At 66.8% G+C, this 55,109-nt stretch carries 56 protein-coding genes; 17 read left to right on the top strand and 39 right to left on the bottom strand.

What is annotated here, in order from left to right:
* Positions 1-56: 56 nt before the first annotated feature.
* Positions 57-596 carry a hypothetical protein gene (locus AB4Y79_RS01875; RefSeq protein WP_441858238.1) on the bottom strand — a complete coding sequence of 180 codons (540 nt, stop codon included), beginning with the start codon at positions 594-596 and terminating at the stop codon, positions 57-59.
* 159 nt (positions 597-755) lie between these two features.
* On the opposite strand from AB4Y79_RS01875, the gene AB4Y79_RS01870 reads away from it, so the two are divergent.
* Genes AB4Y79_RS01870 through AB4Y79_RS01860 form a run of 3 tightly spaced genes read left to right on the top strand, consistent with a single transcriptional unit; the run spans position 756 to position 2,353 of the window.
* Positions 756-1,046 (top strand): hypothetical protein, encoded by a 291-nt coding sequence (locus AB4Y79_RS01870; protein ID WP_441858237.1) that lies wholly within the window; start codon positions 756-758, stop codon positions 1,044-1,046.
* Positions 1,047-1,049: 3 nt separating this feature from the next.
* On the top strand, positions 1,050-1,877 hold the full coding sequence (locus tag AB4Y79_RS01865; RefSeq protein ID WP_441858235.1) for a DUF1206 domain-containing protein: 828 nt from the start codon (positions 1,050-1,052) through the stop codon (positions 1,875-1,877).
* Between the two features lie 35 nt (positions 1,878-1,912).
* A complete protein-coding gene (locus AB4Y79_RS01860) occupies positions 1,913-2,353 on the top strand; it encodes an SRPBCC family protein (protein WP_441858233.1) in 441 nt (146 codons plus the stop codon).
* A gap of 65 nt (positions 2,354-2,418) precedes the next feature.
* On the opposite strand, the gene AB4Y79_RS01855 is transcribed toward AB4Y79_RS01860, so the two are convergent.
* The 3 genes from AB4Y79_RS01855 to AB4Y79_RS01845 form a co-directional block, all read right to left on the bottom strand.
* Positions 2,419-3,885, bottom strand: coding sequence for an FAD-dependent oxidoreductase (locus tag AB4Y79_RS01855; RefSeq protein ID WP_441858231.1), 1,467 nt, complete (start codon positions 3,883-3,885; stop codon positions 2,419-2,421).
* Between the two features lie 87 nt (positions 3,886-3,972).
* Entirely contained in the window at positions 3,973-5,235 is a 1,263-nt protein-coding gene (cobA, locus tag AB4Y79_RS01850) for a uroporphyrinogen-III C-methyltransferase (RefSeq protein ID WP_441858229.1), read from the bottom strand.
* 94 nt (positions 5,236-5,329) lie between these two features.
* Positions 5,330-5,938 carry a TetR/AcrR family transcriptional regulator gene (locus AB4Y79_RS01845; RefSeq protein WP_441858227.1) on the bottom strand — a complete coding sequence of 203 codons (609 nt, stop codon included), beginning with the start codon at positions 5,936-5,938 and terminating at the stop codon, positions 5,330-5,332.
* A 74-nt stretch (positions 5,939-6,012) separates the two neighbouring features.
* Here AB4Y79_RS01845 and AB4Y79_RS01840 point away from each other — a divergent pair, with 74 nt between their 5' ends.
* Positions 6,013-6,510 carry a cupin domain-containing protein gene (locus AB4Y79_RS01840; RefSeq protein ID WP_441858225.1) on the top strand — a complete coding sequence of 166 codons (498 nt, stop codon included), beginning with the start codon at positions 6,013-6,015 and terminating at the stop codon, positions 6,508-6,510.
* Positions 6,511-6,512: 2 nt separating this feature from the next.
* Here AB4Y79_RS01840 and AB4Y79_RS01835 read toward each other — a convergent pair whose 3' ends face one another.
* From AB4Y79_RS01835 to AB4Y79_RS01820, 4 genes are all read right to left on the bottom strand, one after another.
* Positions 6,513-6,980 (bottom strand): SRPBCC family protein, encoded by a 468-nt coding sequence (locus AB4Y79_RS01835; RefSeq protein WP_441858223.1) that lies wholly within the window; start codon positions 6,978-6,980, stop codon positions 6,513-6,515.
* A 204-nt stretch (positions 6,981-7,184) separates the two neighbouring features.
* Positions 7,185-8,150, bottom strand: a complete 966-nt coding sequence (locus AB4Y79_RS01830; protein WP_441858221.1) for an ABC transporter permease — start codon at positions 8,148-8,150, stop codon at positions 7,185-7,187.
* Complete coding sequence (locus AB4Y79_RS01825) at positions 8,140-8,865, bottom strand: ABC transporter ATP-binding protein (protein ID WP_441858219.1); 726 nt, start codon at positions 8,863-8,865, stop codon at positions 8,140-8,142. The genes AB4Y79_RS01830 and AB4Y79_RS01825 overlap by 11 nt, the downstream gene beginning before the upstream one ends.
* 26 nt (positions 8,866-8,891) lie before the next feature.
* Entirely contained in the window at positions 8,892-10,019 is a 1,128-nt protein-coding gene (locus AB4Y79_RS01820; protein WP_441858314.1) for an ABC transporter substrate-binding protein, read from the bottom strand.
* Positions 10,020-10,282: 263 nt separating this feature from the next.
* Between AB4Y79_RS01820 and AB4Y79_RS01815 the strand changes: the two genes are divergently transcribed.
* Positions 10,283-10,717 carry an SRPBCC family protein gene (locus AB4Y79_RS01815; protein WP_441858217.1) on the top strand — a complete coding sequence of 145 codons (435 nt, stop codon included), beginning with the start codon at positions 10,283-10,285 and terminating at the stop codon, positions 10,715-10,717.
* A 26-nt stretch (positions 10,718-10,743) separates the two neighbouring features.
* On the opposite strand, the gene AB4Y79_RS01810 is transcribed toward AB4Y79_RS01815, so the two are convergent.
* The 6 genes from AB4Y79_RS01810 to AB4Y79_RS01785 form a co-directional block, all read right to left on the bottom strand.
* Positions 10,744-11,517, bottom strand: coding sequence for a hypothetical protein (locus AB4Y79_RS01810; RefSeq protein WP_441858215.1), 774 nt, complete (start codon positions 11,515-11,517; stop codon positions 10,744-10,746).
* 212 nt (positions 11,518-11,729) lie between these two features.
* A complete protein-coding gene (locus AB4Y79_RS01805) occupies positions 11,730-13,139 on the bottom strand; it encodes a sulfate adenylyltransferase subunit 1 (RefSeq protein WP_441858214.1) in 1,410 nt (469 codons plus the stop codon).
* Entirely contained in the window at positions 13,139-14,083 is a 945-nt protein-coding gene (gene cysD / locus AB4Y79_RS01800) for a sulfate adenylyltransferase subunit CysD (RefSeq protein WP_018769004.1), read from the bottom strand. The genes AB4Y79_RS01805 and cysD overlap by 1 nt, the downstream gene beginning before the upstream one ends.
* On the bottom strand, positions 14,080-14,823 hold the full coding sequence (locus tag AB4Y79_RS01795; RefSeq protein WP_441858213.1) for a phosphoadenylyl-sulfate reductase: 744 nt from the start codon (positions 14,821-14,823) through the stop codon (positions 14,080-14,082). The genes cysD and AB4Y79_RS01795 overlap by 4 nt, the downstream gene beginning before the upstream one ends.
* Complete coding sequence (locus AB4Y79_RS01790; protein ID WP_441858211.1) at positions 14,787-16,532, bottom strand: nitrite/sulfite reductase; 1,746 nt, start codon at positions 16,530-16,532, stop codon at positions 14,787-14,789. The genes AB4Y79_RS01795 and AB4Y79_RS01790 overlap by 37 nt, the downstream gene beginning before the upstream one ends.
* Positions 16,533-16,586: 54 nt before the next feature.
* A complete protein-coding gene (locus tag AB4Y79_RS01785; RefSeq protein ID WP_441858209.1) occupies positions 16,587-17,456 on the bottom strand; it encodes a sirohydrochlorin chelatase in 870 nt (289 codons plus the stop codon).
* A 60-nt stretch (positions 17,457-17,516) separates the two neighbouring features.
* On the opposite strand from AB4Y79_RS01785, the gene AB4Y79_RS01780 reads away from it, so the two are divergent.
* Positions 17,517-18,170, top strand: a complete 654-nt coding sequence (locus AB4Y79_RS01780) for a trimeric intracellular cation channel family protein (protein WP_441858207.1) — start codon at positions 17,517-17,519, stop codon at positions 18,168-18,170.
* A 50-nt stretch (positions 18,171-18,220) separates the two neighbouring features.
* A complete protein-coding gene (locus AB4Y79_RS01775) occupies positions 18,221-18,652 on the top strand; it encodes a hypothetical protein (protein ID WP_441858205.1) in 432 nt (143 codons plus the stop codon).
* 129 nt (positions 18,653-18,781) lie between these two features.
* Here the strand turns inward: AB4Y79_RS01775 and AB4Y79_RS01770 are convergent, their stop codons facing one another.
* From AB4Y79_RS01770 to AB4Y79_RS01755, 4 genes are all read right to left on the bottom strand, one after another.
* Positions 18,782-19,471: an endonuclease domain-containing protein gene (locus tag AB4Y79_RS01770; protein WP_441858203.1), complete on the bottom strand. Its 690-nt coding sequence runs from the start codon at positions 19,469-19,471 to the stop codon at positions 18,782-18,784.
* A gap of 532 nt (positions 19,472-20,003) precedes the next feature.
* On the bottom strand, positions 20,004-21,104 hold the full coding sequence (locus AB4Y79_RS01765) for a polyprenyl synthetase family protein (protein ID WP_441858201.1): 1,101 nt from the start codon (positions 21,102-21,104) through the stop codon (positions 20,004-20,006).
* On the bottom strand, positions 21,101-22,432 hold the full coding sequence (locus AB4Y79_RS01760) for a geranylgeranyl reductase family protein (RefSeq protein ID WP_441858199.1): 1,332 nt from the start codon (positions 22,430-22,432) through the stop codon (positions 21,101-21,103). The genes AB4Y79_RS01765 and AB4Y79_RS01760 overlap by 4 nt, the downstream gene beginning before the upstream one ends.
* A gap of 3 nt (positions 22,433-22,435) precedes the next feature.
* Positions 22,436-23,203: a demethylmenaquinone methyltransferase gene (locus AB4Y79_RS01755; protein WP_441858197.1), complete on the bottom strand. Its 768-nt coding sequence runs from the start codon at positions 23,201-23,203 to the stop codon at positions 22,436-22,438.
* Between the two features lie 115 nt (positions 23,204-23,318).
* Here AB4Y79_RS01755 and AB4Y79_RS01750 point away from each other — a divergent pair, with 115 nt between their 5' ends.
* The 4 genes from AB4Y79_RS01750 (at position 23,319) to AB4Y79_RS01735 (ending at position 27,617) form a co-directional block, all read left to right on the top strand.
* A complete protein-coding gene (locus AB4Y79_RS01750; RefSeq protein WP_441858195.1) occupies positions 23,319-24,719 on the top strand; it encodes an isochorismate synthase in 1,401 nt (466 codons plus the stop codon).
* A 176-nt stretch (positions 24,720-24,895) separates the two neighbouring features.
* Positions 24,896-25,849 (top strand): ABC transporter substrate-binding protein, encoded by a 954-nt coding sequence (locus tag AB4Y79_RS01745; RefSeq protein WP_441858193.1) that lies wholly within the window; start codon positions 24,896-24,898, stop codon positions 25,847-25,849.
* Positions 25,850-25,884: 35 nt separating this feature from the next.
* Entirely contained in the window at positions 25,885-26,844 is a 960-nt protein-coding gene (locus tag AB4Y79_RS01740; protein WP_387451069.1) for an amino acid ABC transporter permease, read from the top strand.
* On the top strand, positions 26,841-27,617 hold the full coding sequence (locus AB4Y79_RS01735) for an amino acid ABC transporter ATP-binding protein (protein WP_308930159.1): 777 nt from the start codon (positions 26,841-26,843) through the stop codon (positions 27,615-27,617). The genes AB4Y79_RS01740 and AB4Y79_RS01735 overlap by 4 nt, the downstream gene beginning before the upstream one ends.
* 128 nt (positions 27,618-27,745) lie before the next feature.
* Here the strand turns inward: AB4Y79_RS01735 and menD are convergent, their stop codons facing one another.
* The 8 genes from menD to AB4Y79_RS01695 form a co-directional block, all read right to left on the bottom strand.
* Complete coding sequence (menD, locus tag AB4Y79_RS01730; RefSeq protein ID WP_441858312.1) at positions 27,746-29,485, bottom strand: 2-succinyl-5-enolpyruvyl-6-hydroxy-3-cyclohexene-1-carboxylic-acid synthase; 1,740 nt, start codon at positions 29,483-29,485, stop codon at positions 27,746-27,748.
* Positions 29,486-29,600: 115 nt separating this feature from the next.
* Positions 29,601-31,667, bottom strand: coding sequence for a PhoX family protein (locus AB4Y79_RS01725; RefSeq protein ID WP_441858190.1), 2,067 nt, complete (start codon positions 31,665-31,667; stop codon positions 29,601-29,603).
* A gap of 233 nt (positions 31,668-31,900) precedes the next feature.
* Positions 31,901-32,902, bottom strand: a complete 1,002-nt coding sequence (locus tag AB4Y79_RS01720) for an o-succinylbenzoate synthase (protein WP_441858188.1) — start codon at positions 32,900-32,902, stop codon at positions 31,901-31,903.
* A gap of 24 nt (positions 32,903-32,926) precedes the next feature.
* Positions 32,927-34,390, bottom strand: a complete 1,464-nt coding sequence (locus AB4Y79_RS01715) for an aminotransferase class I/II-fold pyridoxal phosphate-dependent enzyme (protein WP_441858186.1) — start codon at positions 34,388-34,390, stop codon at positions 32,927-32,929.
* Between the two features lie 124 nt (positions 34,391-34,514).
* A complete protein-coding gene (gene corA, locus AB4Y79_RS01710; protein WP_441858184.1) occupies positions 34,515-35,531 on the bottom strand; it encodes a magnesium/cobalt transporter CorA in 1,017 nt (338 codons plus the stop codon).
* Positions 35,528-36,028 (bottom strand): GbsR/MarR family transcriptional regulator, encoded by a 501-nt coding sequence (locus AB4Y79_RS01705; RefSeq protein WP_441858182.1) that lies wholly within the window; start codon positions 36,026-36,028, stop codon positions 35,528-35,530. Before AB4Y79_RS01705 ends, corA begins: the two co-directional genes overlap by 4 nt.
* Positions 36,025-37,647 carry an ABC transporter permease gene (locus tag AB4Y79_RS01700; protein ID WP_441858310.1) on the bottom strand — a complete coding sequence of 541 codons (1,623 nt, stop codon included), beginning with the start codon at positions 37,645-37,647 and terminating at the stop codon, positions 36,025-36,027. The genes AB4Y79_RS01705 and AB4Y79_RS01700 overlap by 4 nt, the downstream gene beginning before the upstream one ends.
* A gap of 1 nt (position 37,648) precedes the next feature.
* The gene (locus tag AB4Y79_RS01695; protein ID WP_441858180.1) at positions 37,649-38,641 is read right to left on the bottom strand and encodes an ATP-binding cassette domain-containing protein; all 993 of its coding nucleotides are present in this window, start codon (positions 38,639-38,641) and stop codon (positions 37,649-37,651) included.
* A 52-nt stretch (positions 38,642-38,693) separates the two neighbouring features.
* Between AB4Y79_RS01695 and AB4Y79_RS01690 the strand changes: the two genes are divergently transcribed.
* Positions 38,694-39,872 (top strand): MFS transporter, encoded by a 1,179-nt coding sequence (locus AB4Y79_RS01690; RefSeq protein ID WP_441858178.1) that lies wholly within the window; start codon positions 38,694-38,696, stop codon positions 39,870-39,872.
* Between the two features lie 36 nt (positions 39,873-39,908).
* Positions 39,909-40,814 (top strand): phosphatase PAP2 family protein, encoded by a 906-nt coding sequence (locus tag AB4Y79_RS01685; RefSeq protein ID WP_441858176.1) that lies wholly within the window; start codon positions 39,909-39,911, stop codon positions 40,812-40,814.
* 18 nt (positions 40,815-40,832) lie between these two features.
* On the opposite strand, the gene AB4Y79_RS01680 is transcribed toward AB4Y79_RS01685, so the two are convergent.
* The 8 genes from AB4Y79_RS01680 to AB4Y79_RS01645 all read right to left on the bottom strand — a co-directional run bounded on the left by AB4Y79_RS01680 (position 40,833) and on the right by AB4Y79_RS01645 (position 46,859).
* Positions 40,833-41,144, bottom strand: a complete 312-nt coding sequence (locus tag AB4Y79_RS01680) for a hypothetical protein (protein ID WP_441858174.1) — start codon at positions 41,142-41,144, stop codon at positions 40,833-40,835.
* 307 nt (positions 41,145-41,451) lie between these two features.
* Entirely contained in the window at positions 41,452-41,835 is a 384-nt protein-coding gene (locus AB4Y79_RS01675; RefSeq protein ID WP_441858172.1) for a VOC family protein, read from the bottom strand.
* A 197-nt stretch (positions 41,836-42,032) separates the two neighbouring features.
* Complete coding sequence (locus tag AB4Y79_RS01670) at positions 42,033-42,530, bottom strand: hypothetical protein (protein WP_441858170.1); 498 nt, start codon at positions 42,528-42,530, stop codon at positions 42,033-42,035.
* On the bottom strand, positions 42,531-43,160 hold the full coding sequence (locus AB4Y79_RS01665; protein ID WP_441858168.1) for a signal peptidase I: 630 nt from the start codon (positions 43,158-43,160) through the stop codon (positions 42,531-42,533). It abuts the gene before it with no gap.
* Positions 43,150-43,758, bottom strand: a complete 609-nt coding sequence (locus AB4Y79_RS01660) for a hypothetical protein (protein WP_441858166.1) — start codon at positions 43,756-43,758, stop codon at positions 43,150-43,152. The genes AB4Y79_RS01665 and AB4Y79_RS01660 overlap by 11 nt, the downstream gene beginning before the upstream one ends.
* A 71-nt stretch (positions 43,759-43,829) precedes the next feature.
* Positions 43,830-44,375 (bottom strand): alternate-type signal peptide domain-containing protein, encoded by a 546-nt coding sequence (locus AB4Y79_RS01655; protein ID WP_441858164.1) that lies wholly within the window; start codon positions 44,373-44,375, stop codon positions 43,830-43,832.
* A gap of 188 nt (positions 44,376-44,563) precedes the next feature.
* Positions 44,564-45,241: a response regulator gene (locus AB4Y79_RS01650; protein WP_441858162.1), complete on the bottom strand. Its 678-nt coding sequence runs from the start codon at positions 45,239-45,241 to the stop codon at positions 44,564-44,566.
* Complete coding sequence (locus tag AB4Y79_RS01645) at positions 45,225-46,859, bottom strand: ATP-binding protein (RefSeq protein WP_441858160.1); 1,635 nt, start codon at positions 46,857-46,859, stop codon at positions 45,225-45,227. Before AB4Y79_RS01645 ends, AB4Y79_RS01650 begins: the two co-directional genes overlap by 17 nt.
* 256 nt (positions 46,860-47,115) lie before the next feature.
* Here AB4Y79_RS01645 and AB4Y79_RS01640 point away from each other — a divergent pair, with 256 nt between their 5' ends.
* From AB4Y79_RS01640 to AB4Y79_RS01630, 3 genes are all read left to right on the top strand, one after another.
* Positions 47,116-47,901, top strand: a complete 786-nt coding sequence (locus AB4Y79_RS01640) for an ABC transporter ATP-binding protein (RefSeq protein ID WP_441858158.1) — start codon at positions 47,116-47,118, stop codon at positions 47,899-47,901.
* Positions 47,898-48,782 (top strand): ABC transporter permease, encoded by an 885-nt coding sequence (locus AB4Y79_RS01635; RefSeq protein WP_441858156.1) that lies wholly within the window; start codon positions 47,898-47,900, stop codon positions 48,780-48,782. The genes AB4Y79_RS01640 and AB4Y79_RS01635 overlap by 4 nt, the downstream gene beginning before the upstream one ends.
* A gap of 93 nt (positions 48,783-48,875) precedes the next feature.
* On the top strand, positions 48,876-49,985 hold the full coding sequence (locus AB4Y79_RS01630) for an ABC transporter substrate-binding protein (protein ID WP_441858154.1): 1,110 nt from the start codon (positions 48,876-48,878) through the stop codon (positions 49,983-49,985).
* A 90-nt stretch (positions 49,986-50,075) separates the two neighbouring features.
* On the opposite strand, the gene AB4Y79_RS01625 is transcribed toward AB4Y79_RS01630, so the two are convergent.
* Complete coding sequence (locus AB4Y79_RS01625; protein WP_441858153.1) at positions 50,076-50,732, bottom strand: TetR/AcrR family transcriptional regulator; 657 nt, start codon at positions 50,730-50,732, stop codon at positions 50,076-50,078.
* Positions 50,733-50,832: 100 nt separating this feature from the next.
* Here AB4Y79_RS01625 and AB4Y79_RS01620 point away from each other — a divergent pair, with 100 nt between their 5' ends.
* Positions 50,833-51,939: a flavin-containing monooxygenase gene (locus AB4Y79_RS01620; protein ID WP_441858151.1), complete on the top strand. Its 1,107-nt coding sequence runs from the start codon at positions 50,833-50,835 to the stop codon at positions 51,937-51,939.
* Here the strand turns inward: AB4Y79_RS01620 and AB4Y79_RS01615 are convergent.
* From AB4Y79_RS01615 to AB4Y79_RS01600, 4 genes are all read right to left on the bottom strand, one after another.
* Positions 51,908-52,609 (bottom strand): esterase/lipase family protein, encoded by a 702-nt coding sequence (locus AB4Y79_RS01615; RefSeq protein ID WP_441858149.1) that lies wholly within the window; start codon positions 52,607-52,609, stop codon positions 51,908-51,910. The two genes, AB4Y79_RS01620 and AB4Y79_RS01615, sit on opposite strands and share 32 nt — an antisense overlap.
* 89 nt (positions 52,610-52,698) lie before the next feature.
* On the bottom strand, positions 52,699-53,916 hold the full coding sequence (locus AB4Y79_RS01610; protein ID WP_441858147.1) for an MFS transporter: 1,218 nt from the start codon (positions 53,914-53,916) through the stop codon (positions 52,699-52,701).
* 10 nt (positions 53,917-53,926) lie between these two features.
* Complete coding sequence (locus AB4Y79_RS01605) at positions 53,927-54,436, bottom strand: hypothetical protein (protein WP_441858145.1); 510 nt, start codon at positions 54,434-54,436, stop codon at positions 53,927-53,929.
* 143 nt (positions 54,437-54,579) lie between these two features.
* Positions 54,580-55,101 (bottom strand): PAS and ANTAR domain-containing protein, encoded by a 522-nt coding sequence (locus AB4Y79_RS01600; RefSeq protein WP_441858308.1) that lies wholly within the window; start codon positions 55,099-55,101, stop codon positions 54,580-54,582.
* Between the last annotated feature and the right edge of the window lie 8 nt (positions 55,102-55,109).

The following is a 55,109-nucleotide window of genomic DNA, read 5'->3' as shown; positions in this document are numbered from 1 at the left end:
TGGCGGCGGCCCGGCACTGTGGCGCCGGGCCGCCGTCGTCCGTCCTGCGTGTGCCGTTAGTCGCGGCGCAGGCCGGCAAAGACGTTGGTGGGGCGCTGCATCTCGCCGTGCTTGGCGCCCAGGATGATCACCAGCGCGGCGAAGCCGGGGATGGCCCACTGCAGGAGCTTCAGCTGCTGCTGGGCGGACTTCAGCTCGTCCGACGCGGCCGGATGCGGCTCCGTCGCGCCCTTGGCTCCCTCATCGGCAAGCTTCTCCACTTTCTTGCCCAGGATGCCGGAGTACAGGGTCACCCCGGCGCCCGCGAGCGTTACGGCGGTCTTGATGGCGGTATCCCGCGCTACGCCGTCCTGCTTGGCGATCCGGCCCTTGTTGTCCCAGGCGATCGCGAGGTCCGCCGCCAGGTGGGCAGCGAACGCCGCAGTCTGGACCGGCGCCCACCGCATCCAGCCGGCAGTCGATAGCCGGGTGCGTTCCGCGGGGTCCTTGGCCTGCGCCGTTGCACCGTTCAATCCGATGGCACCCATCAGGGATCCACCGAACCATGCTGCCGCCGTCAGGTCGTGAACTGAACGCGCAATGAGATTTCCTGCCATGATGTGCATTCCTAACGTTGTGAACTGGTACCGGATTGCCGCCCTGCGCGGGCTTCGCGTGCCGTGTCCCATCAAGGTATGGTGCGCCCATACTAAGCACACTTACTAATATTACGAAAGCCCGGCCCCGACCCCGGCCAACCGCGTAATATCAACGCCATGGGAAACACAGGGACATTGTTCGGCTGGGCCTTCGGGAACCCCGCCCGGGAAAGTGACAGCGGCTACGTGGACGCTCTGGAGCGCGAGGCCCTCGGGAACGCCCGGGAAACCGCCAAGGCCAAGGGCGTCAGCGTCCTGGCCGGCTCCGAAGTGTTCACCATCCTCAGCGGCCACGATTCACTGGTGGAACTGGACAACGCCCCCGGTCAGCTCGTGGTCCGCTGCACCGTCCACGTGGAAGGCCCCGGAGCCGAAAAAATGCGGGCCGAAGGGCCCATGAACGGCTGAGGCATGTCCGACGGCGATTCCACCCTCAGCCAGGCAGCCGACGCTGTCGAAGACGCGTCCAACCACAAGGTCATCGACGTCCTGGCCCGTGCAGGATTCGCCGTCATGGCCCTGCTCCATGTGATTGTTGGGGCCATCGCGATCGCCATCGCCTTCGGCCACCAGGGGGACGCTGAACCGACCGGCGCCATCGCCCGGCTGGCTGACAACCCTTTCGGAACAATCGTCATGTGGGCGTGCGTGGTGGCATGCCTTGCCTTGGCTCTGTGGCAGGCCAGCGAAGCGACCCTCCGCGCCCGGAGCCTGCCCCGCAAAGAACGGCTGGCCAAACTGGTTTCGTCGGGTTTCCTTGCCATCGCCTACGGCAGCGTGGGGCTTAGTTTTGCGGGTTTCGCCGTGGGGCAGCCCAGCGACTCGGGCGACAACACCCGGGATTTCAGTGCGGGCATGATGGCGCACCCGGCGGGGCCCTGGATCCTGGTGGCCCTGGGCCTGACCATCCTTGGCATTGGCATCTATTTCATCGTCAAAGGCCTCCGGCGCGGATTCAAGGAGGAGCTGTTCCATTTCATCGGCACCCGGCGGGGCAGGCTGATCGACAGCCTGGGCGTTACCGGCCACGTGGCCAAAGGGATTGCATTGGTCCTCACCGGGCTGCTGTTCGTGATCGCCGCCGCCAGGCACCGGCCCGACGAATCCACAGGTCTGGACGGCAGCCTCAAAGCCCTCCAGGACCATCCGTTCGGGCCTACCCTGCTGGTGGCGATTGGCGCAGGCTTCATCGCCTATGGGATTTTCGCATTGATCCGGGCCCGGTTCGGCCGCATGTAACATCCGTTTTTTGCCCAAGAAGAGAGAAGGAACCCATGTCCACCGTCTCGCTGCTGTTCAAGTGCCCCCCGGCCGACGTCTGGCGGGTCATCGCCGACGGCTGGCTGTACTCCGGCTGGGTGGTGGGGGCGTCCCGGATCAGGGATGTGGACGCCGAATGGCCCGGGCGCGGCTCCCGGCTCCACCACTCCGTGGGCGCCTGGCCGCTGGTGATCAATGACAGCAGCCGCGTCACAGCAGTGGAGCCGGGACGCTCACTGGAACTCGTGGCGCGCGGCTGGCCGGTGGGCGAGGCGAAGGTGGAGATCACGCTGGAGGACCGCGACGGCCAGTGCCTGGTCACCATTGCAGAGGACGCCATCCGCGGGCCGGGCACGCTGATGCCAAAATTCCTCCGGGATCCCGTCATCTCCGCCCGGAACCGGGAGACGCTCCGGCGGCTGGAACTGATGGCTATCGGGGGCGCCGGAAAATAGCGCACCAGGGTTAAATGGCAGGAGCCGCGGAACGGTGGTTCCGCGGCTCCTGCTGTTTCAATGGCCTAGACCTGGGCGGTCACGCCGTCACGGGAGATGGACACCATGTCCTCGCGCGGCACCACCTTGATGCGTTCACGCTTGACCTCGACGCCGTGCGAGCCGCCGGCCTCGGTGGCCGCCGCGCCAAGCGCCAGTTCGTGGGCGTCCAGGGCCAGCCAGCCTTCCCAGGACGTGAACTTCACGCCGCGGGCATCGAAGAGCTCGACGACGGCGTCTTCGGCAGGTGCCTCGGCAACGGGGAGGTTTTCGCGGTCTTCCAGCAGGTAGGTCACGGTCTCCAGGGCATCGCCCTTGGTGTGCCCGATCAGGCCGATGGGGCCGCGCTTGATCCAGCCCGTGGCGTAGATGCCCGGCACGTGGGCGCCCGAGGCATCCAGGACGCGGCCGCCGGCGTTCGGGATGACGCCCTTCTTGTGGTCGAACTCGATCTCCGGCAGGGCGGAGCCGAAGTAGCCGATGGCGCGGTAGACGGCCTGGACCGGGTAGTCCACGTATTCGCCGGTGCCGCGGGCGTTGCCGGTGCCGTCCAGCTCGGTGCGCTCGAACTTGATGCCGGCCACCTTGCCCGGCGCCTCGGCGTCGTCATAGATCTCCACCGGGCTGTGCAGGAAGTGCAGGTGCAGGCGGCGGGAAGCCTTCAGCTCGGAGACGTCCTCGGGCTGTTCGGCGATCCAGTTGGTGAGCGTGCCCACCATGGTCTTGGTCTGGTTGTTCGTCTGGATCTGGCGGTCCGACTCCTCGTCGAACTCGAAGTCCTCCGGGTACAGGATGATGTCCACGTCCTTGGAGTGGGACAGTTCGCGCAGCTCCAGCGGGGTGAACTTGACCTGGGCCGGGCCGCGGCGGCCGAAGACGTGCACGTCGGTGACCGGCGATGCCTTCAGGCCGGCGTAGACGTTGTCCGGGATTTCGGAAACCAGGAGGTCATCGGCGTGCTTAGACAGGACTCGGGCCACGTCCAGGGCCACGTTGCCGTTGCCGATCACGGCGATTTCCTTGGCTTCCAGGGGCCATTCGCGGGGCACGTCAGGGTGGCCGTCGTACCAGGAGACGAAGTCGGCGCCGCCGTAGGAGCCGTCCAGTTCGACGCCGGGGATGTTCAGGTCCGCGTCCTTGATGGCACCGGTGGCGAAGATGACGGCGTCGTAGTGGGTGCGCAGGTCCTCGATGGTGAGGTCCGTGCCGTAGTCCACGTTGCCGAAGAAGCGGATGTCGCCGCGGTCCAGGACCTTGTGCAGGGCATTGACGATGCCCTTGATGCGGGGGTGGTCCGGGGCCACGCCGTAGCGGATCAGGCCGTAGGGTGCCGGGTAGCGGTCGAAGAGGTCAATGCTGACGGTCAGCTCGCCGCTCTTGACGGCCTCGCTCTTGGTGAGGATGTCGGCTGCGTAGACGCCGGCAGGGCCGGAGCCAACGACGGCGACGCGGAGCGGACGCGCAGCAGATCCTACGGTGGTGCTGGATGACACGGCTGTGTTCCTTTTCTTCTGCATCGATTGCTGAGTTATCGCCGTTTTGAAGGCTCATAACGACTAGTACGGAGCAATCGATGGGTTTCAGGTGGTGAGGGCGGTCTTGCGGGGGCTGTTCGGGGTGGTGGTGCCGTAGTCAGCGGTTTTGAAGTGCGACGGCGCGAACGGGCTCACGCGCACCACGTCACCGATGACGATCACGGCCGGGTTGGCAACACCGGCGGCTTCGGCCTGGTCCGCGATGGAGCCAAGCGTGCCGATGGTGACGCGCTGGTCCGGCAGATATCCGTTTTCCACGATACCAACAGGGGTGTCCTCCGGCAGGCCGGCTTCGCCCAGCGCGGACGCAGATTCCCGGAGTAGGCCGACGCCCATGAGCAGGACAATGGTGTGGTCCGGGCGGGCAGGAACTTCGGAGAGTTCCTCGTGGCCGGTAACCACGCTGAACCCCTTCGCCAGTCCACGGTGCGTGACGGGAATGCCCGCTGCGGCGGGGACGGAGATGGCTGATGTAACGCCGGAGACCACCTCAACTTCCACACCGTGCTGCCGGCAATACTCGGCTTCTTCACCGCCACGGCCCAGGACGTAGGGGTCCCCGCCCTTGAGCCGGACCACGCGGTGGCCGTTTTGTGCCTCCGCCACCAGGATGCGGTTGATCTCCGCCTGCGGCACTGGGTGGTGGCCGGGAGTCTTGCCGACTTCGATGACCCGGACGTCCGGGGCGAGTTCGTCCAGGAGGCCGCGCGGGCCCAGGCGGTCAGCAACGACGACGTCGGCCTGGCCCAGGAGCCGGCGGCCGCGGACGGTAATGAGGCCGGTATCGCCGGGACCGCCACCCACCAGGGCAACGGTTCCCTGGTGCGCACGGCGGCGGCGCAGCGGAAGGTCGCCGGTTTCGAGGGCGGTGGCGACGGCGTCCCGGACTGCCATGGCGCGGCGCGGGTCTCCCCCGGCGTTGACGGCGATCTTCACGTCATCCACCTCTGCCACGGCGGGTGTCCAGGCGGCAGACGCTTCATGGTTGGAGGCGTTGACGCACCACACCCGCTGGGCCTCGGCGTCGGCCGATACCTGGGCATCCACCTCCGGATCGCCGGTGGCGGTCTGTACGAACCACACGCCGTCGACGTCGCTGGAGAGGTAGGGCCGCGCTTCCCAGGTGAGCAGGCCGGCGTCGGCCATGTCCTTCAGCGCGGGCGAGGCAACCGGGGCCACGACGGTGACCACTGCCCCGGCGTCGAGCAGGCCCTTGGCGCGGCGGGCGGCAACGGGGCCGCCGCCCACCACCAGCACGGGGCGGCCGAGCAGCCGGAGTGCCGTGGGGTATATGTCCTGAATTGCCATGAATCAACGGTAGGGCCGCGTCACATTCGCCAACAAAGGCCGAGCAACACCAGTTCACGTAAGGTAATGCTGCGTCACAAAGGGTCCAGTGCTGTCAGCGCCACAGGCCATCGGCCTGCGCCTTGGCCAGCAATGCGTTGGCAGTCCACCGCATTGACTCGATGGCTTCCTCCCGGCCCAGCCCGCCCACATCCGTCAGCCAGACCAGGGCTTCAATGCCAATGCAGCTGCGGATGGACAGCACCAGCTTGTGGACCTGGTCATCAGTCAACTCCCCCCGCAGCGGCGCCAGCGCTTCGGCGAGCCAGCCGATGGCACGCCCCTGGCGCAGCGGCAGGCTCCGGTCGGGACCGTCGACGGACTCAAGCGACAAGCGCAGCATGGTCCGCTGCTGCGCCTCGGTCTCCAGGATCATCCGGGTGAACTCCACCACCACGGCGTCGAGCCGCCCGGCCGCGTCCTGGGGCGGAGTGTCCGGCAGCATCGAGGTCCGTGCGGTCTCAGGGTGCGCTGCGGCGAGCAGGTCCCGTTGGCCCGGGAAATAGCGGTAGGCAGTACTCCGCGCGACCCCGGCCGCCTGTGCGGCCTCGTCCACGGTAGGCGTCCTGCCGGCGGCAACCAGAGTCCTGGCCGCGGCCACAAGCGCATCCATGGTCCGGCGCTTCTGGCTGGTCCGTCCGCTGTCCGCATAGGGTCTTGACATGTCCTTCATGGTACCCCAGTCTTGTTATGGGACGTCCGTCCCATAAAGTTTCCCGACGCATCGAGGCGAACAGCATGGAAACGAAGAACGGCTCATCATCCCTGGTCCGCCAGCCCGGCGAAGGACCCAGACGCTGGTTCTACGGCGGCGGAGTGCACACCTGGAAGGCCAGGCAGGAGGAGACGGCCGGGGCGTTCCTGCTGTTCGAGGACGAGATGGCCCTTAACAAGGTCACCCCGCTCCACACCCACCCCGACTCGGACGAAACCCTCTACGTTTTGGCGGGCGAGATCCTGGTGAACCTGGACGGAACTGAGCACCGGATCCCCGCCGGCGGTCTCGCCATGGCACCACGCGGCCTTCCCCACGCCTTCAAAGTGCTGCAGGAGGGCACCCGGATACTGTGCCTGCAGACGCCGGGCAGCGCCCAGTCCTTCTACGACGGCGCCAGCGAGCCACTGTCCGGGGCCGATGCTCCGAACGGTTCAGGAGTGGTGGACTTCAGCCGGATTCGCGCATCCGGCCAGGCCCACGGCGGAATCGAGATCATTGGCCCGCCGCCCTTCGCGTAGCTCTAGAGGTTAGCTGACCCGGCAATCCGGTCGGTCGCGAGGAATCGCCCCCGCTGCCTGATGAGGCGCTCCAGGTACCGGGCCAGGAACAGGCGTTCGACGCCGCGGCCCAGCACACCCAGCGGCGCGGTGAACTCTACCCGGTCCGTCATGACGCTGCCCGTGGGTGTCGCCGCGAAGTCATGGACATGCCGGAAGGCCTTGAAGGGGCCCTTGGCCTGTTCGTCGGTGAAGCTGCGGGGATAATCCAAATGGGTGATCCGGCTGGTCATGGTGAGCGGGATGCAGAAATGCCAGGCCCGCCACGTCACCTCTTGGCCTTCCCCGATAAGGCCGCTGGTGACGCCGGCCACCGCGCGCTCCCCCGACGCCCGCTGCGAGTCCACATGCGCATCGATGCTGCGGGCCAGGTCGAAAAGCTGGTCCACGGGCAGAGGAGACTCGGTGCGGCACACGAAGCTGGCTGTCATGGCGCCAGTCTGCCACGGCTCGCCCTGGCGGGAGCCGCGGTCGCGGGGCACTTTGCCGCATCCCGGCGTCGAACCGGCCCCAAAATCCGGCGTGTCCGTGTCAAAGTGCCCCGGCACCGGCCGCGGCAGGCCGCCAGGGGATGCAGGGAGCCCGACGGCGGGAGGTCGCCGTCGGGCTCTGCAGTGGTTGGGCGCCGGGTTGGGCTAGCGGGTGCTGCCTGTCAGGAGGCCCCGGCTGCGGAGGAGCCGCTTCTCGATGGGCCCGAAGACCAGCAGCTCAATCAGGATGCCCACCGCGAGGATCAGGAGGATGGCAGCCATGACCACGGCCATGTCGGAGAGGGTCCGCCCCTGGTCCAGCAGCGAACCAAGGCCGAAGCCGATGGTGCCGCCCACCGCAATGATTTCGGCGGCCATGAGGGAACGCCAGGAGAAGGCCCAGCCCTGTTTCAGGCCGCCCAGGTAACCCGGCAGCGCAGCCGGCAGGACAATCTGCAGGGCCATCTGTAGCCTTGACGCGCCCAGGACGGTGCCCACCCTGCGGTATTGCGGCGGGATCTGGTCCACGCCGGAGATGAGCCCGTTGATGATGGAGGGGATGGCGCCCATGAACACCACGAAATAGACGGTGGCGTCTGTGAGGCCGAACCAGATGATGGCCGCGGGGACCCACGCCACCGAGGGCAGGACCTGCAGGCCTGAGATGAGCGGGCCAAAGGCGCGCCGCAGCGGTGCCACCTGGGCCAGGAGCAGACCTACCGGGGTCGCAATGGCCACCGAGATGACGAAACCCACTACGCCGCGCTGCAATGAAGTCCATACGGATTCCTGCAGGTTGCCGTCGCCCCAGAGAACGCCCAGCTGGCCGAGGACGTCCAGCGGTCCGGGAACCAGGTCGCGGCGCTTGACGCCGAGCGAGACATAGAACTGCCAGACCAGTACCAAAACCACCAGGGCGGCCACGGGCAGGAGGATCCGGCTCCAGTCGATCCGGTGCTTCCGGTCGGCGTCGGACTGCAGGGAGTCCAAACCGGATTCGAGTTCGCGGAGGTCCTCGTGCCCGCTGGAAGTCCGGGTCAAAGCGGCATGGACGTGCCGGGTTTCAGCAGTTGTGGTTTCGACAGGCTCAACCACCGGCTCCTCCTCAACCAGGGGTGGGTTACTTGGCATGGCGGCGAATCTCCTCCCGCAGCCGGGCGGTGATGACCCCGGTCAGCTGGCCGGCGAGCCCGGCGTCGGTTCGGTGTTCCTCGGTGACGGCCCATTCCTGGACTACGCGTCCGGGGCGGGAGGACAGCAGCAGGACGCGCTGTCCCAGCCGGACGGCCTCGCGGACGTTGTGGGTGACGAACACGATGGTGCGTCCGGTTTCCTTCCAGATCCGTTCCAGCTCGTCGTGCAGCAGGTCACGGGTGATCGCGTCCAGCGCGGCAAACGGTTCATCCATGAGGAGCAGCTGCCGGTCCTGCGCCAGCGAGCGGGCCAGTGAGACGCGCTGCCGCATGCCGCCGGAAAGCTCGTGCGGCCGCTTGTCCCCGGCCGAGCCAAGGTGTACCAGTTCCAGGAGTTCCTGGGCCTTGATGCGGCGCTCAGCCTTGCCCACGCCCCGGAGCTTCAGGGCCAATTCGATGTTTTCCCGGGCCGTGAGCCACGGGAAGAGCGCGGCGTCCTGGAACATGAAGGCGGCGCCGTCGCTGGGCACTTCCAGGGCGCCCGACGTCGGCGCTTCCAGTCCCGCGATGATGTTCAGGAGGGTGGATTTGCCGCAGCCGGAGGCACCGAGGAGGGCAACGAACTCGCCCTGCATGATGTTGGCGTTGACGTCGTCCAGTACCGGGGCGCCGTCGCCGAAGCGCTTGCCCAGGTGTTCCAGTACGACTGGCATGGTGCCGTCCTTAGGTAGTGGGTGGGTCAGTCCTGGCCGAGGCCGGCCGCGGAGATCTTGCTGGTGCCGGTGACCTGGTTGAGCGCACGGAGGTCGAAGAGGCCGCTGATGTCGGCCTTCTTGGTGGTTCCCGCGTCCACGCCATCCTGCAGCAGCTTGGAGTAGCTGCCGGCCAGCGGGTCGAGGGTGAAAGTAATGTTGGCCAGCGACCTGGTAAGGACGTCGTTTGGCAGTGCTGCCCCGGCGGATTCCTGCAGGGCGGCGTTGATGAGGTTCGCTTTCTCATCGGCCGGCGCGGAGTTGAGCCACGCCACGGAATTGGCATTGCCCTTGAGCAGCGCCCTGACGGTATCCGGGTGGTCAGCCGCGTATTTCTGGTTCACGATCAGGACGGTGGTGGGGAACTCGCCCGGCTTGCCGGTTCCGGTTCCATCCCACAGGTCCTTTTCGTCCACCAGCACCTTGGCTCCGGCCTGGAGCACCAGGCGGGAGGCCCACGGCTCAGGCAACCACGCGCCGTCGAGCTTTCCGTCCTGGAACAGCTTCAGGGTCTGGGCGTTGTCCGTGGGGTTGATGGCGACGTCGCCGCTGCCGTCCACGTTGGTCTTGTAGCCCTGTTTGGTCAGCCAGGCCCGGAGCGCGACGTCCTGGGTCCCTCCCAGCTGCGGTGAGGCAAGGGTCTTGCCCCTGAGGTCCGCCGCGGAGTTGATCCCGGGCTTGACCACGAGCTGCGCGCCGCCCGCCGCTGCTCCGGCGATCACGCGGACGGACTGGCCCTGGCTCTTGGCGAAAGAATTGATGGCGGGGTTGGGGCCGATGTATGCGGCGTCGATGGCTCCGGCGTTCAGGGCTTCGATGGCGGCCGGCCCGGCGTTGAAGGTTTCGGTGCTGAGCTTGGTGCCGCCAAGTGCATGTTGCAGGAAGCCTTTTTTGAGACCCACGAGGGCCGGCGCGTGCGTGACGTTGCCGAAGTAGCCGAGTTTCAGCTCGGCCGCAGGGCTGGGCTCTGCCGCCTGGGCCTCGGTGTTGCGGGAGACGTTCGAGGCAACAATGGCCCCGACGGCAATCAGGAGGACCAGCCCGATTGCCAGGGCGGCCTCGACGGCACGCTTGCGCTTGGGAACCGCGCTTTCGCCTGCCACGATGCGGGTCATCCCGGGCTTGGAACTAGTCATTGTTTCACCATAGGGAGTGGCCCAAACCCGTTCAACGACGCGGAAACGGGGGGTCACGCACGTTCATGTAGCGTCACATTCGGCCGCCCGGATGCCCGGTTTTGCAGATTCAGGCGCCGCAACGTTGACCAATTGCCGCAGCATGTGCCGCACCCGCCCGCAGATGCGGCTTCTCCGCGTCCGGGCTAACGTGGCTTCGAGGCTTACCGCAACCGCACGCCGCAGCTGCAAGGAGACCATGCATGGTGAACGTCCAGACCGAGATCCACATCGATAAGCCCCGAAGTGAAGTGGCGGAGTACGCGGCGGACCCTGAGAATGCGCCCAAGTGGTACCGGAACATCCACAGCTCGCAGCGGCTCGGCGAGGGCCCTGCCGGGGTGGGCTCCAAGGTGGCGTTCACCGCAAAATTCCTGGGCCGGGAGCTGAAATATACCTACGAGTTCGTGGAGTTCGTCACCGGCGAGAGGCTGGTGATGCGGACGGCCCAGGGCCCCTTCCCCATGCAGACCACCTACACCTGGACGGACGACGACGGCGGGACGCGCATGACGCTCGGCAACAGCGGGAGCCCCTCGGGTTTCTCCAAGCTGGCAGGGTTGTTCATGGAGCCAATGATCCGGCGTGAAACGCGCCGGGACCTGCAGAAACTGAAGTCCATCCTCGAGGGCCGATAGCGGAGGTCCACTGACGGGCCGGGAACTCAGGCGGTGCTTGCCAGGCGGTGGCGGGGCCCTGCCACGCTCGCCCGGTGCTGGAACAGACGGCGCACGTTGAGCCAGCAGAACAATGCCAATCCCAGGTACAGGCAGAGCTCCATCACTTCGGAATACTCAGAAATTCCGTAATCGGCCGCCGGCCAAACCAACAGGCGGAAGAGCCGGTACGCCGCGGCCAGCCCGAAAGCCGGCACCAGGCCCAAGGGCGGGATGAGCAGTTGCAGGGACGCAGCCTTCTTCCAGCGTGCCCGGACCGCCGCCCAAACGAGGGGGGCGCGTGCACCGTACAGGCTGGCCAGGAGCATGGCGGCCGGGACCAGTTCCTGCACGCCCCGGATGTTGTGCAGGGTGGTTTCGCCCTGCCCGTTGATTTGCTCCATGGATTCGGGAGTCTGCCAGCCAAAAATCCGCTGGCCCCAGGAGATTTCCTCGCCGGCGAGGAACCAGGCCCCGGCGCCAACCAGCCCGTAAACAAGAGCCATGCCCTTCTGTCCGGACGCCGGGAGCCGGACAGCGAGGAAGGTCAGGAAGATGGCCGCGCCCAGGAGGCTGAGGAACTGCAGCCATTCCACCAGCGAGTCTTCGGCGAGGAGCCAGATGTACAGCGGCGGATAAAGGACCGTGGCCGCAGCTGCCATCGCAATGCCGACGGGGAGCAGGGCGAGCATCAGTGCCTGCCGCCGGGTGATCCGCCAGTCCCGGGCATCGCGCGCGAATACCAGTACCGCTTTGGTGCGCCACCGGTGGATGGCTGGCATCGCGCCTCCTGAACCAATGGCCCGGGCCTGGAACCCCGGGCATCGAGTAAACAATGCCTGAGCTTCCCATGCCGCCATTCGCCGGGAAAGATCCGGCGGGCACCAGTGCGGTTAACGTGCGGGTTGCCGCAGGAACGCGAAATCGCCGGAACGCTGCGGGGGAGCCGTAGCGTTCCGGCGACCTTGCAGCGTTCCGGCGATCCGGACAGGAACTAGATGCTGTAGCGCTCGTCCTCGTGGTCCCCCGGGTGGTCCTTGACCAGGCCGGCGGCCAGGGTGTTGCCGTCCAGCGGATCGATCACCAGGAACGCGCCGGTGCGGCGGTGGTGCAGGTAGTTCTCCAGCGGCAGCGGGGCGGCGAGCCGGAGCTGCGCGTTGCCGATGTCGTTGAGCTCCAGGCTTGACGCCGCCTCCAGCTTGAAGGTGGCCAGGTCCAGCTTGCCGGAGACGTTGCGGACCATCCCCTGCACCGTCCGGGTACCGTGCTTGACCAGCACCTTCTGGCCTTCGCGCAGCGGCTTGGGCGAGAGCCAGCAAAGGGCGGCGTACAGGTCGGCGGAGGCTTCCCGGACGGTCCCGGCAGCGGCGATGGTGTCACCCCTGGCGACGTCGAACTCGTCCGCCAGCCGGAGGGCCACCGACTGCGGGGCGGCGGCTTCCGCCAGCGAATCACCGGCGAAGTCGATGCCCACCACGGTGGTGGTCCGCGGGGACTGGCCCGGCGTCAGGACGGAGACCTGGTCCCCCACCTTCACTGAACCTTCGGTGATCTGCCCGGCGTAGGCACGGTAGTCACGGTACGCCTCCACGTCCAGGCCGGCGGCGACGGCGTCAGGAGCCAAGGCGCCCTGCGGCCGGACCACCAGCTGGACCGGGAAGCGGAAGCTTTCCAGGTGGCTCTCGAGCTCATCAGCGGCGGGGAGGGTCTCGAGGACCTCCAGCAGCGCGGGGCCGGTGTACCAGGGGGTCCGCTCCGAGCGGTCCACCACGTTGTCGCCGTCGAGCGCCGAGACCGGGATGACCAGGAGGTCGGAGATGCCGTCCGAACCGAGGCCCAGTTCACGGCCCACCTGCTGCACGTCGGCTTCGATCCCGCGGAACACGGATTCGCTGAAGTCCACCAGGTCAATCTTGTTCACTGCCACGATCACGTGCGCCACGCGCAGCAGCTGCAGCACGGACAGGTGCCGGCGGGTCTGCTCCAGCACGCCCTTCCGGGCGTCAATGAGGACGACGACGGCATCCGCGGTGGATGCGCCGGTCACCGTGTTCTTTGTGTACTGCACGTGCCCGGGGCAGTCTGCCAGGATGAAGCTGCGGCGGTCGGTGGCGAAGTAGCGGTAGGCCACGTCGATGGTGATGCCCTGTTCGCGTTCGGCGCGCAGGCCGTCGGTCAGCAGGGCCAGGTCGATGCCGCCCTTGTCGCCGCCGAAGCCGCGGTCCGCGGAGGTGCGGGCAACGGCGTCGAGCTGGTCGGCCAGGATCGCCTTGGAATCGTGCAGGAGGCGGCCCACCAAAGTGGACTTGCCGTCGTCGACCGATCCCGCGGTGGCGAAGCGGAAGAGCGTAGTGGGCAGGCTTTCGTTGATTGAGCCTGTCGAAATCTCGGAAATCGTGCTCATTAGAAGTACCCGTCCTTCTTGCGGTCTTCCATGGCGGCCTCGGAGATGCGGTCATCTGCGCGGGTGGCGCCACGTTCGGTGAGGGTTGAGGCGGCGACTTCCACCACGACGTCGGACACCGTGTAGGCGTTGGACTCCACGGCGCCGGTGCAGGACATGTCGCCCACGGTGCGGTAGCGGACGGTCTTGGTGATGACCTCTTCGCCGTCGCGGGGCTGGGACACTTCGCCCACTGCGCGCCACATGCCGTCGCGGGCGAAGACCTCACGCTCGTGGGCGTAGTACAGGCCCGGCAGTTCGATGTTCTCGCGCTCGATGTAGCGCCAGATGTCCAGCTCGGTCCAGTTGCTGATGGGGAACGCGCGGACGTGCTGGCCCACCGTGTGGCGGCCGTTGTACAGGTTCCACAGTTCGGGGCGCTGGTTGCGCGGGTCCCACTGGCCGAACTCGTCGCGCAGGCTCAGGATGCGCTCCTTGGCGCGGGCCTTGTCCTCGTCGCGGCGGCCGCCGCCGAAGACGGCGTCGAACTTGTTCTGCTGGATGGCGTCCAGCAGCGGGACGGTCTGCAGCGGGTTGCGGGTACCGTCGGCACGTTCTGCAAGCTCGCCGCGGTCGATGAACTCCTGCACGGAGCCGACCACGAGCTTGAGGCCCAGCCGCTCAACGGTGCGGTCGCGGAAGTCGATGACCTCGGGGAAGTTGTGCCCGGTGTCCACGTGCAGCACGGGGAACGGCACCTTGCCCGGCCAGAACGCCTTGGTGGCCAGGTGCAGCATCACCACGGAGTCCTTGCCGCCGGAGAACAGCAGCGCAGGCTTCTCGAACTCGGCAACAACCTCGCGGATGATGTGGATGGCCTCGGACTCCAGGGTGTCCAGGCTGGACAGGCGCGTGGATACGGCGGCGTCAGTCACCTGGGTCTCCTCGGTAAGTGAAGTGCTCATACGTGTAGCCCGCATTCTGTCTTGTCGGATCCTGCCCAGCGGCCGGCGCGGGGGTCCTCGCCGGGTGCCACCTTCCGGGTGCAGGGCTGGCAGCCAATGGAGGGGTAGCCCTGGGAAAGCAGCGGGTTGACGGGCAGGAGGTTGTCGTCGGAGTACTGGACCAGCTGGTCGAACGTCCAGGCAGCCATCGGATTGACCTTGACCAGGCCGTTCGCCTCGTCCCAGGTGATCAGCGGGGTGTTGGTGCGGGTGGGGGCTTCGTCACGGCGGACGCCGGTGAACCAGAGCTCGTAGCCGGCCAGGGTGCGCTGCAGCGGGGCCACCTTGCGGAGGGCGCAGCACTGGGCGGCGTCGCGGGCGAAGAGGTCCTTGCCCAGCAGCCGGTCCTGCTGCTCCACCGTGTTCTCCGGCAGCACATCCACCACGTTGACGCGGAGGTTCGCGGCCACCTCGTCGCGCGTGGCGTAGGTTTCCGGGAAGTGGTAGCCGGTCTCCAGGAAGAGGACGTCGACGCCGGGCATCTGGTCCGCCACCAGGGCGGGCAGGACGGCGTCGGCCATGGAGCAGGCGACGGCGACGGCGGGCAAGTCAAAGTTACGTTCAACCCAGGCGATGACGTCGCGGGCGGGGGCGTCCCAGCCGAGCTCGGCGGCACCGGCTTCGGCGATGGCCTTCAGCTCTTCCTTGGTGCGGAGTGTGGTTGTCACTGGAGTGCCTCCTCGTCTGCTGCGTGGGCCCATTCGGCGAAGCTCTGGCCTTCGGCGCGGTCGGCCACGAACCGGCGTACTACACGCTCAACGTAGTCGGGCAGGTCGTCAACGTACACCTTGAGGCCGCGGACGGTGCGTCCCAAGCCTGCTTCCTCGCGGTCGTTGGAAGCCAGGCCGCCACCGAGGTGGACCTGGAAACCCGGGGAGGGGTCGCCGTCGGGCGTTGGCAGCATCATGCCCTTGAGGCCGATGTCCGCCGTCTGGATACGGGCGCAGGAGTTGGGGCAACCGTTGATGTGCAGGGACAGTGCCTGCGGCAGTTGGCCCGAGCCGGCGAGGTCGGCCAGGCGGCGTTCCAGCTCCGCCACGGCCGTGGCGGCAGTCATCTTGGTTTCAACGATGGCCAGCTTGCAGTACTCGATGCCGGTGCAGGCGATGGTGCCGCGGCGGAAGACCGAGGGCCGCGCGGAAAGGCCCAGTGCGTCCAGTTCTGCCACGAGGGGCTCCACCTGGTCCTTTTCGACGTCCAGGACCACCAGTTTCTGGTGTGGCGTGGTGCGCAGCCGGAAGGAGCCGCGGGCTTCGAGGGTGTCCGCGAGCTTCACCAGCGCGGACCCGGACAGGCGGCCGGCCAGCGGCGTGGCGCCGATGAAGAACTTGCCGTCCTTCTGCTCGTGCACGCCCACGTGGTCACCCGGGGTGGCGGGCTTGGGTGCGGCGGGGCCATGGGCAAGCTTGTAACCGAGGTATTCGTCCTCCAGGATCTGGCGGAACTTCTCTGTGCCCCAGTCGGCCAGGAGGAACTTCAGGCGGGCCTTGGTGCGCATGCGGCGGTAACCGTAGTCGCGGAAGATGCTGGTGACCCCGAGCCATACGTCGGCAGCCTGGTCCGGCTTGACGAACGCGCCGAGCCGCTTGCCCAGCATGGGGTTGGTGGACAGCGCGCCGCCCACCCACAGGTCGTAACCAATGCCGAGTTCGGGGTGCTCGATGCCCACGAAGGCGCAGTCGTTGATCTCGTGCACCACGTCCTGGCTCGGGTGGCCGGTGATGGCGGTCTTGTACTTGCGCGGCAGGTTGGACAGCAGCGGGTTGCCGATGAACCGCTCCCCCAGCTCGGCGATGAGCGGGGTGGGGTCGATGATCTCGTCCTTGGCGATGCCGGCTACGGGCGAGCCCAGGATGACACGGGGTACGTCGCCGCAGGCTTCGGTGGTGGACAGCCCAACAGCCTCCAGGCGGTTCCAGATCTCGGGGATGTCCTCCACCCGGATCCAGTGCAGCTGGATGTTCTGGCGGTCGGTGAGGTCGGCGGAGTCCCGGGCGAAGTCCACCGAGATCTGGCCGATCACGCGCAACTGCTCGGTGGTAAGCGCACCGCCGTCGATCCTCACGCGGAGCATGAAGTACTTGTCCTCAAGCTCGTGCGGCTCCAAGGTCGCCGTCTTGCCGCCGTCGATCCCCTGCTTGCGCTGGGTGTACAGGCCCCACCAGCGGAACCGGCCGTGCAGGTCCTGGCCGGGGATGGCGTCGAAGCCTTCCTTGGCGTAGATGGTCTCAATACGCTCGCGGACGTTCAGGCCGTCGTCTTCCTGTTTCCAGGTTTCGTTGGCATTCAGCGGCGTCTTGCCGTCCACCTTCCACTGGCCATGCGGCTTCGCGGCGGGGCGGGACGTGCGTGCGGGGCGCTTGGGGGCAGCCGAATCCGCGGACGCTCCGGCTAGAGCTGTATCAGTCATGCATCGACTGTAGGGCGCCCCCGATTTACGTCACAAAGGCCCGGAAATGCAGAGTCACCTAGGGAAATATTTCGTCACGAAACGCCGGACGGCCTTGAAGAAGCCACCCTCCTGTGCATCGGCAGGCGCCCCGGCTGCTGCTGCCTCCGGCGCTGCCGGTGCGGCTTCCGGGGCAGGCTCGGAGGGCGTTTCACGCATCTTCGCGACGGCGGCGTCGTACCTGTCCAGCGCGATTTCAGCGAGCGTGGCGGACGGCAGCAGGGGCTCGGTGACGACGTCGGCCCCCGCCTTCGCCAGCTGGTCGTGGAAGTAGCCCGGCGCCAGGAGATAGGAGGCAATCACCACGCGGCCGCCGACGTCGACCGCTCCCGCGGACTCCCCCGCCCCCGCACCTCCTGCCAGCTCCTCCCGAAGCATCGCGACGGCGTCGGGCACGGAAGGCTTGGCGGAGGCACCGTAGGCGGCCACGATGCGATTGGACCGCAGCGCCTGCAACTGGCCCAGCACTTCCTCAACACTGACCGCGGCGTTGGGATTGGACGAGCCCGCGGCGGCAAGGACGACGACGTCGTTGTCCGTGGTGCCTGCCTCCCGCAGCCGCTGGTCCAGCAGCGCGGCAAGCCGATGGTCCGGGCCCAGCGGAGCGGCGGCGGCACTCCCAGGTCGACTCTTCACCGCCCGCGCAATGTCCACCTTCACGTGGTAGCCAACACTGAGCAGCAGCGGCACCACTACCGCGGGCTCCCCCTCCGGCAGGCCCGCCACCACATCCACCAGGTCCGGCTGCTGGACGTCCACATAGGCTTCGCGGACGTCGAGCCCGGGGCGCAGTTCCGCAATGGCGACGCGCAGGGCGTTGACCTCCGCGGCCCCCTGTGTGTTGGACGTCCCATGGGCGCAAGCGATCATGATGGGGCTGTTCATAGGGGCTAGCGTAACGTTGGAGCCGCCCTGTCCGCCCTCTTTGAAATACCGGGACGTCCCATGACATTCGCCTTTGACAACTCCCCGGTGTGGCTGGATCTGCTGGGCGTGTTCTTCTTCGCGGTCTCGGGTTCACTGCTCGCGGCGCGGAAGCAGATCGATATTGTGGGATCGCTCCTGCTGGCGTCGCTGGTGGGGCTCGGCGGCGGCGTCATCCGGGACATCATCCTGGGCATAGTTCCGGCGGCCTTCACCAATCCGGCGTACCTGGCCCCGCCGGTGCTGGCCACGGTGCTGGTGTTCTTCCTGTTTTCCAGCGTCCAGCGCTACACATCCCTGCTGATCCTCTTCGACGCCGCCGGCCTGGCCCTGTTCTGCATGACCGGCACGCTCAAGGCGCTGGCCACGGGCCTGAACCCGGTGGCGTCCGTGCTGCTCGGTGTGACGACAGCTGTGGGCGGCGGCCTGCTGCGGGACATCACCGCCAACGAGGTGCCGGAATTGTTCAACCCCAAGGACATATACGCGCTGCCGGCGTTCCTGGGTTCGTCGCTGACTGCTGCCCTGTGGGTGGTGGGCGTATTCAACGTGCTGACGGCGGCCGCCATCGCGGCACTGGTTTTCACGTTCCGGGTCCTGGCCTGGCGGCGGTCGTGGCAGGCGCCGCTTGCCGTCCGCGGATGGCACCGGCGGGCGGGCGATACAGGGTTGTAGTGGCTGTTCCATGTCATTTTGAGGGGTCCGGGATTGGCTAGGATATGACCATGACTGACATGTTCCTCGAGAAGTTCCGCGCGCTTGTTCCGAAGTATCTCGAGGATGAATGGCAGGAAGCGGACGGCCTGACCCAGGCGGAGCTGGACGAAGCCCTCGCCGAGCACCAGTTTGAGATCCCGCTGGTCCTGCGCGAGTTCTATCTGGCCCTGGGCGGCTGCGAGGACCTGATGGAGGCGTACCACTACTTCTGGGACCCCGAAGAGCTTGAAGTCGATGATGAAGGCTTCCTGATGTTCCTCGAAGACGAAGAGGAACAGTTCACTTGGGGCTTCCGCGTGGGCGACCTCGGCGTGCCGGACCCCATCGTGTACCGCCGCAACAATGCCCGCGGCCAGTGGAAGTCCGAGGAAGGCACCTTCTCCGAGTTCGTCTTCGACATGTTCGAGTGGGCTTTCGAGGAAGACGAAGAGGAAGAGTAGGGCTCTCCCCGCTTTTTGGCGCTGCCTTCCCGGGGCCCGCTGAATCTCCCCACCTTTGAGGGGTGTCGACGGCGTGTCCCCGGTTTTGCCGGCGCGTCTTGCAGTTTCAAGATTCAAAGCCGGTGAATTTCAGCGGATAACCCTGCCCCTCAGCACCTGCCAAACTTCGGCGACCACCTTCTCGGGGTTATGGACAACGTCCGCATACCCATACCGCAGTACCGCGTAGCCGCTGAGGGTGCTGGCATTGTTCCGTGACCGGTCCTTCTTCACTTGTCGCGGCTCGAGGTGGCTGCCGCCGTCAATCTCGACGATCAGGAAACCCTCAAGCAGGAAGTCCACGAAGCCGATTCCGGGCAATCCGACCTGGGTTTGCGTATGGATTCCCGCGCCACGAAAGAGAATGCGGGCCACCACTTCAATTGGTGAGTCCGCGCTGCCGTCGACAAGGTCCAGGACTTTGCGGGCGGCTCCGTTGCGGTTCCCCGGCAGCCGTTGATGCAGGTAGGGCAACGTCGTCACGCCCAGCCGCACCGCGCTCTCCACCATCACAGCGGCCTCGATCTCAGGCAGGCAGCGCAAGCCGTGGATGAGGATATCGGTGGTGCTGGCAACGGGCTCCGCCGTACCATGCTGGACCAGGGACCCGCGGTGCACCACGGCATTCGGCGGCCCGCCGTGCCGGCACAGCAGATGTACCTTGTCCGGCCCGTGCAGCAACCACAGTCCGCGGTGCGGAGCCCCTGAGGCGCAGGTGAGTAGCCCGTTACCGAGCACTGCAGTAACAAAGTCCTGAGGGGCTTCCCGCAGGGCCAGCACTCCGTGCCTGAGACGGCAGAGCTCACCAGATGCCGCCGCATTGCGGATATCCCGGTCCGAGAACCCGGCTTTCAAAATTGTTTGGGTGCGGGCCACAGAACCGGCATTGCGAAGGAAATGACAAACATCCATAAGGCCAGCACAGCGGACGGACGCACATACCCAAGAGCCTGGTTCACGCTATGTGCATAACCCGCGCCGCTGAAACTCCTCAAGTTCGGGCAGCGGTCCCGGCGCGCCACGGCAACCCGCCGACGCTGGTCCACCCCTGGTGCTCAAACATGGGCAGACTCAGCGCCAAAACTTTTTGACACCCGCAGTTACAGAAGACTTGCGCACTGTGACAAAGCTGTCATAAGCTATTCACGGATCCGCTAAACGCCTCCGGCGGGTCTGATGCGAACGGAGAGATAGCCCCGGTTCACAGCAGCTTCGGTTGTTGAGGACCGGGGCTATCCCGTTAACGCCACACCCCAAAGGAAAAGCCCGGCACCTGCTGGCTGAACCAGAGGCACCGGGCTCCCACCAAGGATCAGCTGGCGCGGTCCACCACGGCCAGCGCAAAGTTGGACAGCGATTCCTTGACCACGCCCTCGGGCAACGGGGCCAGGGCGGCGATGGCTTCGTCGGCCCAGCGGCGTGCCACCACCCAGGACTCGGCCGTGACAGGGTGCTCGCGCAGCCCGGCGACGGCGGCGGCAAGAGCTTCGTCCGAGGTCAGGTCCCCGTCAATCAGCGTCAAAAGGTCGACGGCGGACTGGTCGCCATCAGCGGCAGCCTTGCGCAGGAGAAGCACAGGAAGGGTGGGAACCCCTTCACGGAGGTCCGTTCCGGGCGACTTGCCGGACTTGACCTTGACACCGGTGACGTCGATGACGTCGTCGGCCAGCTGGAAGGCAACGCCCACCTTCTCGCCGTACTCCACCAGGATGTCCTCAAAAGCCTCGTCGGCGCCGGAGAAGATGGCACCGAACTGGCCTGAGGCCGCCACCAGGGAACCGGTCTTGTCCGCGATCACCGAGAGGTAATGCTCCACCGGGTCCTCATCCGGACGCGGGCCCACGGTCTCGTGCAGCTGGCCGAGGCACAGGCGCTCAAATGTGCGTGCCTGGATGCCCAGCGCCCGCCCACCGAGTTCGGACACCAGGATGGATGCCCGGGCGAAGATCAGGTCGCCGGTGAGCACTGCCACCGAGTTGCCCCACACCTCGTGGGCCGTGGGGGCGCCGCGGCGGAACGGTGCGGAGTCCATGACGTCGTCGTGGTACAGGGTGGCCAAGTGCGTCAGTTCAACCACGACGGCGGCCTGGACCACGGCGGGCAGCGATGCGTCGCCGAGGTGTGCGCAGAGCAGGGTCAGCAGCGGCCGGATGCGCTTGCCGCCGGCTTCCACCAGGTGGCGCGACGTAGCATCGGCCAGCGGGTCCGAGTTGGCGATGGCCTCGCGAAGCTTCTTCTCCACCTTGGCCAGGTTGTTGGTGATGGCCGGGCCCAGTTCGTCGTCGCCCGCAATGGCTGCAAAGCCGGCAGGAAGCTGCAGTCCCGTGGCAATGGCGGTGGTATTGAGGCTGGGTTCGGAGTCCGGCAGGCCGTGCCCGGCGTGCGTCCAGCTGTGGTCTGCGGATTTGGTCACGGGTTAACCCTAACTTTTTGTTGCGGATACCGCTGGTTCGGAGCTGACGGGGCATTGGATGTGGCCGGAACCAGCGATTCCAGGACGCGGATCACCCGGTCCTCGAGGCCCTTCGCTGAGGGGTCCGTAAGGTTGGCCAGGAGCCGGACCACGAACCGCATCAGGACCGGGATGGGCATGCCGGTCCGCAGCGCGAGCTTCATGACGGCGGGCTTGCCGATGAGCGCGGCGAAGGCCCGGCCCAGGGTGAAGTGCGAACCCCACTGGCCCCGCACGTAGTCGGCGTACCGCGAAAGGTGCGCATCGGCGTCGTACGTTCCGCCCAAAGCAGCCGAACGGGAGGCGGCGTCGATGATGAACTCGGCGGCAAACCGCGCCGACTCCATCGCGTAGGAGATGCCTTCGCCGTTGAACGGGGACACCATGCCGCCGGCGTCGCCCAGAAGGAGCAGGCCCGGAGAGTAGTGGGGTGTGCGGTTGAAGCCCATGGGCAGCGCGGCGCCGCGGATTTCGCCCACCTGGTTCTCCGGAGTGAAGCCCCAGTCGGCGGGCATGCCGGCGGTCCATTCGCGCAGGACCTGCTTGTAGTCCAGCTTGCCGAATTCCTTGGAAGAGTTCAGGATGCCCAGGCCCACGTTGGAGGTGCCGTCGCCCACGCCGAACACCCAGCCGTAGCCGGGCAGCAGCTTGCCGTCGCGGCCGGGCAGTTCCAGCCAGCCTTCCATCCAGTCGTCGTCGGTGCGGGCGGAGGTGAAGTAGGTGCGGACGGCGACGCCGAGGGGGCGGTCGTCGCGCTTTTGGATCCCGAGCGACACGGCGGTGCGGGTGGAGTTGCCATCTGCAGCGAGGACGACGTCGGCACTGAAGTCACGCGTCTCCCCCGTCTTGCGTCCGGACTCGTCAAGGAGCGCTGCGCGGACCCCGGTGACGCGGCCGGCGTCGTCCCGGAGGGCCTCGGTGACGCTGTGCCGCTCGAGGATGGTGGCACCGGCAGCCTCAGCATGCCGGGCCAGTTCCTCGTCAAAGCCCAGCCGGGTGCGGATCAGGCCGTACTGCGGGAAATCGGACACCTCGGGCCAGGGCAGTTCGATGGTGCGGCCGCCGGCGATCAGGCGCAGGCCCTTGTTCCGCCGCCAGCCGTCATTCTCGGGGTGCGGGAGGCCCAGCTTCTGGATCTCACGGACGGCGCGGGGCGTGAGCCCGTCCCCGCAAACCTTCTCGCGGGGGAAGCTGGTCTTTTCCAGGACCGTGACCTCAACTCCCGCTTTGGCGAGGTAGTACGCGGCAGTGGATCCGGCCGGTCCCGCGCCGACAATCAGTACCTTCACAGGTCAGCGGACGATGTTGCGGCGCAGCTTGGCCACCGGGCCCTTGTGCGCAGCGATGGCTGCAGCGGCATTCTCGGAGGCGGGCTTGAACGCCCGGTGCACCGCCACGATGCCGCCGGTGAGGTTGCGGTACGTGACCTTCTCCCAGCCGCTTTCCTGCAGCCAGGCCGCCAGGTGGTCCTGGTCCGGCCAGGCGCGGATGGATTCGGCCAGGTAGACGTAGGCGTCCGGGTTGGAGGCAACCTTGACGGCGATGGCCGGCAGGGCGCGCATCAGGTATTCGGTGTACATAGTGCGCCAGAGCGGGACCACGGGCTGCGAGAACTCGGCGATGACCAGGCGGCCGCCGGGCTTGGTGACGCGCAGCATCTCGGCCAGCGCCTTCTTGGGCTCGTTCACGTTGCGCAGCCCAAAGGAGATGGTGGTGGCATCAAAAGTGTTGTCCGCGAAGGGGAGGTTGGTGGCGTCACCGGCGATGAAGTTGATGTCCGGGCGGCGGCGCTTGCCCACCTTGAGCATTCCCAGGGAGAAGTCGCAGGCCACCACGTCTATGCCGGCGTCGGCATACGGCTCGCTGGAGGTGCCCGTGCCGGCCGCGAGATCAAGGACGCGCTGGCCCTTGGAGACTTCCATCGCGTCCACCACGATCTTCCGCCAGCGGCGGGTCTGTCCCATGGACAGGACATCGTTGACGACGTCGTATTTCGGTGCGACGTCGTCAAACATCGTGGCTACTTCGTCCGGACGCTTATCCAAGGATGCTCGGTTCACCATGACATTGTCTCAAATGTTCGCGCGGGTCCGGACCAGCGGCTCCATCTCCTTTTTGACCCTCCCTGGCCCCCGGAGAAGGCCGCCGCCTACGCGGGAGTAGTGTTGTCTCATCATGACGAGCACGTTCCGCACCTTGACAGTCCCCCTGGATGGCAAAACATTCCCCGGGGGGCTGCCTTCGTTTCTGGTCCGGGACGACATCCTCTGTTGGACGCGCCGCGAGGCCGGACTGGCGGGCTTCGGGGAGATCGCGCGGTTCACCGCCACCGGGCCGGAACGGTTCCTGGAAGCGGATATCTGGTGGCGGCACCTGGTCCTGGAGGCGGACGTCACGGATGCGGTGGAGCTGCCCGGCACCGGCCCGGTCGCTTTCGGTTCCTTCGCTTTCTCCAAGACCTCCCGGTACGAGTCGCGCCTGATCGTGCCGGAGATCGTGGTGGGCGTCCGTGACAGCCAGGCGTGGCTCACCCAGTTAACGTTCGACGACGCCCCCCTCACCGAAGAGACGGCCGCCGCCGCACTGGAACGCTGGCTCAGCAGCAGTTCCGCAGGTTCCCCCACCGGTGAAGGTACGACGGCGGCAGCGGGCCTGGCCGGGGACGGCACCTTGGATGGGACGCAAGGTCCGGCCGGCGGCGCCGTCGTGCGTCCACTCCCCCTGGCCGCGGGCGCAACACTGCACACCGGCTCCCTCAGCGAGGAAGCCTGGATGGATGCCGTGGCCGCCGGCGTCGCGGAAATCCGCACTGGGGCGTTGGAGAAGCTGGTGCTGGCGCGGGACGTGGTGGCAACTATTCCCTCCGGCGTGCATGCAGCGGATGTGCTGCGCGAGCTCGCGGCCAGGTACCGCGAGTGCTGGACCTACGGGGTGGATGGCCTGGTTGGCGCCACGCCGGAGATGTTGATCCAGGTGGAAGGGCGCACCGCCCAGGCGCGCGTGCTGGCGGGCACACTTGACCGACGGGACGCCCACGGCGAGGATGGCGCGCCGATGGACTACGCAACACGGGTGCTGGCGGGCTCGGAGAAACAGCGGCATGAGCACGAGATCGCCATCCAGTCGCTGACCAAGCAGCTGGCGCCCTTTTCCGAGGCAATGAATGCGCATGATGAGCCGTTCATCCTGGAGCTGCCCAACGTCTGGCACCTGGCCTCCGACGTCAAGGCCGAACTCACCGAGGTGGAAGGGCACGTGCCCACGTGCCTGGCGCTGATCAATGCGCTGCACCCCACCGCGGCCGTCTGCGGGACGCCCACTCTTGTGGCGGGCGAATTGATCCGCACGCTGGAGCACCTGGACCGTGGACCGTATGCAGGCCCGGTCGGCTGGCTGGACGCCGCGGGCAACGGCGAATGGGGCATCGCGTTGCGCGGCGCCGTCATCGAATCTGCCGACACCGTCCGGCTCTATGCCGGTTGCGGAATAGTCGATGGCTCGCTTCCGGCGGCCGAATTGGCCGAAACGTGGGCCAAATTCCGGCCGATGCTGGAGTCCCTGGGCATCAACAGCTGACGCCTGGCGGGACTGAGTCTGGGATGGCAGACAACTCCTGCTCCGAAAGGCTTGATTTTGCCCCCGCTACAGTTATCCAATAGTGAAACTTAGTTGCGTGTGACGTACCTCTCTTGTTGAGCGTTACACTATAAGCCGCGTTAGTACCTCATAGCCCCTGCAACAAAAGGTAAGAAATGCAGACTCCCCGTACCCTCCTGGGCACTTCCAAGCTGACCGCCGCCACTATGATCGCCATCAGCGCCCTGGCCCTCTCAGCATGCACCAACGCCTCGGAAACGGGTCCTTCCAGCGCGGCTACCTCGTCGGGCAGCGCCGCAGCCAGCTTTGATCCCACCACCATCAAGAAGGACGACGCCCTGGCCGCCATGGTCCCGGACGCCATCAAGTCCAAGGGCACCATCACGGTTGGTTCGGACACCAGCTACGCACCCGCCGAATTCCTCGGTCCGGACGGCCAGACTCCCGTGGGCTACGACGTGGACATCGCCAAGGCCATCGGCGCCACCCTTGGCCTCAAGGTCCAGGTCCAGACCGCTGAGTTCACTGGCATCCTCCCGGCCCTCGGCCCGAAGTATGATCTGGGCATCTCCTCGTTCACCATCAACCCCGAGCGCCTGGGTGCCGTGAACATGGTCAGCTACTTCAACGCCGGCACCGCCTGGGCCGTGCAGAAGGGCAACCCCAAGAAGTTCTCCCTGGACGACGTCTGCGGCAAGTCCATCGGCGTGCAGACCGGCACCGTGCAGGAAGACCCGGACCTTGCCGACCGCAACCAGAAGTGCGCCGCCGACGGCAAGAAGCCCATTGACATCGTCACCCTGAAGAACCAGACGGACGTCACCACGCGCCTTGTCAATGGCAGCATCGACGCCATGGCCGCCGACTCCCCCATCATCGGCTACGCCCTGACCCAGACCAACGGCCAGCTGGAAAAGCTGGGCGACGTCTACGACTCGGCTCCCCAGGGCATCGCCGTGGCCAAGGCCGACACCGCCTGGGCTGACGTCATCCAGAAGGCCGTAACCAAGCTGATGGCAGACGGCTCCTACAAGAAGATCCTGGAAGGCTGGGGCAACTCTGAGGGCGCCATCACCAAGTCCGAGGTCAACCCGGCGGTCAAGTCTTGAGTTTCCGCGTTACCGACGACAAGTCAGGTGTGCACATGGAACACCATCAACAAGGGGACGCACCGGTACTGAATAAGTCCGTGCCGGTGCGCCACCCCGGCCGGTGGATCAGCGCCGTCATCATCCTCCTCCTCGTGGCCGGGCTCGTGCAGAGCCTGTTCACCAACTCCAACTTCCGCTGGGACGTTGTGGGCACCTACATCCTGGACGTCAAGGTTGTCCAGGGCGTGGGATGGACGCTCCTGCTGACGGTGGCGTCGATGGTCCTGGCAATCGTCCTGGCCATCCTTCTGGCAGTCATGCGGCAGTCCGACAACCCGGTCTTCCGCTGGTCCAGCTGGGTGTGGGTGTGGTTCTTCCGCGGAACTCCGGTCTACACGCAGCTGGTGTTCTGGGGCCTCGTAACGGTTCTCTACCCGGCCTTCACGCTGGGTATTCCGTTTGGTCCCGAGCTCTTCAGCTATGCGCTGTCCGATCCCAGCAAAGGCCTGATCCCCGCGATCCTCGGCCTCGGCCTGAATGAATCGGCATACTTGGCGGAGATCTTCCGGGCCGGCCTCAAGTCCGTGGACAGGGGCCAGCAGGAAGCCGCCGAGGCGCTCGGCATGTCCAAGGGCAAGATCATGTGGCGGATCATCCTGCCGCAGGCCATGCGGATCATCGTTCCGCCAACCGGCAACGAAACCATCGGCATGCTGAAGACCACCTCGCTGGTCCTGGCGGTCCCGTTCACGCTGGACTTGACGTTCGCCACCAACGCCCTGGCAAACCGCATCTACCTTCCGATTCCGCTGCTGATCGTTGCCGCGTTCTGGTACCTGCTCGTCACCAGCATCCTCATGGTGGGCCAGCACTACCTCGAGGCCTATTACGGCAAGGGCGTGGACAACCTCGCTCCCGCAGCCGTGAATCCGGCCGCCGCCAAGGCTGCCGGCGCCGGTGCTGACGCCCAGCGGTCGATGAAGACGGACTTCCCCGAGGAGAGTGCACGATGACGGTCACAGCAGAAAAGCCGCTGGTCAAGATCGAGGGCCTGCACAAGTTCTACGGGCCCCACCATGTCCTCCGGGGCATCGATATGACGGTCCAGCAGGGCGAGGTGTCGGTGGTGATCGGGCCGTCGGGTTCCGGCAAGTCCACCATGCTCCGCTGCGTGAACCTGTTGGAGTCCATCAGCGCCGGTCGGATCTCCGTGGGTGGCCAGCTGATTGGCTACCGCGAGGTCAACGGCAAGCTCCACGACCTCAAGACCAAGGAAATCGCCGCCCAGCGCCGCGAAATCGGCATGGTGTTCCAACGGTTCAACCTGTTCCCGCACAAGACCGCGCTGCAGAACGTGATGGAAGCGCCGGTGCACGTAAAGGGCCAGTCCAAGGCTGCCGCCCAGAAGCGTGCGCTGGAGCTGCTGGACCGGGTGGGTCTCGGTGACCGCGCCGGCCACTACCCGTCCCAGCTCTCGGGCGGCCAGCAGCAGCGCGTCGCCATTGCCCGTGCCCTGGCCATGGACCCGGAGCTCATGCTCTTCGACGAGCCCACCTCGGCGCTCGACCCGGAGCTGGTGGGCGATGTCCTGAACGTAATGAAGGACCTGGCAAAGTCCGGCATGACCATGATCGTGGTGACCCACGAGATCGGTTTTGCCCGCGAAGTGGGTGACACCCTGACCTTCATGGACGGCGGTGTGGTGGTGGAATCGGGCGATCCCCGGGAGATCATCGCCAACCCGCAGCATGCCCGGACCAAGGAGTTCCTGGGCCGCGTGCTCTGACGCGCCGCATTTTCACTTTCGATACGCACATTCCCTGGCGCCGCCGTTATTCCGGTAGCGCCAGGGAATTTTTGCGTCGCGGGCTAATTCGCGCGTCGGAGGCTGGCGAATGCGACGGGGCCGGCTGCCTACTGGCCCGCGAGCACTCCCGCGACGGCGGCGGCCACGGCATCCTTAATGCGGGCATGGAGCTGCCTGAGCTGCCGGCGGTCCGTACGGACTTCCACGATGCTGCGCCCCTGCACAGGCCGGGCGAGCGCTTCGGCGAGTCCCGCCGTCGTACTTACCAGCGAGTGTCCGACGCCGTATGCCCCGGCGAGTGCCGCGATGTCCACCGAGTGCGGGGTGCCAAAGAGGCGTTCGACGGCGTCCCCGTAGCGGCCGGCTGCCTCCACGCCGCCGTGCTCCAACAGGCTGAAAATGGCGCCGCCGGAGTCGTTGAGGACCACGATCCGCAGGTCCGGCTGCTCTTCCCCCGCGCCGAGGAGGAGGCCGCCGATGTCGTGCAGGAACGTCACGTCGCCCAGCAGCACCGTGGTTTCCTGCAGGCCGCCCAGCGCGATGCCGGTGGCCGTGGAAATGGTGCCGTCGATTCCGGCCAGCCCCCGGTTGGCGTAGACGGTGGCGGCGGGTTCCGGGGCGGGCAAACCGGCGAGGTCAACATCCCGGATGCCGTTGGAGGATCCGAGCAGCAGTTGGCCGCGCGCATTCCTCCAGACCAGGGATCCGACGGACGGACCGGTGGCGGCGGCTTCGTCGGTGACCACTTGGTCCAGCGCGTGCTGGGCGGCCGAGCCGGCGAGGAGCCAGGTGTCCAGCCAGGCGGCGGTCCCGCGGCCAGCAAATCCGGCCACGTCCGCGAGGTTCTCCAGCGGCAGTTCCGTGCGGCGTCCGGGTTCGTACCAGGCGACCGGAACCGGCTGGTACAGGGCTGACTCAACATCCGCGCGGGCAAGGAGTGAGGCCACCGGGCGGGACAGCGTAGGCCGGCCGAACAGCACCACCCGCTCGATGGGCTGGGTCGAGCCGGGCCCGAAGTGCTCCAGCAGCAGACGGTAGGGGCCCACCGCGTTGGGGCCAAACCGGGCGTTGGAGGAGGGCTCGGCCAGCAACGGGAGGTTGTGGGCGCGGGCGAACGCCTCGGCGACCGGCCCGGCGTCGTGCCCGGCGAGGACCACCGTCCGCCGCCCGGGCAGGTCCTCCGGGGCCGGCGGCAGGTTCATGACCAGCGGCTCGAAGCCCACCCGGTAGCGCGGCCGCTCCACCGCCTCCGGCAACCCGTCACGAGACGACGGAACCAGCGGGTCACGGAACGCGAGGTTGAGCTGGACCGGTCCCGGCGGCAGGTCCGGGAACGCCCCGGTTGCCGCTGACAGCCCGGTTTCCACAGCGCGCTGCGGGCTGGACCCGGCGGGAACGTCGGCAGCGAACCGGACCTGCTCGCCGAACAGGTCAGGCTGGACTGTGGTCTGGTTGGCGCCGGTCCCGCGCAGTTCCTCGGGCCGGTCCGCCGACAGGACGATCAGCGGCACGGCGGCATGGTTCGCCTCCATCACCGCAGGCATCAGGTTCCCGACGGCGGTCCCGGACGTGGTGAGGACGGCTGCCGGCGTGCCGGTGGAGAGGGCAAGGCCCAGCGCCGTGAAACCGGCGGACCGTTCGTCGATCCGGACCAGCAGGTCCACCCGGCCGGCGGCCGACGCCTCGGCCAGGGCGTAGGCCATGGGGGCCGACCGTGAACCGGGCGAGACCACCACGTGCCGCACACCGCCGTCGAGCAGTACATCCACCGCGATCCGGGCCGCAGCAAGCGCGCTCAACTGGGGTGCGTCCACCTCGGGGATATTCGGTGCAGAATCGTTCGGCAAAGTCACCCAACCAGTCTGCCACCACCCGGCGCCCACCCCGCTCCCCGGATGCCCTATCACTTATGGTCCCTAAACCGAGGCTTTGGGGACCATAAGTGATAGAGCAACGAGGGGGTTAGCCGCGGAACACCTGAACCACTGCCGGACGGGGCGCGCGCACCTTGCCGGCGGCCGGCGTCGTACCTGCCGGGACGTAGTCCGGGAAGAAGGAATGCGGCGCCTCGAAGGTGCCTTCCTCGCCCGGGTGCTGCACGGAGACAAACACGGTGCGCTCGTCGTCGTGGATGACCGGTCCGCAGGTCTCGGCGTCGCGCGGAACCGAAAGGAACTGCTCCACCTTGCCGCGCTCCGCACCGCCCAGGGTGACCTTGAAGAGGCCATCGTTGTAACCGATGCCGGAGGGGGCGCCGTCGGTGGAGATCCAGAGGTTGCCCACGGAGTCGAAGGCCACGTTGTCCGGGCAGGAGATGGGCGAAACCTTGTCCACCGGGTAGCCGGAGAAGTAGGTGACATCGCCCTGGGCCGGATCGCCGCAGACCATCAGGAGGGTCCAGTTGAACTTAGTGGACGTCTGGTCGCCGGCTTCGGTGATTTCCACGATGTGCCCGTCGCGGTTCTGCGTGCGCGGGTTGACTTCGGTGGCGCCTTCCTTGGTGCCGGTGCCGCGGTCCGAGTTGTTGGTGCAGACTACGTACACCTTGCCGGTGTGCAGGCTGGGCTGGACGTCCTCGCAGCGGTCCATCTTGGTGGGGCCCACTTTGTCCGCGGCCAGGCGGGTGTAGACCAGGACCTCCTCGACGGACATGTCGGGCACCGCGGACTTGCCGCCGACCACCAGGGGCAGCCACTGGCCGGTACCGTCGAAAGCGCCGTCAGCGGGAAGCGCCCCGGTGCCGGTGATCTCCGCGGCGGGTGAGTTGCCGGCGAACTTGGCGACGTACAGGTCGCCCTCGGAGAGCAGGTCCATGTTGTGCCGGCGGTCGCCCTCACGGTACTTCTCCGTTGAGACGAACTTGTAGAGGTAGTCGAACTTCTCGTCGTCACCCATGTAAGCCACCACGTGCCCGGATTCGGCCACGATCACGTTGGCGCCCTCGTGCTTGAAGCGGCCCATGGCGGAGCGCTTCTTGGGGGTGGAGGTGGGGTCGAATGGGTCGACTTCGACGATCCAGCCGAATCGGTTGGTTTCGTTCTCGTAGCCGGGGTTTCGGGTGTCGAAGCGGGGATCGTCCAGCTCCCACTGGCGGGCGGTGGGCTTGGCGGTGAGGCCGTAGCGCTTGTCGCTGGCGGAGGTGCCGCCGGAGACGAAGTAGCCGTTGAAGTTCTCCTCACCCGAGAGGATGGTGCCCCAGGGGGTGGTGCCGCCGGAGCAGTTGCCGAACGTGCCCTTGATGGCGCGGCCGGAGGGGTCGGCGACGGTCTTGACCAGGGCCGAGCCGGCAACCGGGCCGGTGAGTTCGTAGGTGGTGTCGGAGAGGTAGCGGCGGTTCAGCGGGGCCCCCTTGACGTAGGACCAGGGCTTGGTGGTGTTCTTGCGTTCCAGTTCCACCACGGCCAGGCCATGGGCGGCGCGGCCGATGGCGCGGGTTTCCTTGGCGTCGTAGCCGGCGGGGACCATGATGTTTTCGTTGGTGTACTCGTGGTTGGTGAACAGCACGGCGCGGCGGCCCTTGCTGTCCGGGATCTCCACGATGTCCGTGTAGTCGTTGTTGTAGCCGAACTGCCGGGCCTGCGCTGCCGCGGTCTGGTTGTTCAGGTCGAAGTCCGGGGAATCGTTGAACAGCGGGTCACCCCAGCGGATGATGGGCTGCCAGGTGAATCCGTCCGGGACGGTGAAGGCGTCAACGGCCTTGTCTACCGGCTTGATGGCGGTGAACTGCAGCTTGGACTTGCCGAAACCTTCCTTGGCGGCCTTGGACAGGCCGGCGGCTGAGGCGGGCTCGGCGGAGGTCACGGCGGAACCGAGGGCGACGGCGAGCGCACCGGCGGCGCCCAGGCCCAGGGCGGCGCGGCGGGACAAGGTGGCGGAGGCGATGTCGCGGAAGTAGCTGTTGGAGCTGGTGTTGCAGACCTCGCCGGCGCAGGCGTTGTCGCATTTGAGTGCGCATGTGACCGGGCTGCGCTTGCCCTTGGTATGGCCGAGCATGGGCAGCAGGGTGAACTTGCGGGCAGTTTCAGACATGGGGAACCTTCCGAAGGAATGTCTTTGGGGTGCCCGATCACCCTTCCAGCCTGTTCCTACGGGAACCCGTCCTTTCGATGAAGTTATGGTTAACCGCCCGTGACCTGCAGGAACGCCGCCAAAAGTGAGCGGGCGTGCCAAGAGAAACCGCCAGAAGTGAGCGGGCGTGTCAGGAAAAACCGCCAAAAGTGAGCGGGCGTGCCGGGAACAGCCGAAAGAAGTGAGCGGGCGTGTCAGGGGGTGAGGAGGGCGTGGACGCGGCGGAGCCGGGCCAGCCACCAGTCCCGGCGTTCCCCGGGAGCCGCAAACCGCTCCAGCAGCCCGGCGTCCGGAACGGCATCGCGGAGGCCGATCGCGCCGTCGTCGGCCACCAGCGGGTCCACGGTGACGTCGGATTCAAACAGCGACACCGTGCCAAGCCCGCACGCATAAGGCAGCTCAGGCAAGGCCGCCGCCAGCGCCAGGCCGGCGCGGATTCCCACCGAGGTGTCCAAGGCGGAGCTGACGACGGCGGGGAGTCCGGCCTGCGCCACGATGTCCAGGGCGCGCCGCACTCCCCCCAGCGGGGCCACCTTGACGACGATCAGGTCCGCCGCCCCGGCCCGCGCCACGCGCAGTGGGTCGGTTTCCTTGCGCACGCTCTCGTCAGCGGCGATGAGCACCGGCGTTCCGGCCTCGCGCAGCCGGGTACGGACCTCGGCCAACCCTTCGATGGTGGGTACCGGCTGCTCGGCGTATTCCAGGCCTACGGTCGCCAGCCGGGTCAGGGCCTCCACCGCTTCGGGCACGTCCCAACCGCCGTTGGCGTCCACCCGGACGGCGGCATGGGGCAGGGCCGCACGGACGGCACGAAGCCGGGCGGCGTCGTCGTCCAGGGACTGTCCGCGCTCGGCAACCTTGACCTTCACCGCATCCACCCGGCCGAACCGGGCGAGTACCTCCGGCACCCGGTCCGCGGAAACGGCCGGCACGGTGGCGTTGACCGGCACGGACGTGCGCAACGGCGCCGGGAAACCCTGCCAGCCCGCTTCGATGGCGGCGGCCAGCCAGCGGGAGGCCTCGGCGTCGCCGTACTCGGGGAAGGGACAGAACTCGCCCCACCCGACGGGACCGCGCAGCAGCAGGGATTCGCGTTCCATGATGCCGCGGAACTTCACCCGCATGGGCAGGCTGACCACGCGCGCTCCTGCCAGCAGTTCATCCAGCGGGGGTATCAGGGCATCATGGGCGGGCATGCCGTTTACTGTAGCCGCACTTCCCTACTGCTCCCGGACCACCCGGATGGTGCCCAGTGACGGGTCCGCAGGATCGGGCAGCACCATGCCGGCTTTCAGCCCCGATTCCAGGTACTCGATGACGGCCTGGTTGATCCTCTCCCCCGGGACGAGCACCGGGATGCCCGGCGGGTAGGGGGTAATCTGCTCTGCTGCCACCCGTCCTGCCGTTTCGCTTCGGGGCACATCCTCCGTGGGGCCGAAGAACGCGTCCCTGGGAAGGGCCACGGTCTCCAGTTCCAGGTCCGACGGCGAGGGCAGGTTCACCTGCGGAGGCCCGGGAAGTGCCGGGGCCGCTTCGATAAGGGCCTGCAAAGCCTCCATGAGCCGCCGGGCAGAGGCGTCGTCGTCGGCCATGGAGAGAGTGGCCATGATGCGGGCGTGGTCGCTGAGGCCCATGTCCACATTGCGGTTTTCGCGCAGCCAGTCGGCCGCCTGGTAGCCGCTGATGCCCAGCCCCGAGAGGTCCATCAGGACCTGCAGCCGGTCCAGGTCGTGTGAGGATTCGGCCGCCAGCAGTTCGTCCTCGAGCACATGGATGCCCGGGAGCGCGTCGATGTCCCGGCGCAGCCTCTTGGCCAGGTCCAGCGCGTTGCCGAGAAGTTCGGCCCCATGCTGGACCATCTGGCGGCGCCAGCCGTCGATGGCCGAGTACAGGATGGCGTTCGGACTGGTGGTCATCAACAGGTCCGCGCATTGGGACAGATGCGCAGGATCCACCAGGTCGCCCTGCAGGTGGTAGACGGAGCCCTGTTCGAAGCCGGCACCCATCTTGTGCACGGAGACCACGCAGATGTCGGCGCCGGCACTCATCGCCCAGGTGGGGAGGTCCTCGTGGAAAGGCAGGTGCGCACCCCAGGCCTCGTCCACGATCAGGGGCTTGCCGCGGTCGTGGCATATCTTGGCGATGGCGGCAATGTCTGCGCAGGTCCCGTAAGGCGTGGGGCTGACGATCAGCGCCCCGGCGGCATCCGGGTAGCGGTCCCACATTTCCTCGACGTCCGCGGCCGACGGCGGGTGGGCCAGGTGCAGCTTGGGGTCCCAACGGGGACGGATCCAGCGGGGCTGGATGCCGGAGAAGACCAAGCCGGCGGTAATGGATTTATGTGCGTCGCGGCTGACCAGCAAATCACCTTTGCCGGCCGCTACGGCGATGACGGCGGCCTTTACCGAAAGGGAGCTGCCGCAGGTGGAGAAGAAGGCCTGTTCGGCACCCACGGCATCGGCCATCAGCTGCTCGGCCTTCTTGAGGTAGCCGCCGGAGGATGACCGGTCGTCAAGGCCGGCCGAGGCAAGGACGTCAGCCCGGAAGGTGTCGGCCCCGAGGATGTCCCGGACACGCGGATCCGCCCCACGGCCCTGCCTGTGGCCCGGCGGGGTAAAGCCGTAGCGGTCCAGCTTGTGGTAGCGGTCCAGGGCATCCAGCAGTGGCGCTTCGTTGTGGTCCACGTCGTTCTCGCTTTCTGTTGGCGGGCCAGCCACCGTCTCCCGGTAAACCACCCAAATGCTAAGCAGGCTTACGATCCGTAGCCCATGGTAGGGCAGGAAGCTGGGAAGTCGATTCGGCGGCGGTTCAGATCCACTTGTTGTGCTTGAACGCCAGGTAGAGGACAACTCCCATGGCCACCATCAGGCCCAGCGCGTAGGGGTAGCCGTAGGTCCAGGACAGCTCGGGCATATTGGCGAAGTTCATGCCATAAATGGATGCCACCAGGGTCGGGGCGAACAGGATGGCCGCCCAAGAAGAAATGCGCTTGACCTGCTCGTTCTGTTCGAAACTGGACTCGGTCATCCGCTGCATCTCATCGTTCTGCCGCTGGGCCACCAGGGCGGCGTTGACTGCGAGCGCGTTCTGCAGCAGGGCCCTGAAGGAGGCCACCCGCTCGTTGAGCCGGATGACGTGGTCCAGGACGTCCCGGTAGTGGTCCCGAAGCTCGGTGGCATCGCCGCGGTCCGGAGCACCGGCCATCAGGGCCTGCAGGATCCCGGCGAGAGGGCTGGTGGCCCGCTGGAACGTGATGACCTGCCGGGACAGTTCGTAGATGCGGCGGGAGACGTCCGGGTCGGCGCCAAAGAGGTCATCCTCGATCTCATCAATATCGTTCTCGAGGCCCGCCACCACCGGCTCGTATTCATCCACCACCTGGTCCAGGATCCCGTACAGCACCGCATCCGGCCCGAGGGCCAGGAACTCGGGCATTGACTCCATCCGGCGGCGGACCTTGGCCAGGTCCGGAGACTCAGCGTGCCGGACGGTGACCACATACTCGTCTCCGGCAAAAACGTGGATCTCGCCGAAGTCCACCTTTTCCTCGTCATCCCGGTACCGTGCCGGCCTCAGCACCAGGAACAGGCACTCGCCGTAATGCTCCAGCTTGGCCCGCTGATGCCCGGCAAGCGCGTCCTCCACGGCAAGGGCATTCAGGTCGAACTCCTCGCCCACGGACTGCAGCTCCTCAGGGTCCGGCCGGTACAGCCCAATCCAGGCCATGCCCTCGCGCTGGCGGAGCAGGAAATAGGTCTCGTCAAGGTCCTCCGGGTCCTCGGTGCGCAGCCCATTCACGTACACCGCGTTGTCAACGATGGTCACGGCGCACCCTCCGCTGTCCGTTCCCGCTCCCAGTCGTCCAGCAGGGCCGGCATGCGGGATTTGAGGAACCGATAAAATCTTGCCATCTCCGCCACCCGGGCCCGGGCCGCCGAACCCTCGGGCAGCGTTTCGGCAGTGGCATCCGTCAGGTCGGCCAGCTTCTCGTAAATGGGACTGTTCCGCATGGAGACCACGTACCACTCGTCATCGTGCAATGCGTAGAGGTCGCGGCGGCTGCCGGGCTGGGATACCCGGTGCACGAATCCCACGGTCTGCAGGTAACGCACCGCCCCGGACACGGCGGCGGCGCTTGCCCCCAGCCGCTCCGACAATTCGGCGGCAGTCAGGCTCCCCTGCTCGGATGACACCAGGGCCAACAATGTCCGGGCGGGCATCTTGGGGAAACCGGCCGCGGCGAACGCAGCCGCGGTGCGTTCGGCAGCTGCGGCCGACACCCCGGCGTCCCGTGCCGCAGCCACTTCGGCGTCGGCGCTCATGCGGACCCCACCTCCCGCCGCCGCATCGCCGTGACGGCCAGCGCGCCCGCAACGACGGCGATGGCCAGCATCCACCACGCCCCGCTCCAGTCGGTCGCGTCGCCGTGCGGGACCGGGGTGTGGGTAAACGGGGACAGGTCGCGGATGCTTTGGTCCAGGCCCAGCATGCCGCCGAAGATCCCCAGGAACACCCCGAGCCCCAGCAGGGACCAGCCGGCGCCGATGGTTGCCGCGGGCCACAGGACGAAGACCAGTGCGGGCACGGCCAGGTAGATCAGCGCCGCCGGCAATTGCGCCACGGCGGTTTCCCAGAGCGCGTCGGCTGGCATGGCCTGGTCTCCGGACCCCGTCAGCGTGATCCACGCGCCCACACCCGTCAGGCCAATCACCAGCACCACTGCCGCGGCCCCGAACACCAGATAGCCCGCCAGCCAGCGGATCCGCCCTACAGGGGCGGCGAGCAGCAGTTCCGCGGTTCCTGCGGCTTCTTCCTGCCGCAGCCTGATGACGGCCTGCAGTGCGCAGGCAGCGGCAAGGATCCCGGCCATCGAGAACAGGACCGAGACCATGAGCTGGGTCAGGGAGGTGCCCTGCGACTCGAGGATGGACCTCAGGACGGCGGTGATATTGGTGTCAGGGGTATCGACGGCGGCAATCGCCTTGCCCAGTGACCCTGCCAGCAGCCCCAGGGCCAGGCCACCCAGGCCCCAGCCGACGATGGAACCGGCCTGCAGGCGCAGGGCAAGCGCGGCAGGGCTGCGAAGACCGGACCGGGCGGCGGTGCGGCCGGGCCGTGCACCCCACACACTGGCTCCGCTGTCCCGGGCGCCCAGGATGGCCCATGCGGCTCCAAGGCAGGCGACGCCGAGCCCCACCGGCAGCCACAACGGCCAGGCGCGGTTGCCGGAGAAAGCGAACGTCTGCTGGCCCCAACCGATGGGTGATAACCAGCTTGCGGCGCCTTCGGTCATGGACGTTCCGTCCGCGTGCGGGGTTCCGGTGGCGTCGCCAATCCCGCGCAGCACATAGGCCAGGACAACCAGGGCGGAGGAGACGCCGTTCGCCCCACGCGATGTGCTCATGAACTGGGCCACCAGGATACCCACGCCAAGGAAGGCAAAACCGACGGCGCCCGTGGCGGCGCCCGCGGACAGGCTCCCCTGCACGTCCAGGCCCTGGACGGTGAGTCCGGCGCAGACGGCAAGCGCCACCAGGACATTGGCTGCCGCACCGTGCAGGACGGTGGCAATGGTGGGCAGCAGGCGGCCCGCTGGGGTGGCTGCCACCAGCTCGGCGCCGCCGGTTTCCTCGTCGGCACGGGTATGGCGCACGGCCAGGAAGGTGCTCATCAAGCCAGCCAGCAGGGCCAGGAAGGCGAAGACCAGGAAGAAGGTGAAAGCCCCTTGGTCTGCGCCGCGGGGCAGACCGCGCAGCATCAGGATGGCCGGGGTGGCGATGGCCACTTGGAGGATCTCGGCGCGGCTGGCGGCGTTGCCGTAGGTCTGGCTGACGGAGGAGGCGGCGAACAGGGCGAAGGCACCAATTCCCAGGATCCAGCTCAGAAGCTGCCATCGGTCCCGGCGCAGACGCTGGCCCCAGAGGATCATGAGGACGGCCATGTCAGCCACGACCCCTGGCACCCATCAGGTGCCGGCGCGCACCGTGCCGGTGGTCCCCGTTGCCGGCCACCGCCGCGGGCCGGGCGCCCACCGTGGTATCGCCGTAGTGCCGCAGGAACAGCTCCTCAAGCGAGGGCGGCGTGATGGTCAGCCCCTTCACGGCCAGGGCCCCCAGGGCGGGAAGCACCTCCGCCACCCGGTCCGATTCGGCGCTGAACTTGACCCGGCCGGCGTCGAACGTCAGGTCATGCACGGCACCCAGCCGCGCCAGGGCGTCCATGTCCATGCCGTCCGCGGCGAAGGAAATCTCGGTCCTGGTGAGGTGGCGCAGGGAGTCCAGCGTGCCGCCGTCCACAATCCTGCCGGCGCGGATGATGCTCACGCGGTGGCACAGCACCTCCACCTCGGTCAGGATATGGCTGGAGAGGAGCACGGTGGCCCCGCGGTCGACGACGGCGAGCAGCTCCCTGCGGAAGACCGCCTCCATGAGCGGGTCAAGTCCGCTGGTGGGCTCGTCGAGCAGGTACAGCTCGGCGTCCGTGGCGAGGGCGGCGATCAGCGCCACCTTCTGCCGGTTGCCCTTGGAGTAGGCACGCCCTTTCTTGGCCGGATCAAAGTCGAAGGCCTCGCACAGGCGGTCCTTGCTGCGGCGGTAACCGGCACCGTCCGCTGTTCCGCCGCGAAGGCGGGAGAGCAGGTCGATGGTTTCGCCCCCGGAGAGGTTGGGCCACAGCCGGACGTCGCCAGGGACGTAAGCCAGGCGGCGGTGCAGTTCAACGGCCTGGGTCCACGGGTCCACACCCAGGACGGTGGCGGAGCCGGACGTTGCCTTGGCCAGGCCCAGCAGGATGCGCAGGGTGGTGGATTTCCCGGCGCCGTTGGGTCCCAGGAAGCCGTGGATCTCCCCTGCCTGGACGTCGAGGTCGAGTCCGTCCAAGGCCCGGACCCTGCCGAAGTTCTTGTGCAGGCCCACAGTTTGGATCACAGTGTTCATGGATTAATCTTCGGAGTTTTCACAAGTTTGTGAAGGTACTAAAGTCCCAATCATGAGCACTGAACGCCAGGCTGCCCGCGCATCCTCGGCGCCTCTGTATGCAGCGGGATTTGTCACAGCCTTCGGCGCCCACAGCATCGCGGCCGGGCTGGGCTCGCAGAGTGGAAATATCGGCCTGACGCTGCTGAACCTCGGCATCCTCCTGGCCCTGTACGACGTCGCCGAGGTGTTCCTCAAGCCTGTCTTCGGTGCGCTCAGCGACCGGATCGGTGCCAAACCCGTCGTCGTGGGCGGGTTGCTGGCCTTCGCCGCGCTGTCCCTGATCGGCCTTGGCGCGGCCGACCCCCTGGTCCTTGCCCTGGCCCGGCTGGGACAGGGGGCGGCGGCGTCGGCCTTCTCGCCGGCGTCGTCCGCGATGGTGGCCAGGATGGCACGCGGCGGGAAAGCCGGCACCTACTTTGGCCGGTACGGATCCTGGAAGAGCCTTGGCTACATCATCGGGCCGCCGCTGGGCGCGGGACTGATCGCGGCGGGCGGTTTCCCGCTCTTGTTCGGCGCCTTGTCCGCCCTGGCCGCGGTCACGGCGCTGTGGGTGCTGGTGTCCGTCCCGCACCTGCCGCCGCTGCCCCGGAAGCGGTATACCGTAATGGACCTTGCCCGGCAGATTGGCGAGCGCCGTTTCCTGGTACCCACGCTGGTACTGGCCGCTTCCACCGGAGCGCTGGGTGCCGCCGTCGGCTTCCTCCCCGCGCTGGCCGCCCGCCATGGCATGGATGCCTTCGCCGGCACGGCCGCGGTGAGCGTGGTGGCGCTAGGTTCGGTGCTGACCCAGCCCTGGATCGGGCGGCTGCGGGACCGGAACGCCGTCACCGACAACAAGGGCACCACCGTGGGCCTGCTGCTGATTGCCGCGGGCATCGCCGTGGTTGCTGCCGCTCCGGGACCGGTGACCATTTTCGTGGCTGCAGCGTGCATCGGGACGGGCATCGGCGCCGCCACGCCCTTGGGCTTCGCACACCTTGCGGACGCCACGCCGCCCGAGCGGATGGGCCGGACCATGGGCTCAGCCGAACTGGGCCGCGAACTGGGCGACGCCGGCGGCCCGCTCCTGGTGGGCGGCATCGCCACGGCCACCGCACTGCCGTTCGGCCTGGGCGTCCTCGCGGTCCTGGTGGCGGCGGCCAGCATCCCCCGGCTGGACCCCGTCAAGCCGGGTGCCACCGGCCCCTGAGCAGCCGTCCAGCTTTCTGTGTCACCCTTAAGCGCGATGACTTCTTTCCGGCAACTACCCACCAGGACACCGTCCCGGCCCGCTCCCGGCTCGGCTTTCCTTTTCGTGCTGTCCACTGTGGCCTGCATTGCCGGGCTGGTTGCCACCTACTGCTTCTTCGTCCAAACCGCCACGGGCCAGTTCATCGATGAGTCCGCGCTGGTGGAAGCCGTGGATATCCACGGACCCGCCGGTAAGGCCGCCACCCAGTTCCTTGACTGGCTGCCCACCATCTCCCTTGTGATGGCCGCCGTCGTGGTCCTGTTTGTCACGGTCATCCGCCGGCACTGGGCGGAAGCGGGAATCGCGGTGGCGGCGTGCATCGGCGCCAACGTGGCAACCCAGGTACTCAAGGATCTCCTGCCCGCACGCCCGGACAAAGGCGTGCTCACCCTTGAACTCAATTCGCTGCCGTCCGGCCACACCACGCTGGCGGCGTCCGCAGCGGCCGCCGTATTCCTGATGGCATCCCCGCGCTGGCGCCCCATGGCAGGCTTCATTGGCGGATCTTTTGCCATCGCATCCGGCGCCTCCACGCTGATCAACCAGTGGCACCGGCCAGCGGACGTGGTGGCGGCGTTCCTGCTGGTGGGCGCCTTCATGATCCCGGCGGGCTGGCTGATCCTGCGCCGCGGTTCCTGGAACGAGTGGGACGGGTTCGGCAGGCATCTTGGCTCGGCCCGCATCTGGCTGACCCTGCCGGTGCTGATCGGGTTGGCCTCAGCCGGGGTGGCGGTGTATTCGCTGATCCGTATTGCGCCCAGCCCCTGGCAGGAGACCAGCACCACCAACTACTTCTGGGCCGGCATTTCGCTGATTGTGATCGCGGGGTACCTGGCCACGGTGGCAACGACGTCCCTGTTCGCGTTCGCCGCTCGACGCCGGGACGCGCCCGGGCCCTAGAGGCTCACCGGGCGCTCCTCAGTGGGTCTCGCCTGGGTCAGCCGGGTCCCGGCCAATGCTCTCCTCCATGGCGGCGGCAAGCTCAACTTCGTCAATGTAGCGGGCGGCCGGCTGGCCCGTCTCCTCTGCCAGCCGGTCCATGGTGGCCAGGTGCTGGCGTGCCAGTTCGATGGCAAGCTGTTCAACGATGCGGGGCCCGTTCCGCACCACCAGGTCGCTGAGGTACGCCTGGAGCCGGCCGACGGGCCGCCCCGGGGACTGGGCTTCTGCGGCGACGAGCCTGGTGAGGGCGGCCGCGGCAACGGCTGGCTTATCGCTGAACAGTTCCACGTTCGTTCCTCAGTAGCGGCGCCCGGCCGGGTAGCGCCCGGAGCTACAATCTAGTCCTTCCGCACTGCGCCGGTAAGGGTCCTTGTGCCCCGAATGGAGCATGCCAGGAGCCTTGCGCCGGCCGCCGGGCAGCCATTGTACGGAGACTCCCAGCACACCCAGCCTCCACCCGGAAACAATTGAGCGATTCTTGCGGAATTTGTACCACGCAGCTTGAGCAGTGCCGTCAATAGTTGCAAGTGCCTGGCGGCGTCTTGAAGTGGGCGCCCCCAGGCAATCCAGTATCCGGGGTCACCGGCAGGCACGTTCAGGGTTCGAGCGGTTCGAGCCGCCTGCGCAGGAGGCAGAACTCGTTGCCCTCCGGATCCTGCAGGACGTGCCATTGCTCCCCGCCGGTCTGCCCGACGTCGGCCGGCCGCGCACCCAGTGCCAGCAAGCGTTGCAGTTCGGCGTCCTGGTCCCGGTCCACCGGGTTGACGTCGATGTGCAGCGGAAGCCGTCCCACCCGCGGGTTGCTGCTGGGGCTGAAGATGATGGTGGGCTGCAGTCCGCCGAACCCGGCGGCCGGCCCGATCTCGATCGAACCCTCCTCCCGGTCCAGCTCGACGTAGCCAAGGACCCCGCTCCAAAACCGCGCGAGCAGTTCGGGGTCGGCGCAATTCAGGACAAGTTCACTGATCCGGCATGACATGACCGCAGTCTACCGACGCGCAAACCCATTTTCGCGGCTCATATTCCCCTGCGCGCCCCACATATCGGGTGCGTGCCGGCGGCTCCGGGTCGCAAATGGATGTGGACGTCGCCAGGCCAGATCGGCGGGAGGCGGCGCCGCTGCAAGGGGGGATGCAGCGGCACCTTCTTCCGCCGAGCTGGCAGAGGGTCAGGCGCCTAGAACGTGGTGGACAGGCAGGTGACCTTGTTGCTGTTGTTTCCTTGCTCCAGCGACACCGTGGCCGAGGCAGTGGTTTGTGACTGGTCCGCATAGGTCGCTGTCACCCGGATGGTCAACGGGGTGGTGGTCCTGTTGGCCACGACGATCTGCGACGTGATGGTCAGGGCGACCGTGCTGGTTGTCCCAAGGCTCACGGATTCGGTGTAGGACGGCCCGTACGTGCCGTTTGACTGGAGCGCGGCGTAGCTAAGAGCCGTTGGCGCCGCCGCCCCCACGGCTGACAGGGTGGCGGTCTGCCGAGGGTTGTCGTTGGTGCAGGTGAATCCTGAGAACGAATGCGCCGGCCAGGTGCCGGACGCCGTGACGGCCATGGTCGCCGTCGCGCTTTGCTGCCACAAGGCCGAGGCCGTGCCAACGCCAGCGCCCAGCAGGACCGTGAGTACGAACGCCCCTACGGCGAGTCCGGCGCCTGGAATGCTCCTTAGCCGAGGCATTCAGGCGGCCTCGGCAGCGGCGTCGTCCGGCTTGCGGGCCTTGCGCACGGATTTGTAGACCGTGATGGAGCCGTAGCCGATCAGCGCCACGGCGGCGATGACCGTCCACATCTCCCGGTCGGAATTGCCCAGGAAGTTTGCGACAAAGCCAACGTACGGGACGGCGTAGAACAGCTTGCCCTTGACCTGGATGGCCCGGATGGGCTCGGGATCGTTGGCGCCGTTGTTGTCGCCCTTGGTGATGAGCGTCTTCTCGCCGGACTGGGTGGAACCAAACCCGACAATCCGGTGCGTTTCCACGTCGGGACGGCCCGAGTACAGCTGGAAAGTGATGACGTCGCCGTACTTGAGTTCGTCGAACGGCGCCGGTTTCATCACCATGAAGGTGCCCGGCGGGTAGTGCTGCGCCATGGACTTGGTCAGCACGGTGTAGGTCTGCGAACCCGTCGCCACCGGCACCACGATTAGGACCAGCGCGGCGAACAGCGCCACCAGCATCACGGCCATGCTCAGAATGCGTCCGACGACGGCCCAGGCGCCGTTGCGCCCACGTGACCGTTTCGGGGCCGCTGACGGAGTTTCGGGATCGGTGTCCGCGCCGACAAGGCGTTCGGTCAGGTCAGCAGCCACTGGGCACCCCGCAGAGTTGACGTGCGGTGAGTGGAAGGGAGATGTTCACTGCTTGTCCTTTCACTGTTGAGGGGGCGCCGGAGGTGAGGCTGACCTGGAAGCAGAAGACCGTGGACCCGGTTTTGCCCACCGTGGGCGAGACGAGCCCGCTGGTGCCGATCTGCGCGTAACCCGTGCTCGAGCTGCATTCCGAGGTGGAACTGGCGGTCTTGGCGTTGACGATGATGTAGGAGGCCAGGGTTCCGCCGCCGGTGTTAGCCACCGTTGCCTGCCCCACCGTAATGGCGGTGTTGAACTGGCCGCCGGCGTTGGTGTTGTTGGTGACCACCACTCCCCCGGTCAGCGAGGTTCCCGGCCCGAGGGTCCCTGCGGGCGACAACGTCAGGTTGGCCGCGGTCCCGTTGGCAAGGGTCATGTTGGTGGTCTGGCCGGAGTTGACCGCTGTCAGCGCCACATCGAACGAGGCTGCCGAGACGGTTCCTGGAGCGGCCACCGCGGAGGCATTCCAGAGGGCAAATGTTCCCTGCACGGTGAACAGGCCCAGGACCACGGCCGCGGCGATCAACGCCGCTGCCTTCAGTGAGCGCTTGATGCGCATGTGGCTTCCTCCTGGTCCTGTTTCCTGATGCTGCCGGCCGGGTGGCCCTGGGGCCACCCGGCCACGTCAGGCTAGGAAAGTCCGGACTGGGTTACCTGGGTCAGCTGGAATGCCACGTTGTTGAAGCTGTAGCTGGCGGTGGTGTCCGCGCGGCCGGTGGTGGTGGACAGGAATTCGAAGGTGATGGTTGCGGTGACCGTCTGGTCCGCCCCCGTCGGCGTGGGCTTGAGCGGGTTGGCGACAGCCGTGCCGCCCACCGTGAGCGCAGGAGTGCTGACCGATACGTTGGCCGGAGTGAAACCGTTGGTGGCAGTGATGCCGGTGGTGGCAACGTTGGCGGCCATCTTGTTGCCCGTCAGGGTCACGGTCAGGTCCTGGGTGAACGTGAGCTTGTCGCCCGGAACAACCTTGTAGGTGCTGATGTCGATGGTGGCCCCGTTGCGGTCCTTCCACACCCCGTTGACGCTCTTGACCACGTTCAGGTCGCCGGAAACGATGGTGCCGGGCGCGGCGGTTGCCTCTGCGTTCCAGTTGGCCAGGGTTCCCCCGCCGCCCAGCAGCAGTGCGGCGCCAACGGCGATAGCGGCAGTTCCCTTGACCAGAGTGCTGTTCTTCATGATGTCCCCTCAGACTTTTTGGTGTTCGTTTGACTAGCTGGGACCTACTTTGCAGGGCCAAGCTCAGGAAGCGAGGGGGTAAAGAGTCAACAAAAGCTCAAGGTATTTGAAATTTCAACTGCTGTTTGACCTGCGGTTATATCACAGCCCACATGGCGGCCGCAGTAGCCGGCCGGTCCCGTGGGCGGTCAGGAAACCGTGTAGGAATTCAACGGCCGGCCGGTGCTGCCGTAGGTAAGGTCCAGGACCAGGAGGCCCTTCCGTTCCAGCGTGCTCAGGTAGCGCTGGGCGGTTGGCCTGCTGACGCCGAGTTGTTCGGCGATTTCCGCGGCGTTGACGGGCCCGCGGGCGGCCCGGACGGCGTCGAACACTTTCTGCATGGTTGGCTGCAGGCGCGCGGCCGGGGCCGCTGCCTTGATCCCGGCCAATCGTGCCTTGTAGAGGTTGTCAATGGTTGCCTGGTTTGCCGTCGAAACGGACTCCAGCTCCTCGCGCCACTTCTTGTAAGCCTCCAGCTGGGTGCGGAGCCGGTCGAACCCAAAGGGCTTGACCAGGTAGTAGATGGCTCCGCTGGTCATCGCGGACTTAACGGTGGCGAGGTCCTGCGCAGCAGTGATCACGATGCTGTCCACCTGGGTTCCGGCTGCCTGTAGCGACCGCAGGAGGGAGAGTCCGTCCTCGTCCGGAAGATGGATGTCCAGCAGGAGCAAGTCCGGATGAAGGCGGGCAATGGCTTCCCGCGCGGCGGCAGCACTGTAGACCTGGCCGACGCATTCGAATCCGTCCACCCGCGCCACCCGGGCCGCATGAATGCCGGCAACCCGGAAATCGTCGTCCACCACGAGCGTCTTAATCAACGCCTGCACTCCCGTCCTCTACCGCTGCCTGCGTCTTTGCCGGCAGCCACACCTCAAAGTTACCGCCGGGACCGGGAAACACATCCAGTGTTCCCCCTGCCCTGCGAACAATCCTGCTCACCAGGGCCAGCCCGATGCCTCGCCGCATCCCTGGCCGCGGGTCCTTCGTTGAGTAGCCGTCCACCATGACCTGGGCAACCTTGTCAGCGGGGACGCCGGGTCCGTTGTCCCGCACCGCAATGAAGACGCCGTCCGCGTCGTCGAACTGTACCGTCACCCGGCGTGGCCGGGGCGTATTGGCCAGCGCGTCCACGGCGTTGTCGAGGAGGTTGCCCACGATGGTTACCAGCTCGGTGGGATCCACCTCCGGATGTTCCAGCCTGGAGTCCGCGGTCACCTCCATCTCCACGTCCTGTTCGGCGGCGACAGCCACTTTGGCCAGCAGCAAGGCCGCCAGCTCCGGCGGCGAAATCGTGGCCCGCAGCCGTTCCCCCAGGGACCTGGACATGTTTGATACCTGCGAAACATACCTCTTGGCCTGTTCCAGGTCACCCATCTCCAACAGGCCGTCAACAATGTGGAGGCGGTTGGCGTACTCATGCTCCAGGGCGCGCATGGCCTCCATCAAGCCCTGGATCGAGTGGAGGTCGCGCACCAGGCCTTCAATTTCGGTCCGGTCCCGAAGCGTGACCACCGAACCAATGCTGCGGCCGGCGGTGGCGACGGGCATCCTGTTGACAACCAGCAAGGCGTCCTCGGTCAGCGCCACCTGGTCGGCCCCGGGGAGCCGGCCGGCCAGCAGGTCCCGGAGGCGGCCGCGCGGAAGCAGTTCGGCAATGGGCTGCCCCAATGCCTCCCCTTCCAGGTGGAGCAGCCGCCGGGCCTCCTCGTTGATGACCGTCACCTTGCCGTCGTCATCCAGGCCGACGACGGCCTCCCGGATTCCGTGAAGCAGGGCCTCGCGTTCCTGCAGGAGGGAGGCGATCTCGGCCGGCTCCAGGTCGAACGTGACACGTTTGATGCGCCGGGAGAGCAGCAGGGAACCAACGACGCCCAGGGCCAGCACCAGTGCGGAGAAACCGGTGATCAGCCAGATGTTCTGCATCTGGTTGCTCAGGACCTGGGTGTCCTCGATCCCCACCGAAACTTGGCCCACCACGGTGCCGTCGGCGCCGAAAATGGGTGCCTTGGCGTTCGCGGAGCGGCCCAGGCTTCCAGGGTCGAAACCAACGTGGGTTTGTCCGTCCAGGACGGCCACCGGCTCCTCCAGCCGCTGGCCGATCAACGCCGGGTCCGGGTGCGAAAACCGTACCCCCTCCCTGTCACTGACAACGACGTAATCGGTCCGGGCAGCAGTCATTACCTGATGGGCAATTCCGTTGATGACATGGTCCGGGTCCCCGGAGGCCACGGCTGAGCGGATCTCCGATATCTGCGCGGTGGTGGTCGCTATGCCCAGTGCGCGCAACTGGTACTGCTGGTCCAGCGTCTGGTTGCTGATCATCGAGAAGAGAAAACCGCCCAAGGCCACCGTGAAAATCAGCAGCGACAGCGAGGCCAGCAGGATTTGGGCGGTCAGCGTTGTAAAGCGCCTGCCGGCCCGGGGCGCTGCGGCTGCCTGGCTCACCGCGGCTCCGGAGGCGCGGTTCTTATGCGGTGGCAGAAAATGCACAAAACGTGCACTTTTGCGGCTAAAGCACACATCTTACGGAAGTCTTTCTCGCCGGAATGATCACTTCCTAAGCTTCACACAGTTCCAGTGATCAACATCACTCAATCCGAACTACATGGACTAAAGACAGCGAGGTCTTGCAATGAACAGCACCCCCACCCCCGGGCCGCCCGGCCCTCCGCAGAGAGCCCCCGAAGGGGCAAGGATCGAGGTGACCGGCCTGACGAAGCGCTACCTGACGCCGAAGGGCGAGACCTTCACGGCCATCCGGGACGTATCCGTCACCGTCGAGGCCGGACAGTTCTGCTCCATCGTCGGGCCCACCGGGTGCGGCAAGTCCACCACCCTGGCCCAGGTCTCCGGCCTGGAGCAGCCAAGCGCCGGATCGGTGAAGGTGGGCGGCAACCTTGTGGAAGGCATCACCAACGGCGTGAGCTACATGTTCCAGGCGGACGCCCTGTTTCCCTGGAAGAGCGTGCTCGGCAACGTCATGATGGGACCCATCCTGCTCGGAACGCCAAAGCGCCAGGCCACGGACCTTGCCCGGGACTGGCTCCGCCGGGTTGGCCTGGCGGGGTTCGAGGACCGTTACCCGCACCAACTCTCGGGCGGCATGCGCAAGCGCGTAGCCATGGCTGCAGCCCTGATCAACAATCCCCGGATCCTCCTCATGGATGAGCCGTTCGGAGCCCTGGATGTGCAGACCAAGGCCATCATGCAGAACGAACTACTCAAGCTCTGGGAGGAACTGCGCCCCTCGGTCCTGTTTATCACCCATGACCTGGACGAGGCCGTGGCGCTGTCCGACAGGGTGGTCATCATGACCAGCAGCCCCGGCTCGGTCAAGGACGTCTTCGACATCGACCTTCCCCGGCCCCGCGGCAACGTCCAGGAAATCCGCCATGAGGAGCGGTTCCTGGAACTCCAAGGGCGGATCTGGGAATCCCTCAAGGACGAGGTTACCCGTGCCTACGCGGTGTCGGCAGGTGCGGCATGACAACCCTTACTCACAGCGAAACCCGCAAAGGCGAGAAGCCAGTGGAAACAGAGTCAGCAGCCAAGAACGCAGGCCGGATCAAGGCCCGGCGCCACTCCATGTCCATCTGGATCGGCCGGGTAGTCCTGGCCGTCGCCGTCGTGGGCGGCTGGCAGTGGTTCACCACAGCGGGGTGGGTGGATAAATTCTTCTTCGGCCAGCCATCGGAAATCTGGGACAGCCTGGTCAAGCTCTTCACGGAAGGTACGGCGTTCGGCACCATCTGGGAGAACCTGGGGGTCACGGCGCAGGAAGCATTCTTCGGTTTCCTGCTGGGCACGTTCGTAGGCGTAATCCTCGGCATCCTCCTGGGCTCCAACAAGTACCTGTCGGCCGTCGTCGGGCCCTACATCAGGATCGTGAATTCGATTCCGCGTATTGTGCTCGGCTCCATCTTCATTGTGGCGTTCGGCCTGGGTGTCTTCCCGAAAATCCTGCTCGCCGCCGTACTGGTGTTTTTCGTGGTGTTCTTCAACGCCTTCCAGGGCGTCCGTGAGGTGGACCAGAACCTGGTGGCGAACGTGCGGGTACTCGGAGCTTCGCCCTATCAGGTGGCGATGCACGTGACCATTCCGTCCGCCATGACGTGGATCATCGCCAGCCTCCACACCGCCTTCGGCTTCGCCATCATCGGCGCGCTTGTTGCCGAGGTGCTTGGCGCGCAGAAAGGAATCGGCCTGATCATCAGCCAGGCGCAGGGAACATTCGATCCGAATACCGTCTTCGCCTGCATGGTGATCATCGCCGTCGTCACGCTTTTTGCCGAATCCCTGATCAATGTCCTTGAGCACAGGCTCCTCAAGTGGCGGCCGCCGAACCGTTCCGAGGCACAGGCCATCTGATCCCCGATACACCCAGCTATCCAACCCCGCAATACCCAAACAAACACCACCGTCCCGTTGGGGACAAACAAAAGGATGCGTAAAACAATGATGATGAAGCGCCCTATTCTTGCCGCCGCAGCTGCCGGAGCCGTTGCCCTCAGCCTGGCAGCGTGCGGCAACAGCTCCACCCCCGCAGCCGGCGGCAGTTCCGCGGGCGGCAGTGCGTCTGCCGACACCAGCTCAATGCCCACAGTGAAGATGATGGTGGGCGGCATCGACAAGCAGATCTATCTTCCGTACCAACTGGCCCAGCAGCTGGGCTACTACGAGAAGTACGGGGTCAAGATGGAACTCTCTACCGAGCAGCAGGGCGGCGTTGGTGCCGAGGAGGCCATGGCGTCCGGGCAGGTGGACATGGCCGGAGCGTGGTATATCCACACCGTGGACTTCCAGGCCAAGGGCAAGAAGGTCACCAACCTCATCCAGCTCTCCGGCGCCCCGGGCGAGCGCATCATGTGCAGCCCCAAGGCCAACGTCCATTCCGGCGCAGACCTCAAGGGCAAGACGGTCGGCGTCACGGACCTCGGCTCAGGCACTGACGAACTCACCCAGTTCATCGTCTCCAAGGCAGGCCTGTCCAAGAGCGATTACCAGACGATCGCCGTGGGCTCCGGTGCCACCGCTATCGCCGCCATCCAGCGCGGGTCCGCCGACTGCGTCATGACCACCCAGCCAACCGTGGGCGCCCTTGAGGCCAAGAACCTTGCGGTTCCCGCCATTGACCTGGCGACAGCGGACGGCGCCAAGGCGGCCCTCGGCAGTTCGCTGCCGTCGGCAGGCCTGCTCGCCCAAACGGACTGGGTCAACAGCCACCAGGATGAGGCCCAGAAGGTGGTGGACGCACTGGTGGACACCATGCATTGGATCAGCACCCACTCGGCACAGGAGATCGCGGACAAACTGCCCCCGGCATTCGTCCAGAACAGCACCATCAGCAAGGACGATTACGTCAAAGCCCTGGATCAGGACAAGGGCCAGTTCCTTCCGGACGGCATCATGCCCGCCGGTGGCCCCAAGACGGTCTTCGAGGAGGAGAAGACCATTGGGGTTGACACGTCAAAGGTCAACATGGCGGACACATTCGACCAGAAGTACGCCCAGGCGGCGCTGAAGCTCGAGGGCTACACGGCCACCACCACCCCGGCCGGCACCGACGGGTGATACCGTCCCGGACAGAGTAGTTGCGCTCCTCCGGAAGGCCGCCAGGGCTTTCCGGAGGAGCGTTTCATTTAACGGACCAGCGTGCGTGGCTCAGCCGGGGTTCCTAAGCAGCAGCCGGCACCACGCATCGGTCAGCCACCCGGCGAACCGTTCCGGATCCCACCCGCGCTGGTTCACCAGGAGCCCCCAGTACTCCGGCCCGTTCATGCTCCACACAGCGTCGGCGAGTTCCGCGGCCGGTCGGTCCGTGCGCAACTCCCCCGTTGTTGCGAGGTCCTCGATGAATTTCCGCATGTTGGCCGCGCGCCGGTCCGAAATCTCGCGCCAGAGCGCGCCGCAGTCCGGCTCAGTGCCGGCAGCATCGCGGAGCGCCTCGTAGACCGGCGCAAGCCGCGGCTGGATTTGCGCCAGGGCCTGGGCGTACAGGGAGATCTTCTCAGCCGCCCCCGTCGCCTCGCGCACGCGGATCACGTAGTCCCGGCGCTCCGCGGGGACGGCCTGGCCGGTGCCCGAGATTGCCGCCTCCACCACCCCGCGCAGGAGGTCCGGTTTCCTCCCGATCGTGGCGTAGATGGTATCGACGGCGACGCCCGCCCGCCGGGCAATGGCGGCAACGGTGGCGGCCCGGTAGCCCTCGCCGACAAAAAGGTCGCGGGCAGCGGACAACACCGCGTCACGGGTTGCCGCTGCCTGTTCCCTCCGCAAGGGCGAGTTGTAGCGACGTGCGGGGGCATTGACTTCACTCATGGCCGGGCCTAGCCTTTATTCATCCGAACTTCATTCGGATGAATTGTAGCAGGTAGCCCGGGACCGCGGCGGAGCGGGACGGACGGAAGGGCAGGCCACCATGTCGGAGCACTTCAACACCGTGGTGATCGGCGGCGGCCAGGCGGGACTGGCCATGGGTTACCACCTTGCCCGCCTCAAGCGTCCCTTCGTCATCCTGGATGAGCATGCGAAATCCGGTGACAGCTGGCGCGCCCACTGGGACTCCCTCCGGCTCTTCACCCCGGCCCGGTACGACGCCCTTCCCGGCAGCCGGTTCCCCGCACCGCCGTGGTCCTTCCCCTCCCGCGAAGAGTTCGCGGACTACCTGGGCAGCTATGCGGAAGAGTTCGGCTTGCCCGTCCAGCGCAATGTCCGGGTCACCAGCCTCAGCCACAACGGCCAAACCTTCGTCATCGATGCCGAGGGCCACCACTTCGAAGCCGACAACGTGGTGGTTGCCTCCGGCTGGGACCGGAAGCCCAACATTCCCGCGTTCGCCGAACAGCTCAGCCCCGCCATCCGGCAACTGACTGCCGGGAGCTACAAGAATCCAAACGGCCTTGCACCGGGCCCGGTCCTGGTGGTCGGCGCCGGCAACTCCGGCGCGGACATCGCCCTGGAACTTGCCTCCACCCGCACCACGTACCTGTCCGGCCGCCATCCCGGCGAAATCCCCTGGCGAGTCGACGCCGTGGCCGCCCGGCCGCTGACGCTCGCCGTCTTCTTCGCCTTCTCCCATATCCTGACCCTCGGTACGCCCGCCGGCCGGAAGGCCCGTCCACGTGTCCTCTCCCACAGCGGACCACTGGTGAGGGTGAAGAACCGGGACTTGGTGCGTGCCGGCGTCGTCCGCGTTCCCAGGACGGAAGGCATCAAAGGCGGGCTGCCAATGCTGGCGGACGGCAGGACGCTGGAGGTGGCCAACGTCATCTGGTGTACTGGCTTCACGCCGGACCTGGACTGGATCGACCTGCCCGTGATGGGGGCGGACGGGCGGCCGGTCCAGGACCGCGGAGTGGCCACCACGCAGCCCGGACTCTACTTCCTGGGCGCGACCTTCCAGCACTCGCTGGCCTCATCCATGGTCCACGGCGTGGGCCGCGACGCAGCTTTCATCGCCAACCGGATCGCGGCCGCGGAGGCGCCAGACGTGGTCAGGCCGGCAGGCTCAGCTGCTCCACGATGATCCGCGCGGTCCCGGGATCGCCGAGGATCCGGAAGTGCCCGGCCACCGGCAACTCGATATTGGTGGCGCCGGGGAGCACGCTGCCCTCCGGAATGTGCGGATCGAACGGGCCGTAAAGGGATGTGATGCGGCTGTTGATGGTCTGTTCGCGCGCCATCTGCAGGGTCAGGGCATTGCGCGGCGAGAAGATCCGCAGGCTGGGCAGCAGCATGTACCGGGCGTAGCGGGACCCGGAAAACGGTGCACACACCGCAATCATCCGGTCGATCCGGTGCTCGGGGTCCAGGGACAGCATGGTGTACTTGCCGATCAGCCCGCCCTTGCTGTGGGCCACCAGGATGGCATTGTGGAGGCCCGCCTCCTCCAGGTGCTGGGCCACCAGCCGGGCTGCGTCCGGAACTTTGAGTTTGTTGCGCTGCAGCACCGTGACCACGTGCACGGGGTGCCCGGCGTCGTGGATGGCCCGGATGAGCGGCATCATGAACTGCCAGTTTTCGTAGACGCCGGGGATGATCACCACGGGCTGCAGGGTGCCGTTGCGGAAGGACCCCGGCTGCACGCGCGAGAGGAAACCCCGGACCTGCCAGCCCGCGGCATAGACATAGTCCTGCACCCACCACACTGCTTTGTGCAGGGGGCTGATGCGGGTGCTCACGCCGGGGTCGGTCATGTGTCGAGAATAGCCTGCCCCGTTGCCCTATCAGTTATGGTCCCTAAATCCGGGGTTAGGGACCACAAGTGATAGCGCAAGCGGGGTGGTCAGTAATTCCGGCGGTGCTTGAGGCGCGGAATCACGACGGCGAAGACGCCCGCCGCCGCGAACCCCAGGATGCCCGGGGCTGAGACCCCCGGCCCCAGTGAGGCCAGGGCCGTCACCCCGGAGAGGAGCACCGGGCCGCCGGTGGAGCCGGCATCCGCCATGAACCGCCAGAGGCCCAGGAACTGGCCGCGGCCGCGGTCGGGCGAGAAGTCTGCGCCCAGGGTCATCACCAGCCCGGAGCTGATGCCGTTGCCGAAGCCGATCAGCAACGAAGCGAGCAGCAGGCCGGTGAAGGATCCTGTGAGCGGGATCAACAGCAGCGCGGTTCCCATGAGGAGCGTGGAGGGGATGGCCACCCATTGGCGGCCCTTGCGGTCCATCAGTTTTCCGGCGGGATAGAACACCAGCATGTCGATCGCGCCGGACAGGCCGTAGATCAGGGACGCGGAGGTGGCGTCCATGCCCAGGTGGTCGGACCAGAGCGGGATCACTACCTGCCGGGAGGACCGCAGCGCGCTGAGCAGTAGGATGCCCACGCCGAGCGAAAGGAACACGCCGGCGTGCGAGACCGCGACGCTCCGGAGCGTGGGCTGGGAGGCGCCGTCCCCGCCCGAGGGGACGTCCGGCGTCGCCAGGTCCGGGATGGTCAGTGACAGCAACGCTGCCGCCGCCATGGCCGCCACGCCCACCCAGTACGCGCCGGCGATGTCAAAGAACTGCATTGCGGCGGCGCCGGCGAACGGGCCGATGAACACGCCGATGCGGTTCACGCCGCCCAGCGTGGACAGGGCCCGGGCACGGAACGCCACGGGCACGGCCTCGGTGAGGTACTTCTGCCGGGCCAGGCCGAACACCGCCCCGGACATGCCGACGACGGTCATCGCCACGGCCAGCAGCCACAGTCCGTTGGGGGCCAGGGAGGACGTTGCGGCGGCTGCCAGGGCCAGTCCGGCGGCGACGGCGGCGCCCACGATGGACCAACGCTCACCGAAGCGGAGGGTCACCAGGGACGCCGGCAGGTTGAAGAACCAGGATCCCAGGCCGATGAGCGTCACGACCAGGGCTGCCACGGCCACTGTTGCGCCCAGCTCGCGGGCTGACAACGCCACCACCGGGAGGATGGCCCCCTGGCCGATTCCGAAAAGCAGCGTGGGACCGAACGCGGCGACGGCAATACTGCGCAGGCTGAAGGGCTGGGCATCATCCGGGGAAGTCATCAGATTTATCCTATGGCCGCCGCCATCGCATCAGCGTGCGGTGTGACGCGCAGGACAAGGCGTGGCAGGTCCCCGGGACGCTAACGCCTGCCGGGCCGGGGCTCTCGATTCCCGCCAAGGCACGGACCAGGTTGACCAGCTCTGCCACGGCCCCAATGACCGAGCCCACCATGGCGATCACCAGGAGCACCCGCACCAGCACCGGCCAGCCGGTCCAGCCGCCGGTGAAGTCGAACGGGAAGACCTCCCAGACGCGGACTATTGCGGCCATTCCGAAGCCCAGCGCCACCAGGTTTCCCACGGCCAGAAGTGCCCGGGCCCGGATCAGCACGCAGACCACGCCCACCACGATGCTGGCGATCAGGGACGCGTTGATGAGGTCCAGCGCGCGGGCCATGTCGGCGGTCAGGAAGGGCAGCACCTGCCACCCAGGCCAGATATTGATCCCGTACATGAACAGGGCGTTGACCACGGCGGAGCCAACGTTGCCGCTCCTGCCGGTGGAAGTCCTGTCCGCCATTTACCCGCCTGCCTTCTGCTCAAGGTAGTCCTGCTTCAGCCATAGCAACAGGCTCCAGCCGAACAGCCCCGGCCAGAAGAGCCGAAGGTCCCCTTGCCCATCGGGGGCAGGAACCGGACAACAACGGTGGGCTGGGCGGCGAATCAGTAACCAACCAGCATTTCCTTGGCTTTGTTGTTTCCCGCCGCGTTGACCAGTTCCTCTGCCACGATATGCAGTTTGACGTTGGCACGCTGGCTCCTGGCGGCAAGGACCTGGAATGCCGACGCTGCGTCCACACCCTGCAGGGCCATGACAATTCCCTTGGCCTGTTCGATCACGGCCTTGTTCGCATAGGCGCCCTCGATTGCTTCGGAGGCCGCGTGCTGGGATTCGATGCGCAGGCTCTGGGATACATCCACCATGAACCCATGCGCATGTTCCACCTGGCCGGATGGCGTGGCCTCGACCTGGATGGCCGAGAACACGCGCCGCTCCCTGCCATGTACGTCGAGGACGCGATGCAGCAGGGCGCCCTGGCCGCCGGCACGCAGCAGGTTCGTCCATAACGCACGCACATGCTCGCGGTCCGATGGATGTTTGTGGGACATCAACAGCTCAAAGGTGGGAACCACTTCCCCGGGTCGGAGCCCATGAATGTGGAACATCCCCTCGGACCATTCCATCTGCCCTG

This window comes from Pseudarthrobacter sp. YAF2 (assembly GCF_052113345.1).
Classification (GTDB): Bacteria; Actinomycetota; Actinomycetes; order Actinomycetales; family Micrococcaceae; genus Arthrobacter.
This window is presented reverse-complemented; position numbering and strand designations above follow the sequence as displayed.

What these genes read in the sequence shown, in the direction of transcription:
- AB4Y79_RS01840 (WP_441858225.1), top strand. Translation starts at nt 6,013, where the DNA reads ATGGAAACGAAGAACGGCTCATCATCCCTGGTCCGCCAGCCCGGCGAA.
- AB4Y79_RS01830 (WP_441858221.1), bottom strand. Translation starts at nt 8,150, where the DNA reads ATGCCAAGTAACCCACCCCTGGTTGAGGAGGAGCCGGTGGTTGAGCCT.
- AB4Y79_RS01860 (WP_441858233.1), top strand. Translation starts at nt 1,913, where the DNA reads ATGTCCACCGTCTCGCTGCTGTTCAAGTGCCCCCCGGCCGACGTCTGG.
- AB4Y79_RS01685 (WP_441858176.1), top strand. Translation starts at nt 39,909, where the DNA reads ATGACTTCTTTCCGGCAACTACCCACCAGGACACCGTCCCGGCCCGCT.
- AB4Y79_RS01725 (WP_441858190.1), bottom strand. Translation starts at nt 31,667, where the DNA reads ATGTCTGAAACTGCCCGCAAGTTCACCCTGCTGCCCATGCTCGGCCAT.
- AB4Y79_RS01775 (WP_441858205.1), top strand. Translation starts at nt 18,221, where the DNA reads ATGACTGACATGTTCCTCGAGAAGTTCCGCGCGCTTGTTCCGAAGTAT.
- AB4Y79_RS01740 (WP_387451069.1), top strand. Translation starts at nt 25,885, where the DNA reads ATGGAACACCATCAACAAGGGGACGCACCGGTACTGAATAAGTCCGTG.
- AB4Y79_RS01705 (WP_441858182.1), bottom strand. Translation starts at nt 36,028, where the DNA reads ATGAGCGCCGACGCCGAAGTGGCTGCGGCACGGGACGCCGGGGTGTCG.
- AB4Y79_RS01610 (WP_441858147.1), bottom strand. Translation starts at nt 53,916, where the DNA reads ATGACTTCCCCGGATGATGCCCAGCCCTTCAGCCTGCGCAGTATTGCC.
- AB4Y79_RS01785 (WP_441858209.1), bottom strand. Translation starts at nt 17,456, where the DNA reads ATGAACAGCCCCATCATGATCGCTTGCGCCCATGGGACGTCCAACACA.
- AB4Y79_RS01635 (WP_441858156.1), top strand. Translation starts at nt 47,898, where the DNA reads ATGACAACCCTTACTCACAGCGAAACCCGCAAAGGCGAGAAGCCAGTG.
- AB4Y79_RS01655 (WP_441858164.1), bottom strand. Translation starts at nt 44,375, where the DNA reads ATGAAGAACAGCACTCTGGTCAAGGGAACTGCCGCTATCGCCGTTGGC.
- AB4Y79_RS01625 (WP_441858153.1), bottom strand. Translation starts at nt 50,732, where the DNA reads ATGAGTGAAGTCAATGCCCCCGCACGTCGCTACAACTCGCCCTTGCGG.
- AB4Y79_RS01820 (WP_441858314.1), bottom strand. Translation starts at nt 10,019, where the DNA reads ATGACCCGCATCGTGGCAGGCGAAAGCGCGGTTCCCAAGCGCAAGCGT.
- AB4Y79_RS01845 (WP_441858227.1), bottom strand. Translation starts at nt 5,938, where the DNA reads ATGTCAAGACCCTATGCGGACAGCGGACGGACCAGCCAGAAGCGCCGG.
- AB4Y79_RS01670 (WP_441858170.1), bottom strand. Translation starts at nt 42,530, where the DNA reads ATGCCTCGGCTAAGGAGCATTCCAGGCGCCGGACTCGCCGTAGGGGCG.
- AB4Y79_RS01690 (WP_441858178.1), top strand. Translation starts at nt 38,694, where the DNA reads ATGAGCACTGAACGCCAGGCTGCCCGCGCATCCTCGGCGCCTCTGTAT.
- AB4Y79_RS01870 (WP_441858237.1), top strand. Translation starts at nt 756, where the DNA reads ATGGGAAACACAGGGACATTGTTCGGCTGGGCCTTCGGGAACCCCGCC.
- AB4Y79_RS01700 (WP_441858310.1), bottom strand. Translation starts at nt 37,647, where the DNA reads ATGGCCGTCCTCATGATCCTCTGGGGCCAGCGTCTGCGCCGGGACCGA.
- AB4Y79_RS01790 (WP_441858211.1), bottom strand. Translation starts at nt 16,532, where the DNA reads ATGACTGATACAGCTCTAGCCGGAGCGTCCGCGGATTCGGCTGCCCCC.
- AB4Y79_RS01720 (WP_441858188.1), bottom strand. Translation starts at nt 32,902, where the DNA reads ATGCCCGCCCATGATGCCCTGATACCCCCGCTGGATGAACTGCTGGCA.
- AB4Y79_RS01660 (WP_441858166.1), bottom strand. Translation starts at nt 43,758, where the DNA reads ATGCGCATCAAGCGCTCACTGAAGGCAGCGGCGTTGATCGCCGCGGCC.
- AB4Y79_RS01875 (WP_441858238.1), bottom strand. Translation starts at nt 596, where the DNA reads ATGGCAGGAAATCTCATTGCGCGTTCAGTTCACGACCTGACGGCGGCA.
- AB4Y79_RS01605 (WP_441858145.1), bottom strand. Translation starts at nt 54,436, where the DNA reads ATGGCGGACAGGACTTCCACCGGCAGGAGCGGCAACGTTGGCTCCGCC.
- AB4Y79_RS01750 (WP_441858195.1), top strand. Translation starts at nt 23,319, where the DNA reads ATGACGAGCACGTTCCGCACCTTGACAGTCCCCCTGGATGGCAAAACA.
- AB4Y79_RS01825 (WP_441858219.1), bottom strand. Translation starts at nt 8,865, where the DNA reads ATGCCAGTCGTACTGGAACACCTGGGCAAGCGCTTCGGCGACGGCGCC.
- cobA (WP_441858229.1), bottom strand. Translation starts at nt 5,235, where the DNA reads ATGGCAATTCAGGACATATACCCCACGGCACTCCGGCTGCTCGGCCGC.
- AB4Y79_RS01735 (WP_308930159.1), top strand. Translation starts at nt 26,841, where the DNA reads ATGACGGTCACAGCAGAAAAGCCGCTGGTCAAGATCGAGGGCCTGCAC.
- AB4Y79_RS01805 (WP_441858214.1), bottom strand. Translation starts at nt 13,139, where the DNA reads ATGAGCACGATTTCCGAGATTTCGACAGGCTCAATCAACGAAAGCCTG.
- AB4Y79_RS01780 (WP_441858207.1), top strand. Translation starts at nt 17,517, where the DNA reads ATGACATTCGCCTTTGACAACTCCCCGGTGTGGCTGGATCTGCTGGGC.
- AB4Y79_RS01630 (WP_441858154.1), top strand. Translation starts at nt 48,876, where the DNA reads ATGAAGCGCCCTATTCTTGCCGCCGCAGCTGCCGGAGCCGTTGCCCTC.
- AB4Y79_RS01600 (WP_441858308.1), bottom strand. Translation starts at nt 55,101, where the DNA reads ATGGAATGGTCCGAGGGGATGTTCCACATTCATGGGCTCCGACCCGGG.
- AB4Y79_RS01815 (WP_441858217.1), top strand. Translation starts at nt 10,283, where the DNA reads ATGGTGAACGTCCAGACCGAGATCCACATCGATAAGCCCCGAAGTGAA.
- AB4Y79_RS01835 (WP_441858223.1), bottom strand. Translation starts at nt 6,980, where the DNA reads ATGACAGCCAGCTTCGTGTGCCGCACCGAGTCTCCTCTGCCCGTGGAC.
- AB4Y79_RS01695 (WP_441858180.1), bottom strand. Translation starts at nt 38,641, where the DNA reads ATGAACACTGTGATCCAAACTGTGGGCCTGCACAAGAACTTCGGCAGG.
- AB4Y79_RS01615 (WP_441858149.1), bottom strand. Translation starts at nt 52,609, where the DNA reads ATGACCGACCCCGGCGTGAGCACCCGCATCAGCCCCCTGCACAAAGCA.
- AB4Y79_RS01620 (WP_441858151.1), top strand. Translation starts at nt 50,833, where the DNA reads ATGTCGGAGCACTTCAACACCGTGGTGATCGGCGGCGGCCAGGCGGGA.
- AB4Y79_RS01795 (WP_441858213.1), bottom strand. Translation starts at nt 14,823, where the DNA reads ATGGGCCCACGCAGCAGACGAGGAGGCACTCCAGTGACAACCACACTC.
- cysD (WP_018769004.1), bottom strand. Translation starts at nt 14,083, where the DNA reads ATGAGCACTTCACTTACCGAGGAGACCCAGGTGACTGACGCCGCCGTA.
- AB4Y79_RS01865 (WP_441858235.1), top strand. Translation starts at nt 1,050, where the DNA reads ATGTCCGACGGCGATTCCACCCTCAGCCAGGCAGCCGACGCTGTCGAA.
- AB4Y79_RS01745 (WP_441858193.1), top strand. Translation starts at nt 24,896, where the DNA reads ATGCAGACTCCCCGTACCCTCCTGGGCACTTCCAAGCTGACCGCCGCC.
- AB4Y79_RS01810 (WP_441858215.1), bottom strand. Translation starts at nt 11,517, where the DNA reads ATGCCAGCCATCCACCGGTGGCGCACCAAAGCGGTACTGGTATTCGCG.
- AB4Y79_RS01675 (WP_441858172.1), bottom strand. Translation starts at nt 41,835, where the DNA reads ATGTCATGCCGGATCAGTGAACTTGTCCTGAATTGCGCCGACCCCGAA.